At 68.2% G+C, this 54,828-nt stretch carries 53 protein-coding genes, 1 tRNA gene and 2 pseudogenes (2 of these 56 running past the window's edge); 24 read left to right on the top strand and 32 right to left on the bottom strand.

What is annotated here, in order from left to right; all coding sequences use genetic code 11:
- The 3 genes in view from pheT to pheS are tightly spaced (at most 28 nt apart) and all read right to left on the bottom strand, a layout consistent with a single transcriptional unit that may run on beyond the window.
- Window positions 1-1,515, bottom strand: the 5' portion of a protein-coding gene (pheT, locus tag BSY19_RS11705; protein ID WP_069054325.1) for a phenylalanine--tRNA ligase subunit beta. It extends 909 nt beyond the left edge of the window; 1,515 of the gene's 2,424 nt are visible here — the first part of the coding sequence; it begins with the start codon at window positions 1,513-1,515; its stop codon lies off the left edge, out of view.
- Window positions 1,512-2,699 carry a ceramide glucosyltransferase gene (locus BSY19_RS11700; protein ID WP_069054324.1) on the bottom strand — a complete coding sequence of 396 codons (1,188 nt, stop codon included), beginning with the start codon at window positions 2,697-2,699 and terminating at the stop codon, window positions 1,512-1,514. The genes pheT and BSY19_RS11700 overlap by 4 nt, the downstream gene beginning before the upstream one ends.
- Window positions 2,700-2,727: 28 nt before the next feature.
- Entirely contained in the window at window positions 2,728-3,810 is a 1,083-nt protein-coding gene (gene pheS, locus BSY19_RS11695; RefSeq protein WP_069054323.1) for a phenylalanine--tRNA ligase subunit alpha, read from the bottom strand.
- A gap of 128 nt (window positions 3,811-3,938) precedes the next feature.
- Between pheS and BSY19_RS11690 the strand changes: the two genes are divergently transcribed.
- Genes BSY19_RS11690 through BSY19_RS11675 form a run of 4 tightly spaced genes read left to right on the top strand, consistent with a single transcriptional unit; the run spans window position 3,939 to window position 6,400 of the window.
- The gene (locus BSY19_RS11690; RefSeq protein WP_083247549.1) at window positions 3,939-4,409 is read left to right on the top strand and encodes a hypothetical protein; all 471 of its coding nucleotides are present in this window, start codon (window positions 3,939-3,941) and stop codon (window positions 4,407-4,409) included.
- 4 nt (window positions 4,410-4,413) lie between these two features.
- Complete coding sequence (locus BSY19_RS11685; protein WP_069054322.1) at window positions 4,414-4,959, top strand: hypothetical protein; 546 nt, start codon at window positions 4,414-4,416, stop codon at window positions 4,957-4,959.
- Window positions 4,960-4,967: 8 nt separating this feature from the next.
- Window positions 4,968-5,585 carry an SCO family protein gene (locus tag BSY19_RS11680; protein ID WP_069054321.1) on the top strand — a complete coding sequence of 206 codons (618 nt, stop codon included), beginning with the start codon at window positions 4,968-4,970 and terminating at the stop codon, window positions 5,583-5,585.
- 32 nt (window positions 5,586-5,617) lie between these two features.
- Complete coding sequence (locus tag BSY19_RS11675; RefSeq protein ID WP_069054320.1) at window positions 5,618-6,400, top strand: LOG family protein; 783 nt, start codon at window positions 5,618-5,620, stop codon at window positions 6,398-6,400.
- 154 nt (window positions 6,401-6,554) lie between these two features.
- On the opposite strand, the gene rplT is transcribed toward BSY19_RS11675, so the two are convergent.
- Window positions 6,555-6,935: a 50S ribosomal protein L20 gene (gene rplT / locus BSY19_RS11670; RefSeq protein WP_069054319.1), complete on the bottom strand. Its 381-nt coding sequence runs from the start codon at window positions 6,933-6,935 to the stop codon at window positions 6,555-6,557.
- Between the two features lie 28 nt (window positions 6,936-6,963).
- Entirely contained in the window at window positions 6,964-7,164 is a 201-nt protein-coding gene (gene rpmI / locus BSY19_RS11665) for a 50S ribosomal protein L35 (RefSeq protein WP_069054318.1), read from the bottom strand.
- 116 nt (window positions 7,165-7,280) lie between these two features.
- On the opposite strand from rpmI, the gene BSY19_RS27540 reads away from it, so the two are divergent.
- Window positions 7,281-7,859, top strand: coding sequence for a hypothetical protein (locus BSY19_RS27540; protein WP_150129589.1), 579 nt, complete (start codon window positions 7,281-7,283; stop codon window positions 7,857-7,859).
- 327 nt (window positions 7,860-8,186) lie between these two features.
- Window positions 8,187-8,642 carry a hypothetical protein gene (locus BSY19_RS28345; protein WP_236840514.1) on the top strand — a complete coding sequence of 152 codons (456 nt, stop codon included), beginning with the start codon at window positions 8,187-8,189 and terminating at the stop codon, window positions 8,640-8,642.
- A gap of 7 nt (window positions 8,643-8,649) precedes the next feature.
- Here BSY19_RS28345 and BSY19_RS11655 read toward each other — a convergent pair whose 3' ends face one another.
- The 5 genes from BSY19_RS11655 to BSY19_RS11635 all read right to left on the bottom strand — a co-directional run bounded on the left by BSY19_RS11655 (window position 8,650) and on the right by BSY19_RS11635 (window position 15,396).
- Complete coding sequence (locus tag BSY19_RS11655) at window positions 8,650-11,232, bottom strand: chemotaxis protein CheW (RefSeq protein WP_069054317.1); 2,583 nt, start codon at window positions 11,230-11,232, stop codon at window positions 8,650-8,652.
- 213 nt (window positions 11,233-11,445) lie between these two features.
- The gene (locus tag BSY19_RS11650; RefSeq protein WP_150129588.1) at window positions 11,446-12,528 is read right to left on the bottom strand and encodes a DUF1176 domain-containing protein; all 1,083 of its coding nucleotides are present in this window, start codon (window positions 12,526-12,528) and stop codon (window positions 11,446-11,448) included.
- 102 nt (window positions 12,529-12,630) lie between these two features.
- Window positions 12,631-13,527: an aldolase gene (locus BSY19_RS11645; protein ID WP_257785741.1), complete on the bottom strand. Its 897-nt coding sequence runs from the start codon at window positions 13,525-13,527 to the stop codon at window positions 12,631-12,633.
- Entirely contained in the window at window positions 13,475-14,017 is a 543-nt protein-coding gene (gene infC, locus BSY19_RS11640) for a translation initiation factor IF-3 (RefSeq protein ID WP_069054314.1), read from the bottom strand. Before infC ends, BSY19_RS11645 begins: the two co-directional genes overlap by 53 nt.
- A gap of 149 nt (window positions 14,018-14,166) precedes the next feature.
- On the bottom strand, window positions 14,167-15,396 hold the full coding sequence (locus BSY19_RS11635; RefSeq protein WP_069054313.1) for a glycosyltransferase family 4 protein: 1,230 nt from the start codon (window positions 15,394-15,396) through the stop codon (window positions 14,167-14,169).
- Between the two features lie 140 nt (window positions 15,397-15,536).
- On the opposite strand from BSY19_RS11635, the gene BSY19_RS11630 reads away from it, so the two are divergent.
- Window positions 15,537-16,313, top strand: a complete 777-nt coding sequence (locus BSY19_RS11630; protein ID WP_069054312.1) for an alpha/beta hydrolase — start codon at window positions 15,537-15,539, stop codon at window positions 16,311-16,313.
- Between the two features lie 27 nt (window positions 16,314-16,340).
- Here the strand turns inward: BSY19_RS11630 and BSY19_RS11625 are convergent, their stop codons facing one another.
- The 5 genes from BSY19_RS11625 to BSY19_RS11605 form a co-directional block, all read right to left on the bottom strand.
- Window positions 16,341-16,607 carry a BQ00720 family protein gene (locus BSY19_RS11625; protein ID WP_083247547.1) on the bottom strand — a complete coding sequence of 89 codons (267 nt, stop codon included), beginning with the start codon at window positions 16,605-16,607 and terminating at the stop codon, window positions 16,341-16,343.
- Between the two features lie 94 nt (window positions 16,608-16,701).
- Window positions 16,702-17,139 (bottom strand): Hsp20 family protein, encoded by a 438-nt coding sequence (locus BSY19_RS11620; RefSeq protein WP_069054311.1) that lies wholly within the window; start codon window positions 17,137-17,139, stop codon window positions 16,702-16,704.
- Between the two features lie 199 nt (window positions 17,140-17,338).
- Window positions 17,339-17,415, bottom strand: a tRNA-His gene (locus tag BSY19_RS11615).
- A 137-nt stretch (window positions 17,416-17,552) separates the two neighbouring features.
- Window positions 17,553-18,557, bottom strand: coding sequence for a phasin family protein (locus BSY19_RS28565; protein WP_069054310.1), 1,005 nt, complete (start codon window positions 18,555-18,557; stop codon window positions 17,553-17,555).
- 185 nt (window positions 18,558-18,742) lie between these two features.
- Window positions 18,743-19,138: a phasin gene (locus BSY19_RS11605; RefSeq protein ID WP_069054309.1), complete on the bottom strand. Its 396-nt coding sequence runs from the start codon at window positions 19,136-19,138 to the stop codon at window positions 18,743-18,745.
- A 267-nt stretch (window positions 19,139-19,405) separates the two neighbouring features.
- Between BSY19_RS11605 and BSY19_RS11600 the strand changes: the two genes are divergently transcribed.
- Together BSY19_RS11600 and BSY19_RS11595 are read left to right on the top strand one after the other, a co-directional pair.
- Window positions 19,406-20,614, top strand: coding sequence for a PAS domain-containing protein (locus BSY19_RS11600; RefSeq protein WP_069054308.1), 1,209 nt, complete (start codon window positions 19,406-19,408; stop codon window positions 20,612-20,614).
- The gene (locus tag BSY19_RS11595) at window positions 20,590-22,398 is read left to right on the top strand and encodes a PAS domain-containing sensor histidine kinase (protein WP_150129587.1); all 1,809 of its coding nucleotides are present in this window, start codon (window positions 20,590-20,592) and stop codon (window positions 22,396-22,398) included. Before BSY19_RS11600 ends, BSY19_RS11595 begins: the two co-directional genes overlap by 25 nt.
- Before the next feature lie 285 nt (window positions 22,399-22,683).
- Here BSY19_RS11595 and BSY19_RS11590 read toward each other — a convergent pair whose 3' ends face one another.
- The 3 genes from BSY19_RS11590 to BSY19_RS11580 all read right to left on the bottom strand — a co-directional run bounded on the left by BSY19_RS11590 (window position 22,684) and on the right by BSY19_RS11580 (window position 26,367).
- A complete protein-coding gene (locus BSY19_RS11590) occupies window positions 22,684-23,706 on the bottom strand; it encodes an HAD family hydrolase (protein WP_442856695.1) in 1,023 nt (340 codons plus the stop codon).
- A gap of 64 nt (window positions 23,707-23,770) precedes the next feature.
- Window positions 23,771-25,447, bottom strand: coding sequence for an arylsulfatase (locus BSY19_RS11585; protein WP_150129586.1), 1,677 nt, complete (start codon window positions 25,445-25,447; stop codon window positions 23,771-23,773).
- Window positions 25,444-26,367, bottom strand: coding sequence for a formylglycine-generating enzyme family protein (locus tag BSY19_RS11580; protein WP_083247546.1), 924 nt, complete (start codon window positions 26,365-26,367; stop codon window positions 25,444-25,446). Before BSY19_RS11580 ends, BSY19_RS11585 begins: the two co-directional genes overlap by 4 nt.
- 282 nt (window positions 26,368-26,649) lie before the next feature.
- On the opposite strand from BSY19_RS11580, the gene BSY19_RS11575 reads away from it, so the two are divergent.
- From BSY19_RS11575 to BSY19_RS11535, 9 genes are all read left to right on the top strand, one after another.
- The gene (locus BSY19_RS11575) at window positions 26,650-27,603 is read left to right on the top strand and encodes a LysR family transcriptional regulator (protein WP_069054305.1); all 954 of its coding nucleotides are present in this window, start codon (window positions 26,650-26,652) and stop codon (window positions 27,601-27,603) included.
- Window positions 27,604-27,825: 222 nt separating this feature from the next.
- Entirely contained in the window at window positions 27,826-28,488 is a 663-nt protein-coding gene (locus BSY19_RS11570) for a glutathione S-transferase family protein (RefSeq protein WP_069054304.1), read from the top strand.
- 98 nt (window positions 28,489-28,586) lie between these two features.
- Window positions 28,587-29,516, top strand: a complete 930-nt coding sequence (locus BSY19_RS11565) for a DMT family transporter (protein WP_442856694.1) — start codon at window positions 28,587-28,589, stop codon at window positions 29,514-29,516.
- 151 nt (window positions 29,517-29,667) lie between these two features.
- Window positions 29,668-30,657, top strand: a complete 990-nt coding sequence (locus BSY19_RS11560) for a LysR family transcriptional regulator (RefSeq protein WP_069054303.1) — start codon at window positions 29,668-29,670, stop codon at window positions 30,655-30,657.
- Window positions 30,657-31,175, top strand: coding sequence for a tripartite tricarboxylate transporter TctB family protein (locus tag BSY19_RS11555; protein WP_069054302.1), 519 nt, complete (start codon window positions 30,657-30,659; stop codon window positions 31,173-31,175). Before BSY19_RS11560 ends, BSY19_RS11555 begins: the two co-directional genes overlap by 1 nt.
- 4 nt (window positions 31,176-31,179) lie before the next feature.
- The gene (locus BSY19_RS11550) at window positions 31,180-32,679 is read left to right on the top strand and encodes a tripartite tricarboxylate transporter permease (protein ID WP_442856693.1); all 1,500 of its coding nucleotides are present in this window, start codon (window positions 31,180-31,182) and stop codon (window positions 32,677-32,679) included.
- Window positions 32,680-32,743: 64 nt separating this feature from the next.
- On the top strand, window positions 32,744-33,715 hold the full coding sequence (locus BSY19_RS11545) for a tripartite tricarboxylate transporter substrate-binding protein (RefSeq protein WP_069054300.1): 972 nt from the start codon (window positions 32,744-32,746) through the stop codon (window positions 33,713-33,715).
- Between the two features lie 193 nt (window positions 33,716-33,908).
- A complete protein-coding gene (locus BSY19_RS11540; RefSeq protein WP_069054299.1) occupies window positions 33,909-34,334 on the top strand; it encodes a DUF1236 domain-containing protein in 426 nt (141 codons plus the stop codon).
- A gap of 160 nt (window positions 34,335-34,494) precedes the next feature.
- Window positions 34,495-34,905: a DUF1236 domain-containing protein gene (locus BSY19_RS11535; RefSeq protein ID WP_069054298.1), complete on the top strand. Its 411-nt coding sequence runs from the start codon at window positions 34,495-34,497 to the stop codon at window positions 34,903-34,905.
- 84 nt (window positions 34,906-34,989) lie between these two features.
- On the opposite strand, the gene upp is transcribed toward BSY19_RS11535, so the two are convergent.
- The 3 genes from upp to BSY19_RS11520 all read right to left on the bottom strand — a co-directional run bounded on the left by upp (window position 34,990) and on the right by BSY19_RS11520 (window position 38,217).
- The gene (gene upp / locus BSY19_RS11530) at window positions 34,990-35,640 is read right to left on the bottom strand and encodes a uracil phosphoribosyltransferase (RefSeq protein ID WP_150129585.1); all 651 of its coding nucleotides are present in this window, start codon (window positions 35,638-35,640) and stop codon (window positions 34,990-34,992) included.
- An 88-nt stretch (window positions 35,641-35,728) separates the two neighbouring features.
- Window positions 35,729-36,946, bottom strand: coding sequence for a URC4/urg3 family protein (locus tag BSY19_RS11525; protein ID WP_069054297.1), 1,218 nt, complete (start codon window positions 36,944-36,946; stop codon window positions 35,729-35,731).
- 8 nt (window positions 36,947-36,954) lie between these two features.
- Window positions 36,955-38,217: a GTP cyclohydrolase II gene (locus BSY19_RS11520; RefSeq protein WP_069057020.1), complete on the bottom strand. Its 1,263-nt coding sequence runs from the start codon at window positions 38,215-38,217 to the stop codon at window positions 36,955-36,957.
- 220 nt (window positions 38,218-38,437) lie between these two features.
- Between BSY19_RS11520 and BSY19_RS11515 the strand changes: the two genes are divergently transcribed.
- Window positions 38,438-39,808 (top strand): hypothetical protein, encoded by a 1,371-nt coding sequence (locus tag BSY19_RS11515; RefSeq protein ID WP_069054296.1) that lies wholly within the window; start codon window positions 38,438-38,440, stop codon window positions 39,806-39,808.
- A gap of 23 nt (window positions 39,809-39,831) precedes the next feature.
- Here the strand turns inward: BSY19_RS11515 and BSY19_RS27940 are convergent, their stop codons facing one another.
- The 3 genes from BSY19_RS27940 to BSY19_RS11505 form a co-directional block, all read right to left on the bottom strand.
- Window positions 39,832-39,993, bottom strand: coding sequence for a Thivi_2564 family membrane protein (locus tag BSY19_RS27940; protein WP_171905132.1), 162 nt, complete (start codon window positions 39,991-39,993; stop codon window positions 39,832-39,834).
- A gap of 350 nt (window positions 39,994-40,343) precedes the next feature.
- Window positions 40,344-42,617: a glycine--tRNA ligase subunit beta gene (gene glyS / locus BSY19_RS11510; RefSeq protein WP_069054295.1), complete on the bottom strand. Its 2,274-nt coding sequence runs from the start codon at window positions 42,615-42,617 to the stop codon at window positions 40,344-40,346.
- A complete protein-coding gene (locus BSY19_RS11505; RefSeq protein ID WP_069057019.1) occupies window positions 42,617-43,519 on the bottom strand; it encodes a glycine--tRNA ligase subunit alpha in 903 nt (300 codons plus the stop codon). The genes glyS and BSY19_RS11505 overlap by 1 nt, the downstream gene beginning before the upstream one ends.
- A 241-nt stretch (window positions 43,520-43,760) precedes the next feature.
- Between BSY19_RS11505 and BSY19_RS11500 the strand changes: the two genes are divergently transcribed.
- Complete coding sequence (locus BSY19_RS11500) at window positions 43,761-44,084, top strand: hypothetical protein (protein WP_069054294.1); 324 nt, start codon at window positions 43,761-43,763, stop codon at window positions 44,082-44,084.
- A 159-nt stretch (window positions 44,085-44,243) separates the two neighbouring features.
- Window positions 44,244-44,564, top strand: a complete 321-nt coding sequence (locus BSY19_RS11495) for a hypothetical protein (protein WP_069054293.1) — start codon at window positions 44,244-44,246, stop codon at window positions 44,562-44,564.
- On the opposite strand, the gene BSY19_RS11490 is transcribed toward BSY19_RS11495, so the two are convergent.
- Both BSY19_RS11490 and BSY19_RS11485 read right to left on the bottom strand, forming a co-directional pair.
- Window positions 44,558-45,355: a tRNA1(Val) (adenine(37)-N6)-methyltransferase gene (locus tag BSY19_RS11490; protein WP_069054292.1), complete on the bottom strand. Its 798-nt coding sequence runs from the start codon at window positions 45,353-45,355 to the stop codon at window positions 44,558-44,560. The two genes, BSY19_RS11495 and BSY19_RS11490, sit on opposite strands and share 7 nt — an antisense overlap.
- Window positions 45,348-45,572, bottom strand: a complete 225-nt coding sequence (locus BSY19_RS11485) for a putative signal transducing protein (protein WP_069054291.1) — start codon at window positions 45,570-45,572, stop codon at window positions 45,348-45,350. The genes BSY19_RS11490 and BSY19_RS11485 overlap by 8 nt, the downstream gene beginning before the upstream one ends.
- Before the next feature lie 163 nt (window positions 45,573-45,735).
- Here BSY19_RS11485 and BSY19_RS11480 point away from each other — a divergent pair, with 163 nt between their 5' ends.
- Together BSY19_RS11480 and BSY19_RS11475 are read left to right on the top strand one after the other, a co-directional pair.
- Window positions 45,736-46,764, top strand: a complete 1,029-nt coding sequence (locus BSY19_RS11480; protein WP_069054290.1) for a polyprenyl synthetase family protein — start codon at window positions 45,736-45,738, stop codon at window positions 46,762-46,764.
- Window positions 46,765-47,535: 771 nt separating this feature from the next.
- Window positions 47,536-47,955, top strand: coding sequence for a GFA family protein (locus BSY19_RS11475; RefSeq protein WP_069054289.1), 420 nt, complete (start codon window positions 47,536-47,538; stop codon window positions 47,953-47,955).
- Window positions 47,956-48,017: 62 nt separating this feature from the next.
- Here BSY19_RS11475 and BSY19_RS11470 read toward each other — a convergent pair whose 3' ends face one another.
- The 6 genes and pseudogenes from BSY19_RS11470 to BSY19_RS11450 form a co-directional block, all read right to left on the bottom strand.
- Window positions 48,018-48,773 (bottom strand): AraC family transcriptional regulator, encoded by a 756-nt coding sequence (locus tag BSY19_RS11470; RefSeq protein ID WP_171905131.1) that lies wholly within the window; start codon window positions 48,771-48,773, stop codon window positions 48,018-48,020.
- Window positions 48,770-49,135 carry a hypothetical protein gene (locus BSY19_RS11465; protein ID WP_069054287.1) on the bottom strand — a complete coding sequence of 122 codons (366 nt, stop codon included), beginning with the start codon at window positions 49,133-49,135 and terminating at the stop codon, window positions 48,770-48,772. Before BSY19_RS11465 ends, BSY19_RS11470 begins: the two co-directional genes overlap by 4 nt.
- Window positions 49,136-49,411: 276 nt before the next feature.
- A pseudogene (locus BSY19_RS28330) lies at window positions 49,412-49,621 on the bottom strand (4-(cytidine 5'-diphospho)-2-C-methyl-D-erythritol kinase); the annotation flags it as partial.
- Between the two features lie 224 nt (window positions 49,622-49,845).
- Window positions 49,846-50,415, bottom strand: a pseudogene (locus tag BSY19_RS11460) (4-(cytidine 5'-diphospho)-2-C-methyl-D-erythritol kinase); the annotation flags it as partial.
- Between the two features lie 46 nt (window positions 50,416-50,461).
- Window positions 50,462-52,246, bottom strand: coding sequence for a tetratricopeptide repeat protein (locus BSY19_RS11455; RefSeq protein WP_069054285.1), 1,785 nt, complete (start codon window positions 52,244-52,246; stop codon window positions 50,462-50,464).
- Between the two features lie 497 nt (window positions 52,247-52,743).
- Window positions 52,744-54,423 (bottom strand): electron transfer flavoprotein-ubiquinone oxidoreductase, encoded by a 1,680-nt coding sequence (locus tag BSY19_RS11450; protein WP_069054284.1) that lies wholly within the window; start codon window positions 54,421-54,423, stop codon window positions 52,744-52,746.
- A gap of 193 nt (window positions 54,424-54,616) precedes the next feature.
- On the opposite strand from BSY19_RS11450, the gene BSY19_RS11445 reads away from it, so the two are divergent.
- Window positions 54,617-54,828: the beginning of a uracil-DNA glycosylase gene (locus tag BSY19_RS11445; RefSeq protein ID WP_069054283.1), read on the top strand. 604 nt of this gene lie beyond the right edge of the window; only the first 212 of its 816 coding nucleotides appear in the window; the start codon lies at window positions 54,617-54,619; the stop codon falls past the right edge of the window.

Raw genomic sequence — 54,828 nt, 5'->3', positions numbered from 1 at the left:
GCGCTTGGCCTGGCGCGTGCGCTTCTGGAGCACGGTGAGGACGGGCTTGATCACCTCGCCGGCGATGCGCGGCAGCGGCGTCGAGACGACGCGGTCGAGCCCGGCGATGCGCAGGATCTCCTCGACGAGATCGGCCTTGCCGCCGACATCGGCCCGCCAGGAGGGGGCCGCGACCTTGACCCGCTCGCCCGGTCCCGAGACGTGGAAGCCCAGCGAGGTCAAGGCGAGCTTCATCTCGACGACCGGCAGGTCGAGCCCGGTCAGGCGCTTGACCTCGGACCAGGGGAAGTCGATCGCATGGGCGCTCTCGGGCAGTTCGCCGGCAAAGACCATCTCGGAGGGCTCGCCGCCGCAGAGCTCGACGATCATCGCCGTGGCGAGATCCAGCCCCGGCCGGCAGAAATCGGGATCGACGCCGCGCTCGAAGCGATAGCGCGCATCGGAGGTGATGCCGAGCGCACGGCCCGAACGGGCGATGTTGAGCGGGTCCCAGAGCGCGCTCTCGACGAGCACGTCGGTGGTGCCCTCGTCGCAGCCCGAGGCCTCGCCGCCCATGATGCCGGCGATCGACTCGACGCCCGCCTCATCGGCGATGACGACCTGCTCGGAGGTCAGCGTGTAGGTCTTGCCGTCGAGCGCCACGATGGTCTCGCCGTCGCGGGCGCGGCGGACGACGAGGTCGCCCTTGACCTTGGCCGCGTCGAAGACGTGCAGCGGGCGGTTGCGGTCGAGCGTCATGAAGTTGGTGATGTCGACGAGCGCGTTGATCGGGCGCAGGCCGACAGCGCGCAGCCGCGCCTGCAGCCAGTCCGGCGAGGGGCCGTTCTTCACGCCGCGCACCAGCCGCAGCCCGAAGGCCGGGCAGAGCGCCTTGTCCTCGGCCGCGAGTTCGAGCTTCACATCGACCGGGCAGGGGAAGCTGCCGCGCACGGACGCGGCCGATGGCGTCGTCGTCTTGCCGAGACCGGCGGCGGCGAGATCGCGCGCGATGCCGGCGACGCCGAGCGCGTCAGCCCGGTTGGGCGTCACGGCGATCTCGATGACCGGATCGCTGAGGCCGGCATAGGCGGCGTAGGACTGGCCGACGGGAGCGTCGGCCGGCAGGTCGATGATGCCGTCATGATCCTCGGAGAGCTGCAGCTCGGCGGCCGAGCACAGCATGCCGTTGGATTCGACGCCGCGGATCACGCCCTTGCCGAGCGTGATGTCCTTGCCGGGAATATAGGTGCCGGGCGGGGAGAAGACGCTCTTCATGCCGGTGCGGGCGTTGGGCGCGCCGCAGACGACCTGCACCGGTTCGCCGGCGCCGGTGTCGACCAGGCAGACGCGCAGCCGGTCGGCATTGGGATGCTGCTTGGCGTCGATCACATAGGCCACGGTGAAGGCGGCGAGCGCCTTGGCCTTGTCCTCGATACCCTCGACCTCGAGCCCGACGCGGGTCAGGGCCTCGGCGATGGCCTCGACCGGCTCGGTCGTGTCGAGATGATCCTTCAACCAGGACAGGGTGAACTTCATGAGCGTCCGTCACTTCTCGTCATTGCATGGGACATCGGGGCCGGCGCGGCGTTCAGCTCGTCCTCCCCGTCCGTCTTGATCTTCATCGCGTTGCCGCGCCAGCTGACCTCGCGGGCGACGAAGGCATAGGCCCAGACGCCGGGAAAGACGATGTCGCGGATCAGCAGCGCCAGCGGCATGCGCCAGGAGCCGTACCAGCCGACGCCGCGCGCGAACGCCAGCTCGGCCGCGTACCAGGGCAGCAGCACGAGGACCGGGGCGAGCCAGGCGGACAGGCCGAAGGACGGCAGCGCGATGGCCGCCGCCAGCACCGCCAGCAGCGGGCCGGAGAGGATTTCGGGCAGGAAGAACGGCAGGAAGGTGACGCGCCGCAGCCGCGCCCAGCGGAACTGGCGCTGGACGACGTCATGCAGGCTGCGCTCGCCGAGAGGCTGCTCGAAGGGCTGGCCGACGAGATGGACATGCTTGCCGGCGCGGCGCACGAGCTTCGTCGCCGCCGCATCCTCGGCGATCTCCTCGCCGAGCACGGCGATGCCGCCGCGGGCATCGAGGAAGGGCTTGTTCCAGAGCATCGACTTGCCCTGGGCGAAGCCGAAGCCGCAGGCCTCGCCGGCGAACTGCCAGCGCGCCTGGAAGGTGTTGAGGAAGGCGCATTCCAGCTCGGACCAGAAGCCGAAGGGCCGCGAGCCCACCGGAGTCGAGCAGACCAGCCCGGTCTCCTCCCCCCAGGAGGCGAGCATGCGCTGGATGTAGTCCCTGGGCATCAGCACATTGGAATCGGCGAGGATGACCCAGTCGGTCTGGGCCGCCTCCCAGCCCTTGACGCAGTTGTTGAGCTTGGGATTGGCACTGACCGGCACGTCGCCGGTCACGAGCTTGACGCGATCCGCCCCATAGCGGGCGATCAGCTCCTCGACCATCGGCACGATGGGGTCGTCCGCATCGGCGACGGCGAAGATCGTGACGTAGTCGGGATAATCCAGTTCGAGCCCGGAGATCGCCGTCTCGCGGCTGAAGGCCTCGATGCCGCGCAGAGGGCGCACGATCGTCACCGGCGGCCGCGCCGCGAGCAGGGCCGTCTGCCGGTCGCGGCGGCGCAGGCGAATGTACGCGATCGCCTGGCAGAGCAGGTTCGTCGCGACGAGCAGCGCGGCGAACAGGCCTGCCCATCCCGCGGCCGTCATGACATCGCCCTCCGGTTGGCGGCGGCACTCACGCGGAGAGACCGCCGGTCAGCGTCGGCAGGTCGAGCGGGCGGAAGCCGTAATGGCTCAGCCAGCGCACATCCGCCTCGAAGAAGGGGCGCAGGTCCGGCATGCCGTATTTCAGCATGGCGATGCGGTCGATGCCCATGCCCCAGGCGAAGCCCTGGTAGATTTCCGGATCGAGCCCGCAATTGCGCAGCACGTTCGGGTGGACCATGCCGCAGCCGAGGATCTCGAGCCAGTCCTCGCCCTCGCCGAAGCGGATCTCGCCGCCCTTGCGCGAGCACTGGATGTCGACCTCGACCGAGGGCTCGGTGAAGGGGAAGAAGGACGGCCGGAAGCGCATCTTGACCGTGTCGATCTCGAAGAACGCCTTGCAGAACTCCTCGAGGATCCACTTGAGGTGGCCCATATGGGCCTTCTTGTCGATCACCAGCCCCTCGACCTGGTGGAACATCGGCGTGTGCGTCTGGTCCGAATCCATCCGGTAGGTGCGGCCCGGGCAGATCACGCGGATCGGCGGCTGCTGGGCCAGCATGGTGCGGACCTGGACCGGTGAGGTGTGGGTGCGCAGCAGCTTGCGCTCGCCATTCGCATCGGGCGCGAAGAAGAAGGTGTCGTGCATCTCCCGGGCCGGATGGCCGACGGGGAAGTTCAGCTTGGTGAAGTTGAGGTCGTCGGTCTCGACATCAGGTCCCTCGGCGATCGAGAAGCCCATGTCGCCGAAGATCGCGGTGATCTCGTCGATGACCTGGCTGATCGGGTGGATGCGGCCGCGCGCCTCGGGCCCCTCGCGCACCGGCAGCGAGACGTCGATCGTCTCGGCGGACAGCCTGGCCTCGAGCGCGGTCTCGGCCAGCGCCTCCTTGCGGGCCGACAGCGCCGTCTGGACCTGGTCGCGCAGGCCGTTGATCAGCGGCCCCTTCTCCTTGCGCTCGTCGGGCGTCATCGCGCCCAGCGTCTTCAGCAGCGCCGAGATCGAGCCGGCCTTGCCGAGCGCGCCGATCCTGACCTGCTCCAGCGCGGCTTCGTCCTGCGCCTGGGCAATCTCGGCAAGAAGGCTCGCGCCCAAGTGATCGATCTCGTTCATGCCTGCTCTGGTCCGTTTGCGAGGCATCTTCTAGGGTGTCGCCAGCCTCGATGCTAGAGGCAATCACGCCGGCAAAGCAGGCTGGCGCTCGCAAATCCCGGGGGTTTGACGATGATGGGCGCCGCTTCATGACAGGGCTGTCGCAAACGCGTCCGAGCCTGGCCCTGTGGCGGCGGCTGCGCGCCCCGATCGCCGCTGTGCTGCTGGCGCTCGGCCTTGCCGGGCCGGCCCTGGCGCAGGATGGGGCGCGCGTGCGCATCACCGGCGAGATCGCCGACAGCTGGTGCACGGTCAGCGGGCTGATGTTCGCCAAGGGCAGCGCCCATCACCAATGCGCCGTCTGGTGCGCGCTCGGCGGCATTCCCGTCGCGATCCGCGACGCTGATGGCGCGCTCTATTTGATCCTGCGCATCGGCGACGACAGCGACAGCGCCGCCAATCCGCGCATCGCCCGGCTGATGGCGCATGAGGTCACGGTGGACGGCGAACTGCTCGAGCGCGACGGGGTGAAATACCTGCTCGTGGACAAGATCGCCGACGACAAGGGCGTGATCAACCTGACCCATGACGAGCACGGCATCCAGCCGTTCGGGAACTGAGGCGATGGGCACGTTTTCAGCCCTCATCCTGAGGAGCGCAGCGGGGCTTGGCGTCGCGGCGCTGGCCGCCTTGGCTCCGGTCGTCGCCCAGGCCGCCGAGCCCTGGGGCATCCCGCACGAAAAGCCGGTCGTGCTGAAGGGGCGCGTCATCGAGGCGCTCTGCCATCTCAAGGGCGTCTGCGCGCCCGATTGCGGCGCCGGCAAGCGCCAGCTCGGCATTCTCGATGCGGATGGGCGCTTCCGGCTGGTCGGCAAGGGGCAGGTCGATTTCGCCGGGGCTGCGCCCGATCTCGCCGGCTTCTGCGGCCGGGAGGTCGAGGCTGACGGGCTCTTGATCGAGAACCCGGCGATCACCCTGTTCTTCGCGCAGGGCGTCCGCGAGGCCGGCAGTACAGCCCCGTTCACGCCGACCGAGCGCTTCAAGACGCAATGGGAGGCCCGCAACGGCGCCGCGCCGGAATGGTGGCGGGCCGATCCGGAGGCGAATGCGATCATCGCCGAGACCGGCCCGCTCGGTATCAAGGGCCTCGTGCCCAAGCCGAAGCCCTGAGCGCGAGGATGCGGGCAAGCCCGACGCGACGCGCTCTGCTGGCCGGGCTCGCCGCCGGCTGGAGCCTGCCGGCGCTGGCGCAGCATCACGGCCATGCCGGGCACGCCGCGGCCTCCCCCCGGCCCGATCCGCTGGCGGGGCGGTTCGGCGGGCCGTTCTCGCTGGTGGACCACAGCGGCAAGGCCGTCAGCGACGGCGACTTCCGTGGGCGCTTCATGCTGGTCTATTTCGGCTTCACCCGCTGCACCGACACCTGCCCGATCGACCTGCCGACGATCGCGCAGGCGCTGGACGGGCTCGGCCCGCTGGCGGATCGCGTCGCGCCGCTCTTCGTCACCGTCGATCCCGCCCATGACACGCCCGCCGTGCTGGCGGCCTATGTCGGCGCCTTCCATCCCCGCCTGATCGGGCTGACCGGCAGCGAGGCGCAGATCGCCGCGGTGGCGAAGGCCTACAAGGTCCACCGGCGCAAGCTGACGCTGCCGCATCACGGCCCCGGCGAGCACAGCGTCGACCATGGCTCGCTGACCTATCTGATGGACCGCGACGGGCGTTTCCTGACGCTGCTGCCGCACAACACCGGCGCGGATCGGATGGTGGCGGTGCTGCGTTCCTATCTGGCGTAGGCTGACGCCCAACCCGGACAGGAATCGCTGCGATGCCCAAAGCCGACGTCCCGCCGCGCGACAGCACGGCGCAGAAGGCCTCGCCCTCCTACCGCCTGGCGGCGCTCGACCCCGACTTCATCCTCGGCGATTCGACGCGCGGCGTGCGCTTCATGCTCGAATACCAGAAGGCCGAGGACCACTTGCGCGCCCGCGGCATCCTCTCGACGATCGTCGTCTTCGGCTCGGCGCGGGTGCGGGAGGGAGAGCCCTGGTACGAGGCGGCGCGGGCCTTCGCCAAGCTCGCCTCGGAGCGCGGCGGCGCGCTGGCGCCGGGCGATCTCGGGCGCGACCACGTCATCGCCACCGGCGGCGGGCCGGGCATCATGGAAGCCGCCAATCGCGGTGCGACGGAGGCCGGCGCGCTCTCGATCGGCTTCAACATCACGCTTCCGCATGAGCAGGAGCCCAACGCCTGGTCGACACCGGATCTGACCTTCCGCTTCCATTATTTCGCGATGCGCAAGATGCATCTGGCGATGCGGGCAGCCGCACTGGTGGTCTTCCCCGGCGGCTTCGGCACGCTCGACGAACTCTTCGAGATCTTGACGCTGGTGCAGACCGGCAAGATGCGCCCCGTCCCGATCGTGCTCTACGACCGCGCCTACTGGCAGGCGTTGCTGAACCTCGAGGTGATGGCGCAGGCCGGGCTGATCCGGGCGCAGGACCTCGCCCTCTTCGCCTATGCCGATACGCCGGAGGAGGCCTATGCCCGCATCGTCGAGGGCGCGGGCGACAACTGGCGCCCGGCGACGGAGGATGGCGTGCAGACTTAGAGCATCCGCGTCATGCTCGGGCGAAGACCCGAGCATCTCCTTCAAGGGATTCTCGGGTCTCCGCTTCGCTACGCCCGTGAATGACGACATTGAGCAAACAAAAAAGGCCGGCATCGCTGCCGGCCTTTTTCCGTATCTCGTCGAAGCCGAAAGCTCAGGCGGCCTGGGCCTGCGGCTCGGCGGCGAGCGCGGCCTTGACCGCCTCGACCACCGCCGTGAAGGAGGCGGCGTCGTCGATGGCCATCGCCGAGAGGGTCTTGCGGTCGAGCTCGATGCCGGCCTTGTGCAGGCCGTTGATGAACACCGAATAGACCAGGCCGTGCTCACGCACCGAGGCGTTCAGGCGCTGGATCCAGAGCGCGCGGAACGAGCGCTTCTTGTTCTTGCGGTCGCGATAGGCGTACTGCATCGAGCGATCGACGGCCGCCTTGGCGGCGCGGATCGTGTTCTTGCGGCGGCCATAGAAGCCCTTGGCGGCCTTGAGTGTCTTCTTGTGCTTGGCATGGGACGTTACGCCCCGTTTCACGCGAGCCATGTTCGATCTCCGGAAAGGTTAGGGGGCGTCAGCCGTTGGGGAGGAAATATTTCTTCACGTTGGCCGCATCGCCCTCGAAGAGGACGGTGGTGCCGCGGTGATTGCGGAGCTGCTTGTTGGTCCGCTTGATCATCCCGTGACGCTTGCCGGCCTGGGCGTACATAACCTTGCCGGTTCCGGTGATCTTGAACCGCTTCTTGGCGGCCGATTTCGTCTTGATCTTGGGCATTTTCGCTCCTCATAGGTCGCGAGCGCGCAAACGGCGCCGCTTCATGTTTGCTTGCTGGAAGCAAAGATCGACCGCCACGGCAGCCCTTATCAGCCGGGCGATCGAAGGCCGCGCGTATGACAGAAAAGGATGGGGCTGGCAAGCGAGGTGCGGTGGAAACGGCCAAGACAGGTCATTTCCTGCAGGTGAAGGCCAAGGCACCCTGGCGAGATGAGCCAGCGCATTCGACCGGCAACCCCAAAAAGAGCTGTCGACATGCCAGCCGGCCTTCGATCTGGCGCCCAGTCCAAATCAACTCGTCGCTGATTTTGAGAATCCCACAAGATTCGATCAACTCGAAATTCGTTCTAGCGCCGATAGCGATTGCTGACCACAACGCCCTGGCTGGCCACGCCGTCGTTGCAGGGGCCGCCGACCGCGATCGGAGCCATTCCAAAGGCAGCATAGTCGAACGACGTGCCGGCACGCGGACCGCTCCGGAAGCGGCAAACCGTGCTCACTTCGCGGCGGGGCTCGGGCCGATATTCGCGCCGGTCCCGGTAACGGTCGTCGCGATAGTCGGGGCGCCGCTCCGTCCGTCTGTCCGACCGGCGATCGACACGCTCGTCTTCGCCTCGATCAAAGCCACCGCTCCTGCGGCGCTGAACGCAGTCGCCAGTTTCACGTACAAAGACAGTTCCGGGAGGGCAGCTTGAGCGCTCTCCGGGGTAGCGCTGCTGCGCGTCGGCTGAATTCACATCGCCAAAAATGAAGAGTGACAAGAAAGCGAGTAGTGCAGATTTATGTCGAACTCCAGTCATCGTCCTGTTCCCCCTGGATTTTTCCCTTGGGTAATGACAGTTTCATTTTCGTTTTGCTTTAGCAAGGACTCAACCGAAAGGGTCCATGGCGTAGAGGACGGTCATGCTGAGACTCGCCGCGCGTGCATCAGCCATGGCGCCGCGCCATGGTGGTCGAGGCCCAGGCCTTCTCGATGAAGACGGGGCACTGGCGCCGGGGCCAGGCCAGTGAGGGAGGTTCGCATGCGCAAGAATCTGACGGTGAAATCGCTCGCCCTGTTGTTCGCCTTCATGGCGGGCTTCAGTCCTCCAGTGCCCGGCACAGGGTCGGCCGAGGCGCAGGTGCGCAGCTCCGGCCGCGAGGTCTCGCGCCAGAGCGTCCGGGATCACCGCCAGGGATCAGTGAACCGGGCGCATCGCGGCCAGCGGCCGCAGGTCAACCGCTCCCATGTCAACCGTGGACAGGTCTATCGCGGCCGTACGGTTGTCCGGCACCACAGGCCGGCGCATGTCGTCGTCGTCCATCCCCGTCGCCACTGGAACCGGGGCGGGGCCATCGCGGCGGGCGCCGCGATCGGCTTCATCGCAGGGGCGGCGGCGGTGTCGTGGGCCGGGCAGCCGCCGCGTTCGGGCTATTGCTGGTTCTATACCACGCCGGCGCGCACGACCGGCTTCTGGGACTGGTGTCCGGTCCGCTGAGCGGCGCCTACTCCGCCGCCTGGACCAGCGCCGGTCCGCCTTCGCCCTGAAGGCGCGCACCGAGGCGGTCGACATCGAGCAGCATCAGCATGCCCGCCGGTTCGCCGCGGGCGTTGCGGGTCGCGACGACGCCGAGCGCGGGGACGTCGGTCTTCGAGGTCAGGTCGCGCAGCGGCTGCAGTTCCGAGGCCGCGATCTCGGGGATCAGGCCGAGCGCATCGACGATGAGCCCGAGCGTGCGGCCGGCCGCCCGCACGATGACGATCTGCTGCTCGTCGGAGGAGGCATCGGGAATGCCGAGCAGCCGGGCGAGGCGCAGCACGGGCACCGGCTGGCCCTCATGCAGCTTGTAGCCGGCGAGCAGGCCGTCTCCCGCCTTCTTGGCCGAGGGCTTGAGGCCGGCGATGTCGACCGCCTCGATGACGTCGCGGGCCGGGACGCCGAGCCAGTGCCGACCGATATGGAAGGTCGCGACCTCGAAGGCCTCGACCCCGTCGGCGGGCTTGTGAGCCGCGAGCGCGCCCCGCCCTGCTCCCCCGACCGCCGTCTTCGCCCCTGCGTCCGTCGCGACCTCGCCGAGCGGGACCGCGCAGAGCGCCACGACGTCGGCACGGTGACCGTCGCTGGTCTTGTATTCGCGATAGCCCTTCGAGAGCGCGGCGCCGACCGCCATGTGCTTGCCCTCGAAGCTGCGGATGCCGGCGAGATCGCCATCGCGCTCGAGCGTGGCGGCATCGATCGGCAGCGGGCTTTGAGCACCCACGGGGAAACGCGGATCGCTGGAGGAGATGATCCGGCCATCGCCGTCCACCAGCAGCGCGAAGGACCCCGGCAGGGCCGCGCCTTCCTCGTCGGTCGGGAGCGAATCGGCGAGGATCGCCGAAAATTGTGGGGTCGAGTCGAAGACGATGGCGATGCCGCCGAGCGCCCTGCCCCCGACCGGGCTCTGGACCGCGGCGGTGTAGATCAGCGTCGCGGCCTCGCCGTAGAGCGGCGTCGGCTCGAAGGCCGATACGGCATAGTGCTGCCCCGTGCGCAGCGCGAGCGTGCGGGCCGCCCATTCGGCCTCGAGCTTCTGCCCGACGAGATGCGCCTGCGACGGCTGCGACACGGCGACGACGACGCCCTGCGTGTCGAACAGGATGAGGTTGCTGTAGACGGTGTAGAGCGCGTTGATGGTGGCGAGGATCTCGCCGCAGAGCCTGCGGCCCTCCGGCGAAGGCGCCGCCAGGACCCGGGCGAAGCTCGCATTCAACGCCCACCAGCGGCAGTCATTGGCGCGCTCGTACAGATTGCGGTCCATCACGTCGATGGCGAAGGCGGCGCGCGAACGGCACTTCTCCATGATGGCGGCGACGACGGTGCGGTGCAGGTCGCCGATCGAGGCGTCGCAGACGGCCTGCGTCTTGCGGCCCGCGCTGGAGATCTCCCAGAGCAGGATCTTCGAGAAGGCGGCATTGGCGGCGGTCGAGCCGGCCTGCCGGATCGAGCCGTTCCAGACCGAGCGGTTGAGATCGCCCTGGATCGCCGCCGCCTGGCGCGAGACATGGCGCAATTCGTCCGAAAACAGCCCGGCCCGGCTGGTGACCGCGGCGAGCAGATCCTCGCCGATGCTCTTGCCCAGTTCGCCATCGTCCTGGTCGAACGCCGCCTCGAGCGGGATCAGCCCGAGACCGAGCCAGCCCGGCCCCATGTAACCCTGATAGCCCGCCGTGCCGCAGGCCATGGCGAGATATTGCCGGCCGCCGAGGCGGATCACCGGGTCGCGCCCCTGGAGCGCGGAGGGGGAGAGCCTGAGGCCGGCCGGCAGCTGGATCGGGCACGAGCCGGCGATCACCTCGCCCTCGGGCGAGACGCAGGCCAGCACCGTCCAGTCATGCTCGGGCAGGAGCTTGCGGAAGATGCCCTCCATCTCGTCGGCCAGCCGGAAGACGAGGACGAGCACGCCGAGCGGGCGCTTGGCCGCATCCTCGACGCGCCAGGCATAGACCAGGGCCTTCTCGTCGGCGACGAAGTCGACGAGGCCGTAATGCTCGACATAGGCGCCGGTCGAGGTCAGCGCCTCCGTGACGATCGGGTGGCGGGCCTCCTGCGCCGGATGGGACGCCAGGCGGGCGCGGATCGCGCCCTCGCGGTCGACCAGCACGATGTCGGAATAGACCGAGTACTTCGCGACGTAGTCGCGGAAACGCGCCTCGATGGCCGCGCGCGCCTCGGACGAAACCGGCGCCTCCAGCATCTCGCGGATGTCGGTGTCGGCAGCGAGGAAGCCGATATCGGCCGTACGCTCGAACAGGTTGCGGACCAGCACGTCGATGGCGTTCTGCGCCTTGATGCGCAGATCGGTCATCGCCTTGTCGCGGGTTTCCTTGGCGAGATGGCCGAGCAGGCTCGCGGTCAGCGTCTCGAAGGCCGAGCGCGTGCCGGACATTTCGGTGGCGTTGCCCGAGAGTTGCCCAAGCAGCGTCAGCGTGTCCCAGGACGCCTGCAGCCGGTCGAAGACCTGCCGGTAATCGTCGATCGCCCGCATGTGCCGGATCAGGCCGGCGAGCGCCGGATCGATCTCGAATCCCTCTCGAAGCGTAGGCAAGTCGTAGGCGCCTCCGGTAGGCCGTCGCCCGCCGGCACGGCACCGGACGAGGGACGCGAGCAAACGCAGCCAGCCGGCATCGTTGCGCGCGGAAGAAGATCACCAAGTGCGTTGATTCGCATCCACCCGATCAGGTGTTCGTGCCTAAATTTCAAGCAGGAAGCCTGCGCGAGCGGCGCCGCAACGCAAGTGCCTTTACGTCATCTCCAGCATTCAGCGCGCCCGATACACGAGCGGGAACTGCTCGGGCTTGCTCGCCTTGCCGTCGCAGGCCACCTTCTCGCGGTACTCGACCAGGACGAACTCGCCATCGGGCCCGACGCGGTGGCGCTCATAGACGCCGCAATCGCCCTCGCTGCGGCCGAGCGCCGTGCCGGTGACGGTGCGGGTCTTGACGTTCCATTCCGGCGACATCAGCTCGGCGGGGGCGCTCGTGCGCTTCTTGCCGGGCGGGGCCTTGAAGCTCAGGAAGCGGAGGTTCTGCGCCGGCTCCGGCAGGTAGACCAGCGCGTAGACGGCGTTCGTCTGGATGTTGAAGCGCTGGCAGGGCAGTTCCCAGATCGCCGATTCCTCCGACATCTGGAAGCCGGTGACGCCGGACTTCAGCATCTCCGGGTCGCAGCCGAAGCGGCTCTTGAGCGTCGCCGGCAGCGTGCGCGGGATCTGGGCCGGTCTCACGGCGTAGCGGCTGAAGATGCCGTCCAGACCGGCGGGCGCAGCCGCGGCGGCAGGCGGGGCCGCCGGAGGCGAGGCCGCGGCGGGTGCGGTCATACAGCCGGCCCCGCCCTTCACGGTCACGCGCGCCTGCTGCTTGCCGGCCATCGACACGGTCAGCGTGCCGCTCTCGATCTCGACCGCCTCGCCCTCGATCTCGCCGAGCTTGAGATCGAGCACCGCAAAGCCGTCGCCCTCGCCGAGCCTGTAGAGCTGGTAGGGGTAGAGGCCGTAGCCGCCGACCTTGCCGCCGGTCGCCACCCGCGTCATCGGCAGGACCTTCTCGCCGACCTTGATGCGCGCGGGCTGGCGGACATGGTTCTGCCCGGTCAGGGCCTCAGTGAAGATGAAGGCGTAGCGGTCGTTGTCGGGGTCGCGGTTGGACTGCCACAGCGCGACCGAGCAGCCTTTCGAGCGGTCGACCTCGGCCTTGTCGAACAGTTTCAGGTCGAGCTTGGTCTCATCGGGCTTGGCGGGCGCGGGGCTCTGGGCGGGCGGGGGCGTCTGGGCCCCGAGCGGCCCCGCTGACATGGCTGCCAGCACCAGCGCGGCAAACGTCGCCGCAACCCCGTTCGACCCCATCGACATTCCCCCTGCAGCGGCCGCGCCCGTCGCAGGCGTCGGTCCCCTCGCGGCCACCCTAGTCAAGGACCGCGCCGGGGAGAACCCGAAATTGACGCTCGGTCAGAGCCCCTCGATGCGCCTCAGCGCCTCGAAATGCTTCTCGGACTGGTGGACAAGCACCTGGCGCCACTCGCGCGCGGTAGCCTCGATCTCGGCCTCGGGAATCAGCTTCAGAGGCCGGCCGGTGGACATGGCCAGCACCTGCTGCCGGCAGGCGCGCTCGAGGAAATAGAGATCGTCGAAGGCGACCGCGACGGAAGGCCCGCCGATGGTGACGCCGTGATGGGCGAGGAAGGTGATGTCGGCGCCGGCTTCGGCCTTGTTGGCGGCGACGATGGCCTCGCCCTCGCTCTCGTCCAGCGCCAGCCCGCCGAAATGGTCGACATAGAGCGTGCGGCCATGGAAGCGGCAGGCGGTCTGGTGGGCCATTTCGAGGCGCCCGCCCTCGACCATGGTCAGCGCGGTCGCATAGGGCATGTGGACATGCAGCACGGCGACATGGCGCGGATTGGCCTTATGGGCGGCGATGTGGATGTTGCGGGCGGTGGCCTCGACCTCGCCCTCCCCTTCCAGAACCTGGCCGCGCTCGTCGATCAGCAGCAGGTCGGAGGGCCTCATCTCCGACCAGTGCACGCCATAGGGGTTGATGAGGTAACGCGGCCGGCCGTCGGGCCCATCCGGCAGCGCGACCGAGAAGTGGTTGCAGATGCCCTCGTTCAGCTCGAACTTCGCGGCGAGGCGCAGGGCGGCGGCGAGATCGCGACGCTGGCTGGTGAGGCTGGGCTTGGTCATGGCGAGGGACTCGGGGCTCGAAGGGATGGCGCGAACCCAAGCATCGCGGGCCCCGACATGACAAGGCCCGGCACTGGGGCCGGGCCTGATGCCGATTGCATGGCGCGAGCGGCTAGCGCGGCGCCAGCACCATGACCATCTGGCGGCCCTCGAGCTGCCAGTCACTCTCGACCTTCGCCTGCTCGGCGAGATCGGCCTTGACGCGCTCGAGCACCTTCACGCCGAGATCCTGGTGGGCCATCTCGCGGCCGCGGAAGCGCAGGGTCACCTTGACCTTGTCGCCCTCCTCGAAGAAGCCGAGCATGGCCTTCATCTTGACGTCGTAGTCATGCTTGTCGATGCCGGGCCGCAGCTTGATCTCCTTGATCTCGATGGTGCGCTGCTTCTTGCGCGCCTCGGCGGCCTTTTTCTGCTCCAGGAAGCGGAAGCGGCCGTAGTCGAGAATCTTGCAGACCGGAGGCACGGAGTTGGGGGCGATCTCGACCAGGTCGAGACCGGCATCCTCGGCAATCTTCAATGCCTCGAAGAACGGCACCACGCCACGATTGGCGCCGGTGTCGTCGATAAGCTGGACCTCGCGAACGCCGCGGATGTCGCGGTTGGAACGCGGACCGTCCTTGGTCGGGGTCGGGGCGGCACGGAAAGGACGACGAATGGCTGTATTCTCCTATGAATGGCGCGTCGGGCGCCTGTCGCCAGACACATTGCACAAAGACGCGCGTTGTCAATGGACGAGGGCCGGCTGCCTGTGACGAATGCCCGATAGATCGGGACGATCCGGGTTTTCGGCAAGGGCGGACGCGTTCAGCCGCCGCCCCGCCCCTCCAGCAGCGCGCAATAGACGTCGAGGGTCTCGGCGACCATCGTCTCGAGCGAGAAGTGCCGCTCGACGTGGCGGCGTGCCCGCAAGGCGAGATTGTCGCGCGCCGAGGGCCGCAGCGAGAGCGCACCCGCCAGCGCTTCCGCAAGGGCGGCCGCGTTGCCGGGCTCGACGCGCCAACCGGTGCGCTCGTTGGGCGGGGTCTGCGGCGGGGCGAGCACGGTTTCCGGCACCGCGCCGAGATCGGAGACGACGACCGGCGTGCCCATGGCCTGGGCCTCGACGGCGACGCGGCCGAAGGCCTCCGGCTCGGTCGAGGGCACGGTGACGACGGCCGCGGCCAGCAGGGCGGCCGGCATGTCCGAGCAATGGCCGACGCGGCGTACGCGCCCGTCGAGGCCCGCCTTGGCGATGAGCTGGTCGAGTTCCTTCACGTAGCCGTCGCGGCCCTGCGGATCGCCGGCGAGGATGAAGGCGGTGTCGGTGTCGCCGCCGTCGCGCAGGATGCGGGCGGCCTCGATCAGCACGCGCTGGCCCTTCCAGCCGGTCAGCCGGCCCGGCAGCAGGACGATCTGCTGATGGGCGCCGATGCCCCAGGCGGTGCGCAGCGCCTGGATGCGTTCCGGCGCGACGGCCTGGGGCGCGAAGGCCGCGAAGTTGGTGCCCCGGTTGACGACGCGGATGCGCTCCCGGGCGAAGCCGTGCCGGGCGAGGATGAGCTCGGCCGTGTAGGCGGAATTGGCGATGACGATGTCGCCCCGCGCCATGACCGAGTTGTAGAGCGTCTTCACCGCCGAGCGGCTGTTGTAGGAGCCGTGATAGGTGGTGACGAAGGGCAGGCGCAGCAGCCTGGCGGCGGCGAGCCCGACCCAGGCCGGCGCCCGCGAGCGGGCATGGATCAGCTCGACGCCCTCGTGCCGGCAGAGCAGCGTGAGCTTGCGGATATTCAGCGCCATGGCGAGCGGGTTCTTGGCCGCGGCCGGAAAGGGCAGCCAGACGCCGCCCTTGGCCTGGAGCTCGGCCACCAGCCGGCCGCCCTCGGTGGCGACCAGCGCCCGGGCGCCGACCTCGGTCAGCCCGCCCGCGATGTCGACGGCCGTGCGCTCGGCGCCGCCCGCCTCGAGCTCCGGGATGATCTGCAGGATCGTGCGCCCGACGAGCGGGTGGGACTCGGTCGAGGGCAGGGAGAGATGTGCACCTGGCTGAAAGGACATACTCACCGCTCTGGAACGCCACCCCTGACCCATGCGGGCCGACCCGCGACACATCCGTCGGGCGGGACTATGCCTGCCCGCCGGCCGAATGCGCAGCCTATATTCGCGCGCCAGACCCGATTCGTCACAGGAGATTTGCGTTGGAGCGAGAGGCCCCCCATTGGCTCGAGGTCGGCGAGGGCGCGGACCGGCGCCGTCTCGCCGTGCTGTCACAGCCCGGCGACGGCGTGCCGGTCGTCTGGCTCGGCGGTTTCCGCTCGGACATGCGTGCGACCAAGGCCGAGGCCCTGGCCGACTGGGCACGGCGGGCCGGCCGGCCCTTCCTGCGCTTCGACTATGCCGGCCATGGCGAGAGCGACGGCGATTTCGCGCGCTGGACGCTGTCGCACTGGCTCGAGGATGCGCTCGCCGTCATCGCCGCCCGCTGCGCAGCCCCACCGATCCTGGTCGGGTCCTCGATGGGCGGCTGGATCGCGCTGCTCGCGGCGCGCCGGCTGCTGGGCACGGCGCTGGCGCCGGCCGGCCTCGTCCTGATCGCGCCGGCGGTCGATTTCTCGGAAGATCTGATGTGGGCCCAGATGCCCGAGGCGATCCGCCAGACCATCCTGCGCGACGGCGTCTGGATGCGGCCGTCGGAGTATTCGTCGGAGCCGACGCCGATCACGCGCGCGCTGATCGAGGACGGTCGCTGCCATCTGATGTTCGGCGCGGAGATCAGGACGGGCTGTCCCGTCCACATCCTGCAGGGCATGAAGGACCCCGACGTACCGTGGCGCCAAGCGCTCAAGCTCGTCGAGCATCTCGGCGGCGATCCGGTCGTGCTGACGCTGGTCAGGGACGGGGATCACCGCCTGTCGGGCGCGCAGGATCTGCTTCGCCTCGAGGCGGCGGTCGCGGGGATCGCGACCGCGCCCTGAGCGCGTCAGTGCCGCGCCATGAACGCGTCAGTGCACGCTGACCATCCGCAGATCGTGCTCCCAGGCGTTGGCGGTGGCCGCCTCGCGGGAATCCGTCACCAGGATCGGCGCGCCATCGGCCGAGAGCAGCGCGAAGAGCTGCAGGCCCGACTGGATTTCCGGCGCCTGCGGGAAGATCCGCAGCAACTCGTCGGAGGTCATCGACTTGAGATAGGCGACCTCACCGGTCCCGAGCGCCGCGAATTCGGCCGGGGTCAGGGGGGTCGTCTGGATCATCGTTCTGTCATCGTTCATCGCGCCCTCCTTCAGAGCAGTGCGAGTGCGGTTACAAGGATACGACTGCAATCATGAACGGATGCAAAAACCGCGCTTGCACCCGCTTAGGCCTTCAGACCGGCTCATCGCGGCTCACGATATCGATACGCCGGATCAGCCTTTCGGGTTCCGGGCGGACGAGGTCGATCGCCAGCAGCCCGTTCGAGAGATCGGCCCCCATCACCTGCATCCCCTCCGCCAGCAGGAAGCTGCGCTGGAACTGGCGCGCGGCGATGCCGCGGTGGAGGAACTGCCGGCTCTTGTCGTCGACCTGGCGGCCCCGGATCGTGAGCTGGTTTTCCTCCAGCGTGATCTCGAGCTGGTCCCGCGCGAAGCCCGCGACGGCGAGCGTGATGCGGAGCCGGTCCGGCTCCTCACCCGAGCGGGCGAGCCTCTCGATGTTGTAGGGTGGGTAACCCTCGTTGGCGCCCTTGGCGACCCTGTCGAGGGCGCGCTCGATGTCGTCGAAGCCGAGAAGAAACGGATGGGACAGACTGGGCGTACGCGTCATTCCCAGGACCTTGCCTGACGGTGCCGGAGCCTCGCGAGAGCGCTCCCGATCGGCCGGGGCCCGCCTTGGCGGCGCCCCGCGGGCGGAAGGCGAAGCCCTTCCGCTTGAGTGACGATATGGCGATCGCGGCAGCGGCTTCAAGGGCTCCGGCGGCGCCACCGGGGCGGTCGAACGTCGCGGCGGACCGGGCGGGGACGGGTGGTACAGCCACCCCGGCTTGAACGGGGGACCTCTAGATCCACAATCTAGCGCTCTAACCAACTGAGCTATGGCTGCCCGCACCCGGCGCTTGGCGATCGGTCGCTTTCGCGAGATCGGCGGCGGCGCGGAACCTAGAGCCGACGCCCCGTGATTGCAACCCGGCAGTCGCGGGTTTTTGCAAGCGGCGGGCCGAGGCCTGCCCTGCTGCGACTTCAGGGCCGACCGATCGCCTTGCTGGCGATCCGTGCCAGTTCCTTGAGGTGCTCCGAATAGGACTCATAGGAGCGGCGCACCGCCTTGGCCTGGAGCGCCACGGCGTCGGCGGCGCTGTCGGTGCGCGCCAGCGTCTCGACGTCGCCCAGCGTCGCCTTCAGCTCGGCGCAGGCATGGTCGAGCATGCTCGCCTGGAGCGCACCGAAGGCCTTCGCCATCGCCAGCGTCTGGGTCATCACCGTGGTCGAGGCGATGGCGGCGAATTCAGGCGGGCGCGGCAGCGGCGTCGCGATCAGCGAAGCGGGCGCAGCCGCAGGGGCGGCGACCGGAGCGGCGGGCTTCGGTGGGGCCACGTCGACCGCGCGCGTCACGGTCTCGGCGACCGCCTGAGCCGCCTTGGCCGAAGCGGCGGCGACGGTCTCGACGGCGGCGGTCGCTGCGGCGACCGTCTTCGCGACGGCCGGCGGCGCAGCCGGCACGACGGCGGCGGGTGCAGGCGCCTGGGCCTTGGCGGCCGGCTTCGCGGCCGGCGTCTCGCGCCGGACCTTGGTGGAGGCGATCTGAGTCGTGGTGCCCGGCTTGATCGCCCGGGGCGCGATCTTCACGGGCGCCTTCGGTGCCTCGGGCTTGCCAGCCACAGGCTTGGCGACAGCGGGCTTGGCGACAGCGGGCTTGGCAGCCGCCGGCGCGGCAGGGGCCGCTTTGGCGACCACAGGCGCGGCGGGGGCAGGCTTGGGCACAGGCGTGGCAGCCACGGGCATGGTCGCCGCAGGCTTGGGCTCGGCTGGCGTCGCAGCCGGCATTTTTGCAGCGGGCATCGTCGCAGCGGGGGCGGGCTTGGCAGCCGGTTCCACCTTGGGCTGCGGCGCAGGCGCCGCGACCGGCGCGGGCGACGGAGCCTTGGCGGCCGGAGCCTCGGGCGGCAGGGTTCCCGACAGCGCCTTGACGGGCGACAGGCTGATCGGGGCTTTGGACTTGGTCCGGGTCGGTGCAGGCTTGACCATGACGGTTCTCCTTCGGCGCTGACTGGGTGCGGCGGGCGCTGCGCCCGGCTTCCGGTCCTGGGTATCGCGCCGGGGCTGTCCGGATGGTCAGTTCGGCGCAGGAGCGGCCGCCGCGAAGCAGCGGCCGCGTCCGAGGCGGTAAAGTCCGGGACGGTGACGTCCGGAGCGGTAAAGGTCCCGAGCCGTTACTTGGGCTTGGCGGCCTTGGCCACGGTCTCGGCGGTCTTGGTGGCGACCTCCTGGGCGGCTGCTCCGAATTCCTTCAGCTGCGTCTGGAGGGCGGCCATCTGGGCCTTCATGAACTCCGACTGATGCGCCATCACCTCGGTGATGTCCTTGGACTGCACCAGCTTCTGGGCGAGGTCGAAGGCCGCCGCGACATTGTTCTCGGCGTAGGAGATCGCCTTGCGGGCGGCGTCATGCGTGCTGACGCGTGCCGTCTCGGCCGAGCCATGCGCGGAATCGACGGCCTTGGCGGCCGCGCCGATGAAGCCGTCGAAGGCCTTGCGGGCCTGCTCGACGCTGCGCTCGGCAAAGTCGCGCATCTCGGCGGGAACTTCGTAAGGGGTCTTGATCGCCATGGGTGGTCCTCCTGTTCGGCGCCGCTGACTGACTGCCTGCCTTGCCGGATCTGCCGGCCAAGGCCCGGTCTCTGTTATTGTGCGGTGCAATATCATTGTTGCGACGCAAAGACAATGATAGCCGCAACGCCCGCATCCGTTAACGCTGTTTCGAACGGGCGGGGGAGAGCGCGGTTCCCTCCATGGCGCGGCGGTGATTTGGCGGCTATTAAGGCTTTGTTAGGCATAATGGCGCCGCCTTGGGGTGCCAACCGAGAGCACGCGGGCATGAGCGAAGCCGGACAGGACTGGGCACGGCTGGGCGCGACGGCGGCGCAGGATGCGACTCTCGCATCCTATGCGGCTGGCGGCGCGCTGCTGCTCTGGGACCGCGACGCCGGGCAGCCGGGCTTCACCAACGCCGCGGCCCGGGCGCTCCTGGCCGGAACCGGCTCCCTGCCCGCCACGACGCGCCAGAGGCTGTCGCTGCTGGCGGGAGGTCTCGCCTCGCCGGACCGGCTGCGGCTGGAGCGGCTGCGACTGACCGCGGGCTTCGCGGCGGCGCTGGTGACCTGCGGCTGCAAGCTCGTCACTGCTGCGGACGGGACACCGATCCTGGCGATCGCGGTGCCGGCGGCCGAGTTCCGGCGGCTGGGGATCGCGCTTCCGCAAGCCGAGGCCGATCCGCTGCCCCCGCCCGAGGCGCCGGCGACGACGCCGGCCGAGGAGCCGGCGGCCATGGCGACCGCCCCCGCGCGCGCGGTTCGCTTCCTCTGGCAGAGCGATGCGCAGGCGCGCCTGACCAGCCTCTCGCCGAACCTGGCCGAACTCGCAGGCCCCGATGCCGTGGCCCTGCTCGTAGGGCGGCCCTGGGCCGACCTGATCGGCGCGGTGGTGCAGGATCGCAGCGGCGGCCTGCTCGAGCGCCTGAGCGGAACGACGACCTGGAGCGGCCATGAGGTGCTCTGGCGCACCGCGACGCCGGGCGAAGGCGCACGGGTCGAACTCTCCGGCGTGCCGGTTCTGGACGCCGCGAGGCAGGTGACCGGTTTCCGCGGCTTCGGCCTGGCGCGCCCTGGTGCCCGCGAACCCTTCCCGATTGCGGCCGAAGTCGCCGTGGCGGAACCCGCGGTCGTGGCCGTGGCAGATGAACCGGATGCGGCCGGCGATGCCGTGACGGCCGACCTGTCGGACATTCAGACGCCGGAACCCGCGGTCGTCGAGGCGCTCGACGCCGCCGTCGACGCCCCGGCGCAGGACTCCTCCCCCGAGGACGCAGCAACGGCCACCGACGAGGCGCTGCCGCCCGAGCCCGTCGCCCCGATCACCGCGGCGGAGGCGCCGGCCGAGCCCCCCATCGCGACCGCGACGCAGGAGCCGCAGCCGGGCGACCAGGCCGTCTCCGAGGAGGAGCCGCCCGCCGCCGCGCCCGCGCAGAGGTGCCCTCCCCCCCTGCGTCGGCTGGCAACATCGTGCCGCTGCGCAACGGACATCTGACCCCGGTGCGGCCGATCATCGAGCCCTCGAAGCCCAATCTCAGCTCGGCCGAGCGCAGCGCCTTCCGCGAGATCGCCAAGGCGCTGGGCGCGCGCATCGCCGGCGACGACGAACCGGCCGCGCCCCGCCTGCCGCCGGCCGCGCCGCTGCGGCTGAAGGAGGCCGAGGCCGCGGCCGCCGACGGCGGGAGCGATGCGACACCGGCGAGCCCGGCGCCGGAGCCGGCCGCCACGGCCCGGCGCCTGCCGAACTCGCATGCGGACCTGCTCGACAAGCTGCCGATCGCGGTGCTGGTCAACCGCGACGACACCGCCCTCTACGCCAACCGCACCATGCTCGACCTGCTCGACTATGCCGATCTCGACGATCTGGCCTCGGGCGGCGGCGTCAGCCGGCTGATCAAGGATGCCGAGCGCACCGATGGCGGCGGCATGACGCTGATCGACCGGCTGGGCCATCTCGTCCGTGTCGATGCGGTGCTCTCCAGCCTTTCCTGGCAGGGCGAGCCGGCGACGCTGATGGCGTTCCGCCACCCCAAGGGCGGCGGCGAGGTCAGGGTGCTCACCCCCGAGGAGGCCGAGGAGGCGGAACTGGCGGCCGAGTTCGAGGCCGAGGATACCGAGAGCGCCGCCCGGGTCGAGGCGCTGCGGCTGGATGCGGGCGTCCGCGACGCGCGCATCGCCGAGCTGGTCGCGATGCTCGACACCGCCACCGACGGCGTCGTCACGGTGGATGAGCGCGGCCGCATCCTCTCGCTCAACAAGACCGCCGAGGCGCTGTTCGGCTACGACCAGCGCGAGGTCACCGGCGAGCTCTTCACGCTGCTCTTCGCGGCCGAGAGCCACGCGCCGGCGCTGGACTATCTCGAGGGGCTGAGGGGCGGCGGCGTCGCCTCGGTGATGAACGATGGCCGCGAGGTCATCGGCCGGGTCCGCCAGGGCGGCAAGATTCCGCTGTTCATGACCATGGGCCAGATCGCGGAAGGCACGGAGCGGCGCTTCTGCGCGGTGCTGCGCGACATCACCGCCTGGAAGAAGACGGAAGGCGAGCTGGTCGAGGCGCGCAAGGCGGCCGAGAAGGCCAGCGCCCAGAAATCCGACGTGCTCGCCAAGATCAGCCACGAGATCCGCACGCCGCTGAACGCGATCATCGGCTTCGCCGAGGTGATGGCCGAGGAGCGTTTCGGGCCGATCGCCAACGAGCGCTACAAGGAATATCTGCGCGATATCCACCAGTCGGGCGGCTATGTCATCAGCCTGGTCAACGACCTGCTCGACCTCGCCAAGATCGAGGCCGGCAAGCTCGATCTCGACTTCGTCAGCGTCAACCTCAACGAGATCGCGCTCTCGGCGGTCAGCCTGCTGCAGCCGGAGGCCCAGCGCGGCCGCGTCGTGCTGCGCTCGGGGCTCTCGCCGAAGCTGCCGCCGGTCGTCGCCGACCAGCGCTCGATCCGGCAGATCGTGATCAACCTGCTCTCCAACGCGGTGAAGTTCACCGATGCCGGCGGGCAGGTGATCATCTCCACCGCGCTGGGCGACCAAGGCGAGGCGATCCTGCGGGTGCGCGACACCGGTATCGGCATGGACGACAAGGAGATCGAGCTCGCCCTCGAGCCCTTCCGCCAGGTGCCGACGACGCGGCGTGCCGGCGGCACGGGCCTGGGCCTGCCGTTGACGAAAGCGCTGGTCGAGGCCAACCGCGCCGCGATGTCGATCACGTCCGTCAAGAAAGAGGGCACGCTGGTCGAAATCACCTTCCCGCCGCAGCGCGTGCTGGCGGGGTAGCTCGGGAGGCTCTGCGCAAAACCCTGGTGCTGCTGCTCTGCCAGGAAGCGGACGTTCCAGCGCAGCCTCGTGCTCTTTCAGCACCGCAATGATCTGATCTACGCTGAAACAGCTGCATTGTACGGTCCATATCCAGTGCGATGGACCCAACTCATCGATGGCAGGAATTCAGGGGAGCACGTCAGACCTTTACCCACATCGATTTTTATTATAAATTTTAACATCTATTTTGGTTCTATTTGCTCGCTCGCCAAGAGCGTTATTTGCGTGCGAAAATCTGAAGGCTTATTTCTCGAACGCGAAGACACGCTTCCAGTCATTCTTCATGTCCACCACCGTCCAGCCCTTGGCTTTCGCCTGGTCGAGCCCCTTGTCCAGCCGCCCGATGGACGAGGCGCGGTCATAGGCCCATTCTCGGGTCGCGTCGGTATGATGGACGTAAAGGCAGAAGCGCGGCCCCGCCGTGTCACAGGTCCACTGCAGCATCTGGAGGTCGCCGTCGGAATTGCCGAACGCGGCAATCGGCCGGCGTCCGATGGCCTTCTGGATCGCGAGGGGCTTGCCCTCCTTGTCATCGATGAAGTCCACCGAAGGCAGCTTCACGATGATGGGCTTGCCATCACGATACTGCAAAGCCTGCTTGCCGGAGCTGCCGATCACCTGCTCGGGCGGGATGCCATAGACCTTCTCGGCGAAGACCCTCATGAATTCGACGCCACCGCCGGAGACAATGTAGGTCTTGAAGCCGTTCACCCTGAGATAGGCCAGCAGCTCGAGCATCGGCTTGTAGACCATCTCGCTGTAGAGCTTGCCGGTCGTCGGGTGCTTCGCCGTTGCAAACCAGTCGCGGACGACGGCCTCGAACTCCTCAATCGTGTATCCGGCGTGGGTCGCCATCACCATCTCGAGGATGGCGTGTTCACCTCCGGCAAGCGCGGTCTTGAGGTCACCTCGCAGAACCGAGGCAAAGGGCTCCTTCTCCTTCCATTCCGGACGCTGGGCCGCCATCGCCTTGATGCGATCAACCGCGAACAGGAACTGGAAGTAGAACGGCTGCTCACCCCAGAGCGTGCCGTCATTGTCGAATGTGGCAATGCGCTGGGCAGGCGGGACAAAATCCGGCGTGCCGGGTTTGGAGATCTTCCGCACGAACGCCCGGATCGCCTGTTTCGATTGTCCATTGTTCCACGATGGCAGGGGATCAGGGCTTTGCGCGGCGAGCGGCGGTGCAGCGAGCATGACAAGCCCAGCCAGAATTGCCGCAACTGCTTTGAGTCTCATGTATCTGGTCTTTCGACTGAGAGCCATTTTCAGAACGGTGTCGATGGCCGGCCGCCTCCCCGGAGGGAGGCGGCCTTTTCCCGGTTCTGGTTCAGCGGGACAAAGCCGATTTGAGCGTTGCCTCGACCTTGCTCAGGTTGAAGGAACCAGGAGACTGGCTGGGCGGATAATCCTTCATGCTCAGCAGGAATTTCGCAGCCAGTCCCTGGATTGGCGCGATCACGAAAACGCGGTCGATGACCCAGTCCCAATAGGTATTGGAGTTCTGCTGTGCTTTCTCGAACGGGTCGCGCCGGAGGTTGAAGATCAGGGGGAAGCGCAGTTCCACCCAAGGTTCCTGCCACACATTAAGCTGTGAACCCCGGTTCTCCAGGAAGACGATCTTCCAGTCCTCATACCGGGCGGCAACGATATTGCCGTCATCGTTCATGTACCAGAATTCCTTCCGCGGCGATTCAGTCATCTTGCCGCTGAGGTAATCAAGCATGTTGTAGCCATCGATGTGGTTCTTGTAGGGGCGGCCGTTGAGCGTGACGCCCTTGAGCAGCTTGTCCTTCACGTCCGGCGCACCCGCCGCCGCCGCAAACGTCGGCAGCCAGTCCTCATGCGCGACCAGGCCGTTCAGCGTGGTGCCGGCCGGGAAGACACCGGGCCAGCGCACAAAGGCCGGAACGCGGAAGGCGCCTTCCCAGTTCGAGTTTTTCTCGCCGCGGAAAGGCGTCGTGCCGGCATCCGGCCAGGTGTTGTAGTGCGGGCCGTTGTCGGTGGAGTATTGAACGATGGTGTTGTTGGCGATGCCCAGATCATCGAGCAGCTTCAGCAACTGCCCGACATGCAGGTCGTGTTCGACCATGCCATCGCCATACTCGTCCTGCCCCGACTTGCCGATGTTCTCGGCTTTGACATGGGTGCGGAAATGCATTCGTGTCCCGTTCCACCAGCAGAAGAAGGGTTTGTTTTCCCGGACCTGGCGGGTGATGAACTCCTTGGCGGCCTCGACGGTCTCGTCGTCGATGGTCTCCATCCGCTTCTTGGTCAGCGGCCCGGTGTTTTCGATCGTCTGCCCACCCTTGCCGTCGGCCTTGGTGCGAAGGACGCCGCGCGGCCCGAAGTTCTTCCGAAACTCCGGGTTCTTCGGATAATCCCGGTTCTCGGGCTCCTCCTCTGCATTCAGGTGGTAGAGATTGCCGAGGAACTCGTCGAAACCATGCATCGTCGGCAGGTGTTCGTCGCGGTCGCCCTGATGGTTCTTGCCGAACTGTCCTGTCGCATAGCCCTGGCTTTTCAGTACCGTGGCCATGGTCACGTCTGTCTTCTGCCAACCTTCGGCGGCTCCCGGCAGACCGACCTTGGTCATGCCGCTGCGTACCGGCACAGACCCGTTGATGAAGGCGGCGCGTCCGGCGGTGCAGCTCTGCTGGCCATAGTAATCGGTGAACGACACGCCCTCGCGGGCAATGCGATCAATGTTGGGGGTCTTGTAGCCCATCATGCCGCGGTTGTTGTGGCTGATGTTCCAGGTGCCGATGTCATCGCCCCAGATGACGAGGATGTTTGGCACCTTGCCGGCCGGTACGGCCGGTGCGGTCTGGGCCTGCGCCACCTGAACCGGGGTTGCCGCGCCCAGCGCCGCCGTTGCAGCCATTGTCGTGGTGCCGAGCAGGATGTTGCGGCGGTTCAGGCTGCGCACCGTCCCCGGGTCGCGACCCTCCTGCGTGGGCGCATCGTGAGACGCCTCACCATGCTCGCCTGTTCTGTTCTTCGTCATGTGTTTCTCTCCCCTCTGAAAACGCAGCGAAAACCGATGTGGCTGGTGGACGTGTCGACGGGATGAGCGTGACGCGCGGCCGGGCGGTAGCGGCGGCAATAGTTGGGCGCGCAAAGATGCGAGCCGCCCTTCAGGACACGGCGGGGTATCCGGGTTGCTGGCTGCAGCGGATCATAGCTTGTGTCCTGCGCCGGACCGCGCGGATTGGCCGGAATGCAGCAGGCCTTCGTCTCGTCCCGGCTATGTCGGGGAGCATACCAGTCGGTGGTCCATTCCCAGACGTTGCCGATCATGTCCAAGAGGCCATAGCCGTTTGGGGGATACTCGCCGACCGGCGTGGTGCGCTTGTAGCGTCGGGGAGAAAGGTTCTCGTGGGGAAACTCGCCCAGCCAGACATTCGCCATCTGCCGGCCATCGGGGACAAGCTCATCGCCCCAGGCAAACTCCGCCTGGTCGAGACCGCCGCGTGCCGCAAACTCCCATTCCGCTTCGCTGGGAAGCTCTTTGCCGGCCCAGGCGGCATAGGCCTGCGCATCCGCAAAGGCGATGTGAACGACCGGGTGATCGTCAAGATCGCGGATGGAACTGCCGGGACCATAGGGTTTGCGCCAGTTTGCGCCGAACCTGAACGTCCACCATTGCGACCAGTCCCCAAGGTCAATGGGGCGGGTTGGCGGATCGAATACGAGCGAACCGGCTCTCAGCATGTGGGGCAATGCGCCGGGATAATCCTCCGCCTTCGGAGCCATTTCCGCAAAGGTGACATGTCCGGTCGCCTCGACGAAGGTCCGGAAGTCGCGGTTCCTCACCGGGATGGCATCGATCCAGAATGGGTCGACCCTGACCCGGTGGACCGGGGCCTCTTCTGGATAGTGGCTGTCCGAGCCCATGAGATAGGCGCCGCCGGGAATGTGAATCATTCCCGTCAGGGCTGGATCACCGCCCGTCTGCATCGTCGCCGCGTTCTCACCCAACCTGAGATTCATCAGATCAGGCCCCCTGTCGGTTGGAGGACGACGATATCGGCGCGCCCGGTTGAAAAGGTCAGGGCTCCCGGTGCGATCGCCGAAACAGCCGTCACGATCAACCGCCCCTTCGTTGTTCTTCTTTTTCGACGGCGACGATCCTCGTTGATATCCAAAACGGTGTCCAATATCATTGATGGTATAGTCTGTTGCGGATTGCAGCGAGAGACGCGGCGCATGCTTTCGATCAGAAACCTTCAACTGGTGATTGCCCTCAACCGGTTCCGGAGTTTCAGCCGGGCAGCTGCGTCACTTGGAGTTTCGCAGCCCTCGCTGACGCGCAGCCTCAAGGGCCTGGAGGATTCGCTCGGCGTCCAACTCTTCGACCGACACCACGTCGCGCCGACCGTCTTCGGACAGATCCTGATTGACCGCGGACAGGCGGTCATAGCGAGCTTTGATGACCTCACGCGAGAGATCGCACGGCTCAAAGGGCTTGAAACCGGACAACTCAAGGTTGTGATGGGCCCTTATCCAGCAGACATTTCCGGCGAGCGGGCCGTCGCTCTGCTGTCCGCGCGCTATCCCCGTCTGACCGTGGAAGTGACGGTCAGGGATTGGACCAGGGCGACCGCCGATGTGGTTGCGGGCGTGGCCGACCTTGGCTTTGCCGACATCACGGAGGCGTCACAGAATCCAAACCTCGTCACCGAACCGGTGCACGCCGCCCCCTTGCAGTTCTTTGTGGCAGCAGACCATCCACTGGCGACCACGCCAGGCCTCACGATCAGTCATCTCCTGGAGTTTCCATGGGTCGGGCCGACCATCCCCAGCTCGCTCCAGCGACAGGATGTCGAACCGGAAAGGCCCTATGGCCTGGTCGAGCATGAGCAGAAACGTTTCCGGCCACGGATTCTCGTCGAATCCTTTTCGGCCGCCAAGAACATCGTTCTCGCGGGAGCAGCTGTATCGGCGTGCGTTCCCATCCAGATCCGCCAGGAGATCGCGGCCCGGGAGCTGGTTCTTCTGCCGATCGGGCTGCCGTCCCTGCGGTTGAACTATGGCTTCATAGCCAGACGTGGCAGATCGCCGTCACCGGCCATGCAGTCGTTCATGTCCATCGTGCGCAGTCTTGAGATGGACATTTGCGCAGAGCCGGAACCTCCCCCAGCCTTTGGAACGGCACTGTGAGGATGCTTGGACGTGATAGAGCATGGATTCAGTGCCGGCTGTTTACCGAGCTGACTGTCCGAAAGCGCGAGGGCTGAATCCGGTCCCGCGATAGCGCAAACTAAATCGCCCAAAGACGGATGTTCCATGCGCCGGCTGGGGCCACCCCCTTCCCGGATGCGCCTGCCCCGACTCTCCTGTAAGACCGGTTCGCTCGACCCCTCCTCCGAAGGCTGCCTTCCCATGACCCTGACGATCTATGGCTGCTACCGCTCGCGCGCCTCGCGCAACATCTGGCTGGCGAACGAGCTCGGGCTTGCCTTCACCCATGTCCCGGTGATCCAGGTCTACCGCCTGCCCGATCCCAACGCGCCGGGCGCGCCGATCCACACCCAGAGCCCGGCGTTCCTCGCGGTCAATCCGAAGGGGCAGATCCCGGCGATCGACGATGGCGGCTTCAAGCTGCAGGAATCGCTGGCGATCAACCTCTATCTCGCCCGCAAGCATGGCGGGCCGCTGGCGCCCAAGGATGCGCAGGAGGAGGGGCTGGCGGTGATGTGGTCGCTCTGGGCGAGCACGGCGGTCGAGAGCCATGCGCTCAACATCCAGTACCACATGGCGGCCTATCCGCCGGAGAAGCGCGATCCCAAGCTGGTCGAGGCGGCGCTCGCCGCCCTGCCCGCCCCCTTCGCGGTGCTCGACAAGGCGCTCGCCGCGGGCGGCGGCTTCGTCATGGGCGGGCGCTTCACGGTGGCCGATATCAACGTCGCCGAGATCTTCCGCTACGCCAAGCCGGCCGCGCAGCTCTTCGCGGCGGCTCCGCATGTGAAGGCCTGGCTCGACGCCTGCCATGCCCGCCCCGCCTTCCAGGCGATGTGGACAGCGCGGGACGCCGAAGCCGCCTGAGCGGTCGGCGTCCGGCCGCAGAGCAGAATCCGGGTGGCCGCCGTGCCACCCGGCCCCTCCTGACGCGGGATGACAGTCCGGGACGGACAGATGCCGCGATGACCATGCCCATGCCTGCCCCGCCCGCGCGGATGTCGACGCTCGACTGGGTGCTGCTGCTCGCACTCTCGGTGCTGTGGGGCGGCTCCTTCTTCTTCAACGCGCTGGCGCTGGCGCAATGGCCGCCGCTGCCGGTGCTGCTCGTCCGGGTCGGGCTGGCGGCGCTGGCCCTGCTGCTCGCGGTGCGGCTGGCGGGGCTGTCGATGGCGGTCGGCCGCAGCGTCTGGCTCGCCTTCTTCGGCATGGGCATCCTCAACAACCTGATCCCGTTCAGCCTCTTCCTCTGGGGCCAGCAGCAGATTCCGAGCGGGCTCGCCTCGATCCTGAACGCGATGACGCCGATCTTCACGGTCCTGGTGATGCATGTGTTCGGGGGCGAGCGCGCGACCGGGCCAAAGATCGCCGGAGTCTTGGCGGGCTTTGCCGGCGTCGCGATCCTGATCGGGCCGGATGCGCTCTCGGGGCTCGGGCTGAACCTGCTGGCGCAGCTCGCCTGCATCGGCGCGACCGTCTCCTACGCCTTCTCGGGGCTCTACGGCCGGCGCTTCCGCGCCTTGCCGCCGCTCGTCAGCGCCGCCGGGCAGCTCAGCGCCTCGACGCTGATGACGCTGCCGATCGTGCTCGTGGTCAGCCCGCCCTGGGCCCTGCCTCTGCCCACGGGACAGACGGCGCTCGCGCTGCTCGGGCTGGCGCTGATCTCGACGGCGCTGGCCTATGTGATCTTCTTCAAGGTCATGCGCTCGGCGGGACCGAGCAATGTCGTGCTGGTGACCTTCCTGATCCCGGTCAGCGCCATCCTGCTCGGCGTCGGCCTGCTCGGCGAGACCCTGCTGCCGCGCCATTTCGCCGGCATGGCGGCGATCTTCGCCGGGCTCGCGCTGATCGACGGGCGCGTTTTCGGCCGAAATCGCGCGCTGCGCCGCGGCTGAGCCGGCAACATCCGGACACATCAGAGTTTATTGCCAAAAAATTATGAATTGTTCTAGGGTCGCTTTCGCGGCATGAGCCGCTATCGGCTCTAGCGACAAACACTGGAAGATATCGGGAAACGATACGCCAGAGGGGACCAGAGGGACAGCCATGGACATCAGGCATCTGCGATGTTTCATCGCAGTGGCGGAGGAGCTTCATTTCGGCCGTGCCGCGGAGCGGCTGGGGCTGGCTCCCCCCGCCCTCTCCCGCCAAATCAGCACGCTGGAAGAAGAACTCGGCTGCGTCCTCCTGACCCGCACGACGCGCCAGGTCGCGCTGACGCGCGCGGGCCTGATCATGCTCGAGGAGGCCAAGAGCATCCTCGCCCGGATGGACCATGCCTCCCGCGCGGTGCGCGAGGCCTCGCTCGCCTCGGGCAAGATGCTGCGCATCGGCGCGATCGACGCCGCCTCCTCCAGCTTCGTTCCCGAGGCGCTGGTCGCCTTCCGCGAGCGTTATCCGGGCGTCCAGATCAAGTTCGTCGAGGCGATGACGGCGCCGCTCGTGCAGATGCTGGAAGCCGGCAAGCTCGACCTCGCCCTGACGCGGCCGCCGCGCAAGCCGACAGACTGCGCCTTCGAGGTGCTGCGCGTCGAGCGGCCGATCGTGGTCCTGAACGAGGCGCATCCGCTGGCGGCACGCGACCATCTGACGATGCAGGATCTCGTGGGCGAGCCCTTCGTGGTGCCCTCCAAGCGGATCCGACCCTTCGCCTATGATCTGGTGATGTCCTATTTCGAGAGCGTCGGCGCGGTGCCCAACGTGACCATCGAGGCGACCGAAAAGCCGGCGATGATGTCGGCGGTGGCCGCCGGCCTCGGCATGGCGCTGGCCCCGGACTGGGTGTCGCGCCTGAGCTTTCCGGGCGTGACCATGCGCCGGCTGCGCGGCGCGCTGCTCGACCCGCCACCGCCGGGCGCGCTGGTGGGCATCGCCTGGCGACCGCAGCAGCGGCTCGACGCCCGCGACGACTTCCTCGCCATCCTGCGCGAAAGCGTCACCCTGATCGACGAGCGGCAGGTCCTGCCCTTCGCCATTCCCACCACGAAGCTGAAACGAACGGCCCGCCTGGTCGGGTCCGCAGTCGGAGGAGCCTGATGAGCTTGAACAAGATCGAAAAGGCGCAGGGCATCCGCGTCCGGTCCACGCAGGACCTCGCGGCCGGCGTGTTCATGATGCTGCTGGCGGGGCTCGCGCTGGTGCTGTCCAGCGACCTGCCCATCGGCACGCTGCGCCAGCTCGGGCCGGGCATGCTGCCGAAATCCTTCGCGGTCATCTGCGCCGGGCTCGGTGCACTGCTGGTGATCTCCAGCCTGCGCTTCGATGGCGAACAGCTCTCCGGCTGGTCCTGGCGAGGCGTCATCTTCGTGCTGGGTGCGGCCTGCGTCTTCGGGCTGTGCATCCGTGGCTTCGAATTCGGCCCGATCCGCGTCCCCGCGCTCGGCCTGGCTGTGGCCGGCCCGCTCGTCATCCTGATCTCGGGCCTGGCGGCGGACGATTTCCGCCCGAAGGAACTGGTCATCTTCGCGGTCGTGATGAGCACGGCCTGCGCGCTGCTGTTCAAATACGCGCTGTCGCTGCCGATCCCGCTGGCGCCGTGGCTGCTGGGGATCTGACCTGATGGACATGTTTTCCAACCTCTCGCTGGGCTTCGGCGTCGCGCTGTCGCTGCAGAACATCGCCCTGTGCTTCGCCGGCTGTCTCGTTGGCACGCTGATCGGCGTGCTGCCGGGCGTCGGCCCGATCGCGACCATCGCGATCCTGCTGCCGATCACCTTCGGGCTCGATCCGGTGGGCGCGCTGATCATGCTCGCCGGCATCTATTACGGCGCCCAGTACGGCGGCTCGACGACGGCCATCCTGGTCAACATCCCCGGCGAGGCGACCTCGGTCGTTACCACGCTTGACGGCCACCAGATGGCCAAGCAGGGCCGCGCCGGCGTCGCGCTCGGTACGGCGGCGCTGGGCTCCTTCTTCGCCGGCTGCGTCGCGACCCTGTTCATCGCCGCGCTCGGCGCGCCGCTGACCAAGCTCGCGCTGCTGTTCGGACCCGCCGAATACTTCTCGCTGATGGTGATGGGCCTGTGCTTCGCGGTCGTGCTGGCGCGCGGCTCGATCCTGAAGGCCTTCTGCATGATCATGCTCGGCCTGCTGCTCTCGACCGTCGGCACCGACCTCGAGACCGGCCAGGAGCGCATGACCTTCGGCTTCGCGCCGCTGGCGGACGGCATCGACTTCGCCGTGCTGGCGATGGGCGTGTTCGGCTTCGCCGAAGTCCTGCGCAACCTGGAGAGCCCCGAGACGCGCGACGTGGTGAAGACCAAGATCGGGCGCCTCCTGCCCGACTGGAGCGACATCAAGCAGTCGATCAAGCCGGTGCTGCGCGGCACCTTCCTCGGCGGCACGCTGGGCATCCTGCCCGGCAACGGCGCGGTGCTCGGCCCCTTCGCGAGCTACACGCTCGAGAAGAAGCTCGCCAAGGATCCCTCGCGCTTCGGCAAGGGCGCGATCGAGGGCGTGGCGGGTCCGGAATCGGCCAACAATGCCGGCGCCCAGACCGCGTTCATCCCGCTGCTGACGCTCGGCATCCCGCCCAATGCCGTGATGGCGCTGATGGTCGGCGCGATGACCATCCACGGCATCATCCCCGGCCCGCAGGTCATGACCAAGAACCCGGAGCTGTTCTGGGGCATGATCGCCTCGATGTGGATCGGCAACCTGATGCTGCTGGTCATCAACCTGCCGCTGGTCGGGCTGTGGGTGAAGCTGCTGCAGGTGCCCTACCGCCTGATGTTCCCGTCGATCCTGATCTTCTGCTGCATCGGCATCTACTCGGTGAACAACCAGCCGGTGGACGTGGCCTTCACGGCGATGTTTGGCCTGTTCGGCTATCTGCTGATCAAGCTCGGCTTCGAGCCGGCGCCGATGCTGCTGGGCTTCGTGCTCGGCAAGCTGATGGAAGAGAAGCTGCGCCAGGCGCTGATCATCTCGCGCGGGTCGTTCATGACCTTCGTCGAGCGGCCGATCTCGGCCGGCCTGCTGATCGTCGCCGTCGCCATTCTCGTGATCGCGCTGCTGCCGTCGATCAACAAGAAGCGCGACGAAGTGTTCACCGAATGAGGGGCTTGCCGCCCTCAAGGCGGCGCCCCACCTTGCCTACAACCATAACGAGGAAGGAACCGCTATGAAGAAAACCGTACTCGGCCTCGCCGCCGCCATCTCGCTCGCCCTCGCCGGCGGCGCCGCCGCCCAGGCCTATCCGGCCAAGCCCGTGACGATGATCGTGCCCTTCGCCGCCGGCGGACCGACCGACATCATCGCGCGCATCGTCGGCGACCACATGTCCAAGACGCTCGGCCAGCAGGTCGTGATCGAGAACGTCGCGGGCGCCGGCGGCACCACCGGCATCACCCGCGCGCTGACCGCGGCGCCGGACGGCTACACCATCGCGATGGGCCATCTCGGCACCTTCTCGGCGGCGCCCGCCACCTATCCCGGCCTGAAGTATGACCCGATCAACGGCATGCAGCCGATCGGTCTGGCCGGCGGCACGCCGATCCTGATCGTCGCGCGCAAGAACATCGAGGCGACCGACCTGAAGTCCTTCGTCGCGGCGGTGAAGGCCAATCCGGACAAGTTCAACGAGGCCCATGCCGGGCTGGGCTCGGTGTCGTGGACGACCTGCACCCTGCTGAAGGGCCAGCTCGGCGTGCCGAAGCTCAACGCGGTGGCCTATCGCGGCACCGGCCCGGCGCTGAACGACCTCGTCTCCGGCCAGATCGACTTCATGTGCGACCAGATCGTCAGCGTCGCCGAGCAGGTGAAGGCCGGCACGATCAAGGCCTTCGCGGTCGCATCGGCACAGCGTTCGCCGGCCCTGCCCGACGTTCCCACGACCGCGGAAGCCGGCCTGCCGGAGTACCAGATCGAGGCCTGGAACGGCATCGCCGCGCCGAAGGGCACGCCGAAGGAGGTGGTCGACCGCCTGGTCGACGCGCTCAACAAGGCCCTGAACGACGAGAACACCAAGAAGCGCCTGCTCGACCTGGGCACGGTCATGCCGACCGCCACCGAGCGCACCCCGGACGGCTTCGCCGCACTCATCAAGCGCGACGCGGCCAAGCTGGAGCCGGCTCTGAAGGCTGCTCCGAAGTAGGCATGGGCCGGCCCGCGGCGACGCGGGGCATGCGCCAACGCATCGAGACGGCGGGCCCCTGGCCCGCCGTCTTCGTTTGGCGGCACCGCGCCCGGGCCTGTTGCGCACGGAGACACATCGTGACTGCCCGTCGCGGAACCGCCCCGGTTTCCGGAGGTTCTCCCCCCGAACTCTCTCTCGGAAGGAGACCATCATGTTCAAGACACTCGCTCTCGTGACCGCCATCGTCACGCTGCCCGCCACGGCCTTCGCCCAGACCCAGCCCTCGGGCGGTGCCACGGGCGGTGCCCTCAGCGGCGCAACCTCGGGCGCCATCGGCGGCGCGATCGTCGGCGGCCCGATCGGCGCCGCCGTGGGTGGCGTCGGCGGCGCGGTCGTCGGTGCGATCATCGGCGACGCGGCCACGCCGAAATTCCGCACCTATGTCGTGGAGCAGGACGTACCGTCCTATACCTATCGCGAGCAGGTCGCCGTCGGCGCCGTGCTGCCGGAGGATGGCGTGGTCTATCGCGAGGTCCCGGCCGAGTACGGCGTGCAGGGCTATCGCTACACGGTCGTCAACGGCCGCACCGTCCTGGTCGAGCCGCGCACGCGCCGCATCGTCCAGATCATCAACTGATCCGCCCCTCGCCCCAAGGCGAGGAGACAGGCCCGCTCCCGAAAGGGGGCGGGTTTTGTTTTGAATCCTGGCGATGCGGCCGGTGCGGGCGGGACGGGCAGGAACATCGGGGTCTGCGCACCGTTGTCATGGCACGCCTCCAACCACAGGACACCTCACCATGATCAAGAAGCTCGCCCTCGTCGCCGCGCTCTCCGTGCTGCCCGCGACCGTCTTCGCCCAGAGCACCGGCCCCGCCGTGCGCGACCCGGCCGGCGGCGCGACCCGCGATCCGGCGCTCAGCACGACCATGCCCGGCGCGATCGACAACCGCCAGATGACCCGCGACCCCGCCGGCGGCACGATGATCGACGACTCGCCACGCTTCCGCACCTATGTGCTGGAGCAGCGCGTCCCCTCCTATCGCTACGAGCGGACCGTCACGGTCGGCGTGATCCTGCCGGAGCAGGGCGTGGTCTACCGCGAGGTTCCGGCCGAATACGGCGCGCAGGGCTATCGCTACACGGTCGTCAACGAGCGTCCCGTGCTGGTCGAGCCACGGACCCGCCGCATCGTCCAGATCATCAACTGATCCCGCGCCGGGCGCTACGCCCGACGCAAAAAGAAAGCCCGCCCCTGCGAGGGGGCGGGCTTTTCGTTGTCGAGGATCGAGCGGTCAGCGCGTGCCGAACATGCGGTCGCCGGCATCGCCCAGGCCCGGCACGATATAGCCGTGGTCGTTGAGCTTCTCGTCGATCGCCGCCGTCCAGATGCGGACTTCCGGGTGCGCGCCGCGCAGGCGCTCGATGCCCTCGGGTGCCGCGAGCAGGCAGACGAAGCGCAGATCCCGGGCGCCGCGCTCCTTCAGGCGGTCGATGGCGGCGACGGCCGAATTGGCGGTGGCGAGCATCGGGTCCATCACCACGACCATGCGGTCGGCGATGTCCGAGGGCGCCTTGAAGTAGTACTCGACCGCCTGCAGCGTGTCGGGGTCGCGATAGAGCCCGATATGGGCGACGCGGGCGGCGGGAACGAGTTCCAGCATGCCGTCGAGGAAGCCGACGCCAGCGCGCAGGATCGGCGCGAAGACCATCTTCTTGCCGGAGATCACCGGCTGGCGCGAGGTCTGCAGCGGCGTCTCGATCTCGACCATCTCGACCGGCAGGTCGCGCGTGACCTCGTAGCAGAGCAGCATGCCGATCTCGTTGAGGAGCTGGCGGAAGCTCTTGGTCGAGCGGTCCTTCTCGCGCATCAGCGTGAGCTTGTGCTGCACCAGCGGGTGATCGACGACGGTGACCCCGTCCTGCTGCTTGGTCATTCGGTCCATTCCCCTTCTTCCTTGCCCTCAGCCCTCATCCTGAGGAGCCGCGCAGCGGCGTCTCGAAGGATGAGGGCTGAGGGGTTCTCGACCTACTTCAGAATACCGTGCCGTCGCTGATGATCGTCAAGGGCGGGCCGCCGCCGGGGCGCCTCTCGGCCGCGATGCGCCGGCCTGCCGCCCAGGTGCCGCCTTCCAGAACCTTGGCGAGCGGCAGTTCCGCCGGCGAGCGGCCGAGCCGCTGGCGGATGAGCGCGCCGATCTCGTCGAGCAGCGCCACCGTGAGCGCCCGCCATTCGACGACCAGCGTCGAGCCCGCCTCATGGGCGCGCCCCGCCTCGCCCGCATCCTTCAGCGCGATGACGCCCCCATCGAGCAGGAGGCCGCCATTGCGGTATTCCGGCAGGCCGGTCAGTTCGTCGATGTCGACGACGGCGATGCCGGCCCATTGCAGCGGCTCGATCAGCGAATAGGTCAGCCATTGCGAGAGCTTGTGGAAGGGCACGAGCCCGGCCGTGGTGGTGCCCTGCGCGATCAGCGGGTGGCGCCAGGTGTCGCCCAGCGCGATGCCCGCCAGCGTCAGGCGCGAGGGCCAGATGCCGCCGAAGGTGGCCAGGACCTCGCCGAGCATGTGGCTCGCGCGCAGGCTCCCGGTCTCGGCCGAGGCGAGGAAGCGGTCGAACAGGTCGCCTGGCCGCGACAGGCCGCGGCGCTCGAGCTCCTCGCCGAGCCGGTTGAGCAGGGCGGCGCGGCCCTCGACCGCCAGAAGGGCGTTGCCCGGCGTGGACTGGAAGCCCGCCGTCAGCGCCGCCGGATCGAGCCGCTTCAGCGCCGCCGCATCCGCCCGCAGGGGCTGTGCCGGATCGGCGGAGAACAGGCCGGCGGCGAACATGTCGAGCGAGGCGAGCGCCAGCCCCTCCGAGCGGCCGATCCGCTTGCCGCTGACCGCGTCGCGATAGGACCAGTCCGGCCCGGCGCCGGCATCGAGCAGCACGCTGACGACGGCGAGGTCGTAGGCCGCACGGCCGCGCTCGCCCGCATCGGCGAAATGCGCCGCCCGGTCGAGCACGGCCCAGCGGTCCATGCCGGCGACGGTGAAATGGCGCCAGCGGGCGTGGAAGGGGATCTCGAGCGTCGGGTAATGGGCCCGGATCGTCTCCAGAACGTAATCGGCGCAGGCCTCGAGCCGCTCCGGATGGACGGTGAAATGCAAGAGGTCGCCGGCCAGCCCGAGGCGCAGCATCTCCTGCGCGCGGGCCCGGATGGCGGCGGGCTTCAAAAGGAGGCGCAGCGCCTCCGGGTCACGATCGGGCATCGGTGCTTTCAGAACTTGTCGAGGTCGCGGCCGACGGTCGCCTTGAGGACGTTGTCGCCCGGCGCGCCGTCGGGGGAGTAGTAGCCCGCGGCCTTCTTGGCCTCGATCTCGACCGAGGCATCGGGCGGGATCAGCTCGGGGGGAATGGCGACGCGCTCGCCGATCTCGATGCCGCTCTCGACCATGGCGTCGTATTTCATGTTCGACATCGACATCAGCCGGTCGATGCGGGTGACGCCGAGCCAGTGCAGCACGTCGGGCATGAGCTGCTGAAAGCGGGCGTCCTGCACGCCGGCGACGCATTCGGTGCGCTCGAAATAGGTCGCGGCGCTGTCGCCGCCCTCCTGGCGCTTGCGGGCGTTGTAGACGAGGAACTTGGTGACCTCGCCGAGCGCGCGGCCCTCCTTGCGGTTGTAGACGATCAGCCCGACGCCGCCGCCCTGCGCCTCCTTCACCGCCTCCTCGATGCCGTGCACGAGATACGGCCGGCAGGTGCAGATGTCGGAGCCGAAGACGTCGGAGCCGTTGCACTCGTCATGGACGCGGCAGGAGACGCGGCGCTTCGGATCGGTGATGGCCGAGACCTCGCCGACGACATAGGCCGTGATCGAGCCGATCGGCGGCAGGAAGACGCGCAGGTCCGGCCGCGTCACCAGCTCGGGATACATGCCGCCGGTCTGCTCGAAGAGCGTGCGGCGCAGCTCGGCCTCGCTCGTGCCGAAGCGCTCGGCGATGCCCGGCAGATGCCAGACCGGGTCGATCGCGATCTTGGTGACGCTGATGTCGCCGGAAGCGTGCAGGATGTGCTCGTCGGGCGCCAGCCGATGCGCGCCCATCGCCGCCAGGATCTCCGGCAGGTTGAGGCGGGCCTTGGTGATGGCGATGGTCGGGCGGATGTCGATGCCCTCGCCGATCAGCCCGCCGAAATCCTGCGCGACGCGGTGGCCGAACGGGTCCATCGAGACGATTTTCCCGGGCTCGAACCATTGCGGCTGCGCGGGGATCTCGGCGGTCGGGTGGGTGTTGTGCAAATCGGGCCGCTGCGAGGGGTTCATGGCGCGCGCCGAGATCGCCAGCGCCCGGTAGACCGAATAGGAGCCGCCATGGGCGCCGATGACGTTGCGGTCGGCCGGCGTCGTGGTCGACGCGATCACCGGGCCGCGCTCGGCCGGCGTTTCCGCGCCCCAGCGGATGGGAAAGCGCGTCGCGGCGCTGCCGGGCTCGGGATAGGAGGTCAGGCGGGTGTGGGTGGTGCGGTTGGGGGAGCTCATCGCCGGGTCCGAAGCCTGCAGAACGATAAAGGCCCCAGACATGAGCGCCCGGGGCCTTCAACCGAAGCGGATATGGTGACCCGGTCAGGGAGGGCCGTCAACCCGCGAGTGCAGGACGAAATCCGTTAACGTCTCAGTTACCCTAGGACATCGACATCGCTGCGGTTTGTGCAACAGTGGATGTCGAGCGTCCGTGAACACGAGCGAAAGTGAGCGCTGCATGGCCACCAAAGCCAAGGTCTACCAGGCTACGCCGACCCTTGAGCAGTGGAAGAAGGACAGCAGCGTCGCCCTCGTCAGGCGCAGCGATGACAAGATCCTGACCCGTATCGACACGCTGATCGACGAGTACAGGAAATGCCAGGACGGGTATGTCAAAATCCAGCTCAAGGCGGATCTGTTCTTCACGCTCGATTACTGGCTGAAGGACGTCAAGCGCAATACATCGATGAACAAGGATCGCACGCCGGCGATCTATGGACTGTATCAATTCACCGCCGAAACGCTGGCCAAGTCGCTGGGCACGACGATCAATGTCCTGCCGGAATATCTCGAGCGGCATTTCGGTCGCCGGCTGTCCTATCACGGCGAGCATCTCGACGTGCTGGGCCGGGCCGCGATCTATCTCAGCCGCGCCGAGGTCGACAAGTACCGCCTGACGTTCCGCAACGGCAAGGCCTACATGTTCACCTGGCCCGGCAAGGGGGTCGAGGGCGCCGAAAAGAAAGCCGGCGCGATGAGCCTCGTGCTCGCCGATTCATCGACCGCGACGAGCCCCGTCTTCGGAAAGTCGACCAACTGGGGCGGTTTCGCCATGAGCATGGGCCGCGAGCTCTATATGGCCCGCCATCATTGCCGGAAAGGCTTCGGCGCGGAGGGCAACTTCTATCACTCGTCCTATCTCGCCGGAGAGCCCGTGCTCTGCGCCGGCACCATCAAGATGAAGAACGGGCTCATTGCCGAGGTCTGCAACGACAGCGGCCATTACCGGCCGGACGCGCGCAACTTCATCGGCTTCCTGCAGACGCTGCAGATGCACGGCGTCAACATCGCGTCCGTGGTGGTGGGCGATTACTCGGGCGCCCTGCGCGCCTATGGGCACCAGTTTCTGGCGGCGCAGGGCAACTGGGCGCGGGCGGCACTGACGGGACAGGCCAGCGTCTTCGCCGCCAACGACCAAGCCAAGGCGAACTATGGCGGCGACAAGCGCCACGAGCAGCAGATCATCGTGCGCATGTACCGTGAGGCCGTGGCCGCGGGACTGGCGGGAGAAACGCGCGAGGAGCGGCAGTATTTCTGCGAGCGGCTGCAGGGCTTCATCAAGGTGGGGGCCAATGGTGCGAGGGAGCAGCCCTTCGCGCATTTCGTCAACACCACCTGGATGATGCAGGCGATCGACCGGTTCTACAAACCAGCGCCTGCGCCGGTGCATCAGAGGCTCCCGCCGCCGCCGGTTCCGGCGCGGCACGGCGTCAACACGGCGGTCGCGGCGCGACAGCCGCTGGTTCCAGGGCGCCAGCCGCCGCCACCGCCCAAGCCCGGCAATCAGGCCGGACCCCGGGTGCCCCCGCGAATCCCGCCGCGGCCCTGAAGCCGCGGAAGGGCTGGGCTCGCTCAGAACACGGCGAGATAGCGCAGCAGCGAGATGATGCCGATCACGATGACGATGATCTGGACGACGTTCTTGATCTGGCTGTCGAGCGGCAGCATCCGCACGAGATAGAGCACGAGGCCGATGACCAGAACGGTGATCAGCAGGGAAATCAGAATCGACATGACTTGAACCTTTGGTATCGGCCGAAAGCCGGCCCCCCGGAGCCGATGCGGCGACGCATTCGCCGGCACCCCCATCCGCTGACAGAACGTCGCAGGGGGCGAATAGGTTCCGTTGGGGTGGGTTTTGCCGAGCAAGGGTGAAAGCGAGGGCCCGGAACCACAACGGAGAACCCCTCTCCTGTAAGGAGAGGGGCAGGGGAGAGGTGTCGGCCCCTGGACCAGGGAGTCGCTTACTCATCAGCAGCTGGAGGCGGTGAGGTCACTGCAGCGGCGTCAAACGGCCGACACCTCATCCCTGCCCTTCTCCTTACAGGAGAAGGGTTCCCCGCGCTCTTCTCGGAGACGTGGGCCTACCCCGCAATCCGCCCGAAATCCGCAACGGCGCGGGTCGCCGCGCGGAGCTGGTTGAGCAGGCGCAGGCGGTTGGCCCGCAGCGCCGGGTCGGGGTCGTTGACGGTGACCTTGTCGAAGAAGGCATCGACCGCCGGGCGCAGATCGGCCAGCGCCGCCATCGCGCCCTCATAGTCTTCCGCCGCGACGGCGCTTTCTGCCTTCGGCGTCGTCTGCGCGAGCGCGACCGCCAGCCCCTTCTCCTCGATCAGCCCGGCCTGCGCGATCAGGCCGAGATCGGCGGCGCCGGCAAAGGCGCCCTCGCCGTCCTTCTTCTCCTCGGCCTTCAGGATGTTGGCGGCGCGCTTGTAGCCGGCGAGCAGGCTCTTGCCGTCCTCGGTTTCGAGGAAGCGCCCGAGCGCAGCGACGCGACGGGTGATGAGGAGGAGGTCGTTGGCGTCTCCGATCGTAATGCTGAACTTGTCCTCTGTGACAGCAGCAGGGGGAGGCACGACGGCATCAATCAGATCATGCCGGGCGCCCTGGTCCCGCATCAAAACTCGCAGCCTCTCGTAGATAAACTGATTGAACCCGTCGATGAAGACCCAACTAGCTAAGAACACTTCCGTAAGATCGACATTTTTCTCGCCATCCGGAGGAAGCTCATCAACTTTGTCGGCGCGGTACCTGTCCGCAGCTCCGGCAAATGCGTCGTCAATGCTGATCCGGATATCATTGGCAAGGATCAGTCGGATCACCCCGAGCGCTGCCCGACGCAGTGCATAGGGATCCTTGCTCCCCGTCGGCTTCTCGTCAATTTTCCAGAATCCAGCCAGCGTATCGAGCTTGTCGGCGAGCGCGACCGCCACCGAGACCGGGGCGGTCGGGACGCGGTCGGAGGGGCCGAGCGGCTTGTAGTGCTCCTCGATCGCCGCGCAGACGCTCGCGTGCTCGCCCTGAAGCTCCGCATATTTGCGGCCCATCAGGCCCTGCAGCTCGGGGAATTCGCCGACCATCTCGGTCGGGAGGTCGGCCTTGGCGAGCTTGGCCGCGCGCTCGGCCAGCTCCGGATCGGCGCCGACGATGGGGGCGAGTTCCCTCGCCAGCGCCGCGATGCGCTGCACGCGCTCGCCTTGGGTACCCAGCTTGGCGTGGAAGACGACGCCGAGCCTGTCGAGCTTGGCCATACGCTGGTCGAGCGGCCTGGCGAGGTCGAGCCCGAGCTTCTCGGCGCTTTCCTTGAGCGTGTCGAGATCGGGCAGATTGCCCTTGTCGGTCGCGAAGAAATAGGCGGCGTCGGAGAGCCGCGCGCGCACGACGCGCTCATTGCCGGCGACGATGGCCGCGCCGCCATCGCTCGCCATCAGGTTCGCGGTCAGCAGGAAGCGGTTGGCGAGGTGGCCCGTCGCCGGGTCGCGCAGCACGAAGCACTTCTGGTTGGCGCGGATCGTGGCGCGGATCGCCTCGCCGGGGATTTCGAGGAAGCGCGCCTCGAAGGAACCCATCAGCACGACCGGCCTTTCGACCAGCCCTGCGACCTCCTCCAGCAGCCCCTCGTCCTCGACCAGTTCGAGGCCCTGCGCGAAGGCCAGCGTCCTGGCGTCGGCGAGGATGATGGCCTTGCGCCGGTCGGCATCGAGCACGACCTTGGCCTGTTCCAGCGACGCGACGTAATCGTCGAAGCGGCGCACGGTGATGGCGCCCGGCGCATGGAAGCGGTGGCCATGGGTGGTGTTGCCGGAGACGATGCCGTCGACCTCGAAGGGCACCACCTCGGGCTCTTCCGTCTCGGCACCGAAGGTGCAGAGGATGGAATGCAGCGGACGCACCCAGCGCAGGCTGGCGCCGGCAGCCGAAGCCTGGCCCCAGCGCATCGACTTCGGCCAGGGGAAGCTGCGGATCACGGCCGGCACGATCTCGGCGATCGCCGCGACGGTCTCCTGGCCGGGCTTCTCGATGACGGCGATGTAGCTGTCGCCCTTCTTCGGGTCGCTGACGATCGTCGCCTGGTCGAGCGAGGCCAGGCCCGCCGCCTTGAGGAAACCCTGCACGGCAGCATCCGGCGCGCCGACGCGCGGACCTTTCCGCTCCTCGCGGATGGCCGAGCCGCGCACGGGCAGGCCGGCGATATGGAGCGCGAGCCGGCGCGGCGTGGCGAAGGCCTTGGCGCCCTCGTAGACCAGCCCGCGCTCGACGAGCGCATCGGTGACGAGCTTCCTGAGATCGTCGGCCGCCTTGCGCTGCATGCGGGCGGGGATCTCTTCGGAAAAGAGTTCGAGCAGGAGATCAGGCATCAGTTGGCTCCCCCGCCGGCCGTCTTCAGCCAGGCGGCGCCGCAGGCCTTGGCGAGTTCGCGTACGCGCAGGATGTAGCTCTGGCGCTCGGTGACAGAGATCACGCCGCGGGCGTCGAGCAGGTTGAAGGCGTGGCCGGCCTTGAGGCACTGGTCATAGGCCGGCTGGACCATCAGGTGGCGTTCGCCGCTCTCGCCCTTGGCGAGCAGAGCCCGGCATTCGGTCTCGGCCTCGGCGAAGCGGGTGAACAGCGCCGCGGTGTCGGCATGCTCGAAATTGTAGCGCGAATACTCCTGCTCGGCCTGGAGGAAGACGTCGCGGTAGGTGACCTTCTCGTCGCCTTCCAGCCCGTTGAAGTTGAGCTCCATGATGCTCTCGACATTCTGCAGATAGCAGGCGAGGCGCTCCAGCCCGTAGGTCAGTTCGCCGGAGACCGGCGCGCATTCGATGCCGGCGACCTGCTGGAAATAGGTGAACTGGCTGACCTCCATGCCGTCGCACCAGCACTCCCAGCCGAGGCCCCAGGCGCCCAGCGTCGGGTTTTCCCAGTCGTCCTCGACGAAGCGGATGTCGTGCAGGAGCACGTCGATGCCGATGGCCTGGAGCGACTGGAGATAGAGCTCCTGAAGGTTCGGCGGGTTCGGCTTCAGGATGACCTGGAACTGGTAGTAATGCTGCAGCCGGTTGGGGTTCTCGCCATAGCGCCCGTCCTTGGGCCGGCGCGAGGGCTGGACATAGGCCGCATTCCAGGGCCTCGGCCCCAGCGAACGCAGCATCGTGCCGGGATGCGAGGTGCCCGCCCCGACCTCCATGTCATAGGGCTGGAGGATGACGCAGCCGCGCTCGGCCCAGAAGCGCTGCAGCGTCAGCAGCAGCCCCTGGAAGGAGCGGGTCGGGTCCATGGCCGGCGTGGCCGCGGCGGGAAGCGGAGCGGAGACGGACAAGGGGTAAAAGCCTTCCGGATGGCGGGATGGCCCGTGCTTAGGGGCTGGCCGGGCTTTCGGTCAAGCCGCGCCGGGAACCCGGAGCGGACAGGTTCTGTTCATCCGGGGCGCGATAGCCTTGCGCAGATCCGCCGGATTCGCGGCGTTCGGGGCGAGCGCTTGAGCCGGATCGACGGGCTTACACCGTAGGAGTGCCAACATGCTGTCCAACCGCATCGTCGCCGCCATCGTCGGCGCCGTCATCCTCGCCGCCTCGGCCTTCGCCGTGGCGCCCGCCTCGGCCGCTCCGGTTTCGACCGGCCTCGCCCAGGCCACGCCGGCCGGGGACCTGGTCCAGGAGGCGCAGTACTATTACGGGCCGCGACGCCATTATGGCCCGCGCCGCCACTACGGCCCGCGGCGCTATTATGGTCCGCCGCGCTACTACAGCCGGCCGGTCTATCGCCCGCGCTGCTTCTTCGTCGATCGGCGCGTCTGGAACGGCTATCGCTGGGTCATCCGCCCGGTGCGGGTCTGCCGCTGAGGCGGGCCGCGGCCTTCCGGGTTCCGCCCGCTTGTGGCCGCACTCTGAGACCAAGCTGAACGGTGCGGTGACGTTCCGTTCAGCATGATTCGCGTAGATTCGACGCGTGGATGGCGGCGCCCCCTGGCCCGCCCCTGTCGCAGCGAGGAGGTTTCCATCATGTTCCGCAAGACGCTTTTCGCGCTCGCGACGGCAGCCGGCCTCGGTGGCCTGTCGCTCGCCGCGGCGCCCGCCTCGGCCGCGCCCGTCGCCGCCGGGCCGCTCGCCCAGGCGGTGCAGGCCACCGACGGCCTGCTCGAGCCGGCGCAGTATTACTACGGTCCGCCGCGGCGCTATTACGGCCCGCGCCGTTACTACGGGCCGCCGCGCTACTATGGCCCGCCGCGCTACTATGGGCCGCGCCGCTATTACGGCCCGCCACCGCCGCCGGTCTTCGTCCCGCCGGTCGTGCCCTTCTACGGGCCGCGCTACTACTACTGAGCCGGCCGCTCCGGCGGCGGACTGTCGGCTTCCATCGGCAGCCGGGCCCGCCCCCGGTGCAGGGCTTCGGCCTGCGGCGTGAAACCGCCTTCGGGCCGATGCAGAACCAGAGCCGGCAGCAGTGCTGCCGGCTTTTTGCTGCCGAGCGTCGCCGCTACGAGGATGCGGATCGCCGGCTGGTCGGCCTGGGCATGGACGGGCCGGATCATGACCGCGCCGAAGCCTGTCGACAGCGCCGCCAGCAGTTCCGGCAGCGCCTCGGCGCGGTGGACCATCAGCAGCCGCCCGCGCGGCTTCAGCAGCCGCCGCGCCGCCCGCAGCCAGGGCTCCAGCCCGGCCTCCTCGACATGGGCCGCCCGGCGGTTGGGAACAGGCGAGGCCCGGTTGGCGCGGGGTGGGTAATAGGGCGGGTTCATCGCGACACCCGCGAAGCTGTTGGGGTCCAGGCCGAGCGCCGCGGCGGGGCCGGCGATGTCCCCCGTCACCACCGTGACGCGCTCGGCCAGGCCGTTCAGCGCGGCATTGGCTTGCGCCAGCCCGGCGAGCTCGGGGTCACGCTCCAGCAGCATCACCCGCAGCGCCGGCTGGGCCAGCGCGGCCGCGAGCCCGATGGTGCCGACGCCGGCGCCGATGTCGAGCAGCGGCCCCTCCCCCAGATCCGGCAGCGAGGCGGCAAGCAGCACGGCATCGCTGCCGGCGCGGTGGCCCTTGCGCGGCTGGCGCAGGACCAGGCGCCCGTCGAGCAGCCGGTCCTCGCCGATCTCGCCGAGGCCGGGCAGCGCCTCAGCCATCGCGCAGCTCGCCGCCGAAGCCGGCGTCGATCAGCAAGGCGCGGGCGCGCATCCGGTCGGCCTCGCGCACGAGCAGGCGGCGCGGGAAGGCGCCGATCATGCCTTCGAGCGCGCTGATGTGCTGGTCGGCGATCAGGCAGTCGAGATTGGCGGAGGCCAGCAGCGCCTCGATGGCGCCGAGCAGGACGATGTCGTTGGTGCGGACGAGTTCATGCATCGCGCGATGGAGCCCATCCGGGCGCCGGAGCGCAAGCCCCGTCTGATGACGATCCGTGAGCCTGCGGCGACATTGCCGGCGCACGAGGGCTGGTCACCCATGCGCCGGTTGTGGCAAGGCTTGCAGGCGCTGCAAGCTGCGCAGGCCGCCGGAAGGATCGGGTATGGGCGTCGTCGTTGCGTTCGAGGACAAGGAAGCGGGCCAGGGTGCGCGCGAAGCCGGCATCGAGCGGCTGGTCGGGCTGGTGCGCGCCGACATGGAACGCGTCAATGCGATGATCCTGTCGCGCACCGGCTCCGACGTGACGATGATCCCCGAGGTCGCCAACCACCTGATCTCGTCGGGCGGCAAGCGCCTGCGGCCGATGCTGACGCTGGCGACGGCGGCGCTGAGCGGCTATCGCGGCGAGGGTCATGTCAAGCTCGCGGCCTCCGTCGAGTTCATGCACACGGCGACGCTGCTGCACGACGATGTCGTCGACCAGAGCGACATGCGCCGCGGCAAGCTCGCCGCCCGCATGCTCTGGGGCAACGAGGCGAGCGTGCTGGTCGGCGATTTCCTGCTCGGCCAGGCCTTCAAGATGATGGTCGAGGTCGGCTCGCTGCGGGCGCTCGACATTCTCTCCACCGCCGCGGCCGTGATCGCCGAGGGCGAGGTGCTGCAGCTGTCGGTGGCCAAGAACACGCAGACCACCGAGGACGAATATCTCGCGGTGATCCGCGGCAAGACGGCCGAGCTCTTCGCGGCGGCCTGCGAGGTCGGCCCGGTGATCGCCAACGGCTCGAAGACCGACGCCGCCGCCTGCCGCAGCTACGGCCTCAACCTCGGCATCGCGTTCCAGCTCATCGACGACGCGCTCGATTATGGCGGCATCGCCATCACGCTCGGCAAGAACACCGGCGACGATTTCCGCGAGGGCAAGATCACCCTGCCCGTGGTGCTCTCCTTCCGCCGCGGCAGCGAGGCCGAGCGCGCCTTCTGGACGCGCACCCTGCAGGAGGGCGAGATCCGCGACGGCGATCTCGAGGAGGCGCAGGCGATCATGAAGCGCCACCGCGCGCTCGACGACACGATCCAGCGCGCCGAGCACTATGCCAAGATGGCGAAGGACGCGCTCGCCCTCTTCCCGGCCTCGCCGATGAAGCAGGCGCTGAACGAAACCGTCGATTTCTGCGTCGCACGCGCGCATTGAGCCGCTCGACGACCTGCCCCAAAATCACTGCCGTCATCCTGGCCAAGCGGCGCAGCCGCGCAGGCCGGAATCCATCCTAGGGCTGGACAGCGCCCTATGATGGATCCCGGTCGGCCTGCGGCCGCCCAGGATGACGGGGGTGGTTCGGAGAAAATCTGGAAGCGCCACGCACCAAACGCCCCGACCGGCCTGAAGGCCGCGGGGTTTCGCATCATTGCCCCCCAGAGGGGATGCGCGGAGCCGGGTGGCGCGCGTCCTTGCCGCGTGCCGATGTCGAGTGTCGATGTCGAGGTGTCGATGCAGCGCCGATCTCGCGCCGCCCGGCTCCGCGCGCGGGGATTTTGGGCGTCGCGGCCATCAGTCCCTTGCTAGGAGACTTACTGCCGCTCGACCTCCGGGAGCCCCCGCCCGCGACGGCGACGCCTCTCGAAACCCGCCACCACACCCGGCCGCACGATGCCTCGCGACAGCCCCCTTGGTCGGGTGCAGCGCAGGGAGGATAGGCATGGCTCGGGAGTGCGGGGATAAGGGGGCGGGGTTATGCCCGGAGCGGGCTGGGGGGAGAGCCAGCGCTAAGGTTTGCAGACACCGGACGACGACGACGTTCAGATCGACGGGCCAACATTCGCACCCGACTGAGGCGCTGCTGATATTGCTCGTCTTTCCCAGAAGCGCATAACTCCTGAGCGTGCAGAAGGACGTCCGTTCGAGCGCGTCCTGACGCTCGAGAGGTTCACACGGCCAAATCCGCAGCAAAGACGGAGTATCGCCATGATCAAAACCGCGCAGGGCAAGCCGAAACGATACCTGGGCGGATGCCTCTGCGGTGCAACACGGTTCGAAGCCGTGGGCGTGCCCGAAAAGCCCCACACCTGTTCATGCCGAATGTGCCAGCGGCAGACCGGGAGTCTCACCGCTGCGTGGGTCGAGTTTCCGAGGGACGCCGTGAGCTGGACCGGGCCGGCCGGCATGCCAGCAACATGGCGCTCATCTGACGTTTCCAGCCGTGCGTTCTGCTCCACCTGCGGGAGCAGCCTCGGGGCGATCGACGATAAGCCTGTGATCGCTCTGCTCCTGGGCACCTTCGACAGCCCCAACAGGCGCGAGCTGATGCCGGCCTATCACGCCTATCGTGGTCCCCGCCCGACATGGTGGCACATTGACATCGATGCGCCGGCCGCCAAGCCCTGACGCTGCGGTTTCCTTAGTGTTGAATCGCGCAAGAGGCCGGAACTGCTTTTACTGTGGTTGCGTCACATCCAGCGAATTTCTGGCTTGAGCGCCATGAGCCTGGACGGCGGCAGTCCAAACATCCGGACAAACTGGTGCGAAAAGTGCGCGGAACTGGAGAAGCCTGCGCCATGCGCCGCTTCTGTCAGGTTGGCGCCCGAGGCAAGCGCGCTCATCGCCAAGCCCATGCGTCGCCACAGCTTGTAGCGCCGAAAGGGCGCGCCCACCTGCCGACGGAAGACCGCGTGAAATCGCGAGGGTGAAAGCTCAACGGCCCGCGCCGCTTCGGCCAACGACGGATAGAGGTCTGGGTCGCCAATCATGGCGCTGGCAACCGCCGCGGCGCGTGGATCGACGGTTTCCGTGACTGCGACACCCAGAACAGTTCGCCAACGATCAAGACCCCATCGGCTGAGGCTGTCGCGCCTCTCGGCGGCGATGACGCCATGTGCCGCGAGAATGTCCAACGTCCGGACCTGCCTGACATCGTCACCAAGCGCGTCGAGGTAGAGAAAGGCGACAAGGCCCTCGGCTTCGAGTTGATGGTGATGCCCGGCCGGCACGAGCGCGATCGAGGACACCGTAGACGCCACTGGTCCGGTGCGATCGCCATAGAGCGTCAATCTGATGGGTGCGTCCAGGCCAACCGCGAGCGTGAACGCGGCGTTGCGATGCGGCTTCAGCCCCAGCGCCGGGCCCAGATACAACGCGCGGGCACCTTCGAACGTGACGATGGGGCCAGCGGATGGCACAGCCGCCGGCAGCGGCCGCTCGCTCACAGTGTCTGTCCGCGCCATGCTTTCCATGAAACCAAGACAAGAGGTCCAAGTGCAAGGACATCAGCGAGAGCGATCAGGCGCAAGGACCCTGATGGCGCACCCGCAAACGCATAGATGACCAGGAAGCTCACGACGCTGATGCCAACGACGAGGCTTGCCGCGCGGCGGCTGCTGGGTTCCCAAGCAGCGTAAAGACAGACGATGACGATGGCCAAGAACAAGGCGCCACGATGAATGAGCAGGACGCCAAGGTCGCCCGCTGCCTCGACGCCATAGAGTGACCCGATCAGATCGGGCTTGGCCAGCACCGCCGCGGGCGTCACATGAACAAGCCCGAGCAGTATCCATGCTGCGATCAGCATCGAGGTCCCTTTCTTTTCCGACAGGACCGTCCTAACGGCGCGCTTTGGCTGGCGCTTTCAAAAACCGACTGCACCAGAACGCCAGACCGTCGTTGCGTTGCGTCAATCTTGAGTTGTGCAATCACTTGACGACGAGCGGTTGCCGCTGGCTCAGGCCTGCCGTCCGCAAGGACGCAAAGACCGGCTGTCGTTCCGCACGCCGCCGTCAGGGCGCCCTCGGGTCCCCAACGGGTCGGGAACACAAGCTTGTGCCCAGGCGGAAGCCGACAACCGCCCTCACCGCAGCATCGTCGGCTTCACCCACCACCCCGCCCGCTCCCGCGCCAGCGCCCTCCCCGCCGCGGCGCTCTGGCGGCAGTCGTCGAAGAGGGCGAAGCAGGTCGCGCCCGAGCCGGACATGCGGGCGAGGCGGCAGCCGGGCTGGGCGCGCAGCGCCGCCAGCACGGTGTCGATGACGGGGGCGACGCGGCGGGCGGGGCTTCGAGGTCGTTGCCGGCCTGCGTGAGTGCGGCGAGCAGCGCGGCGCGGGCGACGTTCGTCCCCGGCGAGCCCTCATCCTGAGGAGCGCTCCGCAGGAGCGCGTCTCGAAGGATGGTCGCTGAGGTTCCGGAGCCTTCCGGAGCATCCTTCGAGACGGCCGCTGTCGCGGCCTCCTCAGGATGAGGGCTGAGATTGGGGGCACTCGGTGGGGAGAGATGCGGCTGACCCGGCTGCAGGCCGAGCGCCTTGAAGACCGGCGCGGTCTCGACAGGGACGCCGGGATTGACCAGCAGCGCGAAGAGCGGCGGCAGGGTGAGCGGGGGGCCCAGCCGCTCGCCGATGCCGGCCATGATGCGGGCGCGGGAGGCGAGGCAGACGGGCACGTCGGCGCCGGTGGCGGCAGCCGCCCGCAGCAGCGCGGGGTCGTCGGGGGACAGCCCGTTCAGCCGGGCGAGCAGGCGCAGCGCGGCAGCCGCATCCGCCGAGCCGCCGCCGATGCCCGAGGCCACCGGCAGGCGCTTGACGAGGTGGAAGGCGCCGGTGCGCAGCGGGCCCGTCTCGGCTTCGAGCGCCCGCGTCGCGCGCAGGATCAGGTTGCTGTCGTCGACCGGCAGACCCTGCCCGCGCGGGCCGTCGATGGTCAGGGTCAGCTGCGGGCCGGGGTCGAGCGACAGCGCGTCACCCGTGCCGGCGAAGGCGACGAGGCTTTCGAGCTCGTGATAGCCGTCGGCGCGGCGGCCGAGCACGCGCAGGGTCAGGTTGATCTTGGCGCGGGCTCGGGTGGTCAGCGGTGCGGGCATGTCAGCGAAGCCGTCCAGGCTGCCGTCCGACGCAACAGCGACACCCTCAGCCGCCGTCCTTCTTCGGTTCGGCAGCGTCCTTCGGCTCGACGGCGTTGGCGGAGGGGCCGTCCTCCAGGCCGCGCTCGATCTTGCGCTTGATCTTGACCAGATCCTCGGGCTCGGGATTGAGGTCGCGGGCGTGGTTCCACTGGAAGCCGGCTTCGAGACGGCGCCCGACCTTCCAGTAGACGTCGCCGAGATGGTCGTTGATGACCGGGTCGGAGGGGCGCAGCTCGACGGCGCGCTCGAGCTCGCGCAGCGCCTCGGTATAGCGGCCGAGGCGGTAATAGGCCCAGCCGAGCGAATCGATGATGTAGCCGTCGCGCGGGCGCAGCTCCACGGCGCGGCGCAGCATCCCCAGCGCCTCGTCGAGCTTCAGGTTCTGGTCGACCAGCGAATAGCCGAGATAGTTCAGCACCAGCGCGCGCTCGCGGCCCAGCGGCTCGGGCAGGAGCTCGAGCGCCTTGCGCAGATCGGCCTCGGCCTCGGACCAGCGCTTGATGCGCTCGCGGGCGATGCCACGGAAATAGAACAGGTCCCAGTTGGCGCGGCCGGGCGAGGCGAGCTTGCCGATCGCCTTGTCGTAGGTGGCGGCGGCCTCCTCGAACATCTTGCGGGAGCGGTAGACATTGCCCAGCGCCGAGAGCGCGTCGATGTCGTCGGGCCGCTCGGCGATGAGGGCGTTGAGATGCTTCACCGCCTCTTCGGGCCGGCCGAGATTCTCCAGCGCGAGGCCGGCCTGGATCTCGGCATTGGGCCGCAGCGGCGAGCTGTCGGGCATCTTCTCGTAGACGGCGACGGCATCCTCGGGCTGGCGGGCGCGCTCCAGGATGTCGCCCAGCGTCAGGATGGCGAGGTCGTGGTTGGGGTCGAGATAGATGGCCAGGCGCAGATAGAGCAGCGCGGCCGCCTCGTCGCCCTGGCGGTTGCCGGCGCTGGCGAGGCCGTAGAGCACCTCGGCGGCACCCTGCTGGGCCGTGCCGACCTGGCGCGGCGGCGTCTGCCGCGCCGCGACCTTGGCGAGGCCGTCGCGGACGATCGGATGATTCGGCAGCAGCCGGTCGAATTCGGAATAGGTCGCGGCGGCGCCGTCGAAATCGCCGTTGCGGGCCTGCATCCGGGCCCAGAGATCGACGAGGCGCAGCGTCGTCTTCTCCGAATCATAGGCCGCCTTGAGGCGCTTCTCGGCATCGGCCTTGCGGCCGGCGGCGTCGAGGATGAGGCCGGCGTGGTAATCCCGGAAGAGGTTGTAGGACGCCTCGCCCTTCAGCCGCTCCAGCGTCTCGATGGCGCGGGTGGGCTGGCCCGAGCCGAGCTGCGACCAGGCGGAGAGCAGCGTCGCGGTGATGTCGGCCGCACGACCGCGGCCGCCGCGCTGCAGGTGGTTGCGGGCGGTCTGGTAGTTCTTCTGCTTCAGCGCGCGGATGCCGATGGCGAGTTGGGCGAGGCCGTTGGAGGGATCGCGCTGGATCAGCTTGTCGGCGGCCCGGAAGGCGTCCGGCATGGCGCCGTCGGCCAGGAAGGCGACGAAGGCGCGCTCCAGCAGATCATTGTTCTGGGGATCGCCCTTGATCGCCTCGCGCAGATAGACGGCGGCCGCGCCGAGATCGCGCCCCGCGCCGGCGACGATCGCCGCGAGATAGTTGCCCTCGAGGCTTTCGGCGGTGTCGAGGCGGTCCTGGCTGCGCGCCTCCTGGCTGCGCGCCGTCGCGCCCTGAGCCGCAGCCCCCACCGGGAGGGCCAGCAGCAACGCCAGGGCAGCCGCCGTGATCGGGCCACGGCTTTTCATTCCAGATCCCACGACTGCCATTCTCCTTGGGTCCGCCGCCGCGCCCAGCGCGGGAGGCGTGGTCGATCCGCGCGACCGCGACCGCTTCGCCTAGGCTGGCAAGATGGCCGTTTCCAGGCAGGCGGGCAAGCCTCGCGGCCGCCGATTGGCGCCGGCGCGTAGCCGGCATGTCACAGTGCGGCAAAACCTTGCCACGACGTAGCGTCCGAGAGCTTTCGTTATCGATCCGGCAGGAATTCGCAGGCTAAGTAATATCGCTGCCTCCCATACCGACGATTCGGACAGGACCTTATCCATGAAGAAGCTCGTTCTCAGCTTTGCCGCCGTCGCCCTGCTCGCTGGCTTCGCCGCCGGCTGCGCCCAGCCGCAGAAGCCGGCCCCGGCCGTGACCCGCAAGGGCTGATCGTTCTGGCGGCGGCCCCCGCCGGTGCAGAATAGAGGGGGCGCGCCAGCCGGCACGCCCCCTTTTTCATGTCCGGCTGCGACGAGCGGCCGCGTCACATGTTCGCGTAGCCCGGCCCGCCGCCGCCCTCGGGCACCGTCCAGGTGATGTTCTGCGAGGGATCCTTGATGTCGCAGGTCTTGCAGTGGACGCAGTTCTGCGCGTTGATCACGAAGCGCGGCTCGGTCTTCGCTTCGGCGTCCTTGTAGACCACCTCGTAGACGCCGGCCGGGCAGTAGAGCCGCGCCGGCTCGCCATAGAGCGGCAGGTTCTTCGCGATCGGGATCGACGCGTCGGTCAGCTTCAGATGCGCCGGCTGGTCTTCCTCGTGATTGGTCGAGGAGAGGAAGACCGAGGAGAGCTTGTCGAAGGAGACCTTGCCGTCGGGCTTGGGATAGACGATCGGCTTGACCTCGCTCAGGGGCTTCAGCGTCGCGTAATCCGGCTTGCCATGCTTCAGCGTGCCGAAGGGCGACCAGCCGAAGAGCTGGTTCAGCCACATGTCGATGCCGCCGAGCCCGATGCCGAGCAGCGTGCCATACTTCGACCAGAGCGGCTTGACGTTGCGCACCGGCTTGAGATCGTCGCCGATCGGCCCGTCGCGCCACTCGTTCTCGATCTCGACGACCTCGTCATGCGCGCGGCCGGCGGCCAGCGCCGGAACGAGCTTCTCGGCCGCCAGCATGCCCGAGGTGATGGCGTTGTGGCTGCCCTTGATGCGGGGCACGTTGACGAAGCCGGCCGAGCAGCCGATCAGCGCGCCGCCGGGGAAGGTCAGCTTCGGCACCGACTGCCAGCCGCCCTCGGTGATCGCGCGAGAGCCGTAGGACAGGCGCTTTCCGCCCTCGAACAGGTCGCGGATCAGCGGATGGGTCTTGAAGCGCTGGAACTCGTCGAAGGGCGAGAGCGTCGGGTTCTCATAGTTGAGATGGACGACGAAGCCGACGGTGACCAGATTGTCGTCGAAATGATAGAGGAAGGAGCCGCCGCCGGTGCGGCTGTCGAGCGGCCAGCCGAAGGAGTGCTGGACCCGGCCCTTGACGAATTTCTCCGGCTTGACCTGCCAGATCTCCTTCAGACCGATGCCGTATTTCTGCGGCTCGCGGCCGGCGTCGAGGCCGTATTGGCGGATCGCGATCTTCGAGAGCGAGCCGCGCACGCCTTCACCCAGCAGGGTGTAGCGGCCGCGCAGCTCCATGCCACGGGTGAAGCGCTCGGAGACCGTGCCGTCCTTGGCGATGCCCATGTCGCCGGTGGCGACGCCGGCGACGGAACCATCCTCGTTGAAGAGCAGCTCGGCGGCGGCGAAGCCCGGATAGATCTCGACGCCCAGCGCCTCGGCGCGGCCCGCGAGATATTTCGTCACCAGCCCGAGCGAGCCGACGAAATTGCCGTGGTTGTTCATCAGCTTGGGCATGCCGACATTCGGCAGGCGCAAGCCGTTCGGCTCGGTGAGGAAGTAGAAGATGTCCTCGCTGACCTCGGTGGTCAGCGGGCGCGCTTCGTCCTGCCGCCAGTCGGGCAGGAGCGCATCGAGACCCGAGGGATCGATCACCGCCCCTGACAGGATATGCGCGCCGACCTCGGCGCCCTTCTCGACCACGACGACGGAGACGGCCTCGTCGAGCTGCTTCAGCCGGATCGCGGCGGCGAGTCCGGCGGGCCCGGCGCCGACGATGACGACGTCATAGTCCATGCTCTCGCGCGGTTCGGCCCGTGCCTGTTCGAGATCCATGCTGCCCTCCGAAGGCCTGCGCCCGAGACGCCGCGCCCAGCCTCAAAACTAATTAGTTTACATATAAACTATCTACCCGGCGCCGACAAGGCGGACCGGGGCGACACTCTGGAAATCCTCTATCCAAGCGCGCGGTTCAATTTGCAACCGCGGCGGCTCGCGAAGTGCCGCGCCGGCGTGTTACAGCAGCGCGATGTCCCTGACCGCCGCGCCCGATCCTGCCGAGCTCGTCGCCTGGTATGCCGAGATGGGCATCACCGAGGCGCTGGACGAGGTCACGCACGACCATTTCGCGGCGCCCGCCGCGAGCGAGGCGCCGCGTCCCCGCCCCGTCCTGCCGCCACGCGCCGGCCAGCCGGCGCTGGCGAGCGTGCGTCCCAATGCCGCCGCCGCGACCGCCCCCGA

The organism is Bosea sp. RAC05, assembly GCF_001713455.1.
GTDB lineage: Bacteria > Pseudomonadota > Alphaproteobacteria > Rhizobiales > Beijerinckiaceae > Allobosea.
The sequence above is the reverse complement of the archived record's forward strand: the minus strand, read 5'-3'. Positions and strand labels throughout refer to the sequence as shown.

What these genes read in the sequence shown, in the direction of transcription:
- BSY19_RS11700 (WP_069054324.1), bottom strand. Translation starts at nt 2,699, where the DNA reads ATGACGGCCGCGGGATGGGCAGGCCTGTTCGCCGCGCTGCTCGTCGCG.
- pheS (WP_069054323.1), bottom strand. Translation starts at nt 3,810, where the DNA reads ATGAACGAGATCGATCACTTGGGCGCGAGCCTTCTTGCCGAGATTGCC.
- BSY19_RS11690 (WP_083247549.1), top strand. Translation starts at nt 3,939, where the DNA reads ATGACAGGGCTGTCGCAAACGCGTCCGAGCCTGGCCCTGTGGCGGCGG.
- BSY19_RS11685 (WP_069054322.1), top strand. Translation starts at nt 4,414, where the DNA reads ATGGGCACGTTTTCAGCCCTCATCCTGAGGAGCGCAGCGGGGCTTGGC.
- BSY19_RS11680 (WP_069054321.1), top strand. Translation starts at nt 4,968, where the DNA reads ATGCGGGCAAGCCCGACGCGACGCGCTCTGCTGGCCGGGCTCGCCGCC.
- BSY19_RS11675 (WP_069054320.1), top strand. Translation starts at nt 5,618, where the DNA reads ATGCCCAAAGCCGACGTCCCGCCGCGCGACAGCACGGCGCAGAAGGCC.
- rplT (WP_069054319.1), bottom strand. Translation starts at nt 6,935, where the DNA reads ATGGCTCGCGTGAAACGGGGCGTAACGTCCCATGCCAAGCACAAGAAG.
- rpmI (WP_069054318.1), bottom strand. Translation starts at nt 7,164, where the DNA reads ATGCCCAAGATCAAGACGAAATCGGCCGCCAAGAAGCGGTTCAAGATC.
- BSY19_RS27540 (WP_150129589.1), top strand. Translation starts at nt 7,281, where the DNA reads ATGACAGAAAAGGATGGGGCTGGCAAGCGAGGTGCGGTGGAAACGGCC.
- BSY19_RS28345 (WP_236840514.1), top strand. Translation starts at nt 8,187, where the DNA reads ATGCGCAAGAATCTGACGGTGAAATCGCTCGCCCTGTTGTTCGCCTTC.
- BSY19_RS11650 (WP_150129588.1), bottom strand. Translation starts at nt 12,528, where the DNA reads ATGGGGTCGAACGGGGTTGCGGCGACGTTTGCCGCGCTGGTGCTGGCA.
- BSY19_RS11635 (WP_069054313.1), bottom strand. Translation starts at nt 15,396, where the DNA reads ATGTCCTTTCAGCCAGGTGCACATCTCTCCCTGCCCTCGACCGAGTCC.
- BSY19_RS11625 (WP_083247547.1), bottom strand. Translation starts at nt 16,607, where the DNA reads ATGAACGATGACAGAACGATGATCCAGACGACCCCCCTGACCCCGGCC.
- BSY19_RS11620 (WP_069054311.1), bottom strand. Translation starts at nt 17,139, where the DNA reads ATGACGCGTACGCCCAGTCTGTCCCATCCGTTTCTTCTCGGCTTCGAC.
- BSY19_RS28565 (WP_069054310.1), bottom strand. Translation starts at nt 18,557, where the DNA reads ATGGTCAAGCCTGCACCGACCCGGACCAAGTCCAAAGCCCCGATCAGC.
- BSY19_RS11605 (WP_069054309.1), bottom strand. Translation starts at nt 19,138, where the DNA reads ATGGCGATCAAGACCCCTTACGAAGTTCCCGCCGAGATGCGCGACTTT.
- BSY19_RS11600 (WP_069054308.1), top strand. Translation starts at nt 19,406, where the DNA reads ATGAGCGAAGCCGGACAGGACTGGGCACGGCTGGGCGCGACGGCGGCG.
- BSY19_RS11590 (WP_442856695.1), bottom strand. Translation starts at nt 23,706, where the DNA reads ATGGCTCTCAGTCGAAAGACCAGATACATGAGACTCAAAGCAGTTGCG.
- BSY19_RS11585 (WP_150129586.1), bottom strand. Translation starts at nt 25,447, where the DNA reads ATGACGAAGAACAGAACAGGCGAGCATGGTGAGGCGTCTCACGATGCG.
- BSY19_RS11580 (WP_083247546.1), bottom strand. Translation starts at nt 26,367, where the DNA reads ATGATTCACATTCCCGGCGGCGCCTATCTCATGGGCTCGGACAGCCAC.
- BSY19_RS11575 (WP_069054305.1), top strand. Translation starts at nt 26,650, where the DNA reads ATGCTTTCGATCAGAAACCTTCAACTGGTGATTGCCCTCAACCGGTTC.
- BSY19_RS11570 (WP_069054304.1), top strand. Translation starts at nt 27,826, where the DNA reads ATGACCCTGACGATCTATGGCTGCTACCGCTCGCGCGCCTCGCGCAAC.
- BSY19_RS11565 (WP_442856694.1), top strand. Translation starts at nt 28,587, where the DNA reads ATGACCATGCCCATGCCTGCCCCGCCCGCGCGGATGTCGACGCTCGAC.
- BSY19_RS11560 (WP_069054303.1), top strand. Translation starts at nt 29,668, where the DNA reads ATGGACATCAGGCATCTGCGATGTTTCATCGCAGTGGCGGAGGAGCTT.
- BSY19_RS11555 (WP_069054302.1), top strand. Translation starts at nt 30,657, where the DNA reads ATGAGCTTGAACAAGATCGAAAAGGCGCAGGGCATCCGCGTCCGGTCC.
- BSY19_RS11550 (WP_442856693.1), top strand. Translation starts at nt 31,180, where the DNA reads ATGGACATGTTTTCCAACCTCTCGCTGGGCTTCGGCGTCGCGCTGTCG.
- BSY19_RS11545 (WP_069054300.1), top strand. Translation starts at nt 32,744, where the DNA reads ATGAAGAAAACCGTACTCGGCCTCGCCGCCGCCATCTCGCTCGCCCTC.
- BSY19_RS11540 (WP_069054299.1), top strand. Translation starts at nt 33,909, where the DNA reads ATGTTCAAGACACTCGCTCTCGTGACCGCCATCGTCACGCTGCCCGCC.
- BSY19_RS11535 (WP_069054298.1), top strand. Translation starts at nt 34,495, where the DNA reads ATGATCAAGAAGCTCGCCCTCGTCGCCGCGCTCTCCGTGCTGCCCGCG.
- upp (WP_150129585.1), bottom strand. Translation starts at nt 35,640, where the DNA reads ATGGACCGAATGACCAAGCAGCAGGACGGGGTCACCGTCGTCGATCAC.
- BSY19_RS11525 (WP_069054297.1), bottom strand. Translation starts at nt 36,946, where the DNA reads ATGCCCGATCGTGACCCGGAGGCGCTGCGCCTCCTTTTGAAGCCCGCC.
- BSY19_RS11520 (WP_069057020.1), bottom strand. Translation starts at nt 38,217, where the DNA reads ATGAGCTCCCCCAACCGCACCACCCACACCCGCCTGACCTCCTATCCC.
- BSY19_RS11515 (WP_069054296.1), top strand. Translation starts at nt 38,438, where the DNA reads ATGGCCACCAAAGCCAAGGTCTACCAGGCTACGCCGACCCTTGAGCAG.
- BSY19_RS27940 (WP_171905132.1), bottom strand. Translation starts at nt 39,993, where the DNA reads ATGTCGATTCTGATTTCCCTGCTGATCACCGTTCTGGTCATCGGCCTC.
- glyS (WP_069054295.1), bottom strand. Translation starts at nt 42,617, where the DNA reads ATGCCTGATCTCCTGCTCGAACTCTTTTCCGAAGAGATCCCCGCCCGC.
- BSY19_RS11505 (WP_069057019.1), bottom strand. Translation starts at nt 43,519, where the DNA reads ATGGACCCGACCCGCTCCTTCCAGGGGCTGCTGCTGACGCTGCAGCGC.
- BSY19_RS11500 (WP_069054294.1), top strand. Translation starts at nt 43,761, where the DNA reads ATGCTGTCCAACCGCATCGTCGCCGCCATCGTCGGCGCCGTCATCCTC.
- BSY19_RS11495 (WP_069054293.1), top strand. Translation starts at nt 44,244, where the DNA reads ATGTTCCGCAAGACGCTTTTCGCGCTCGCGACGGCAGCCGGCCTCGGT.
- BSY19_RS11490 (WP_069054292.1), bottom strand. Translation starts at nt 45,355, where the DNA reads ATGGCTGAGGCGCTGCCCGGCCTCGGCGAGATCGGCGAGGACCGGCTG.
- BSY19_RS11485 (WP_069054291.1), bottom strand. Translation starts at nt 45,572, where the DNA reads ATGCATGAACTCGTCCGCACCAACGACATCGTCCTGCTCGGCGCCATC.
- BSY19_RS11480 (WP_069054290.1), top strand. Translation starts at nt 45,736, where the DNA reads ATGGGCGTCGTCGTTGCGTTCGAGGACAAGGAAGCGGGCCAGGGTGCG.
- BSY19_RS11475 (WP_069054289.1), top strand. Translation starts at nt 47,536, where the DNA reads ATGATCAAAACCGCGCAGGGCAAGCCGAAACGATACCTGGGCGGATGC.
- BSY19_RS11465 (WP_069054287.1), bottom strand. Translation starts at nt 49,135, where the DNA reads ATGCTGATCGCAGCATGGATACTGCTCGGGCTTGTTCATGTGACGCCC.
- BSY19_RS11455 (WP_069054285.1), bottom strand. Translation starts at nt 52,246, where the DNA reads ATGAAAAGCCGTGGCCCGATCACGGCGGCTGCCCTGGCGTTGCTGCTG.
- BSY19_RS11450 (WP_069054284.1), bottom strand. Translation starts at nt 54,423, where the DNA reads ATGGATCTCGAACAGGCACGGGCCGAACCGCGCGAGAGCATGGACTAT.